The following is a 57671-nucleotide window of genomic DNA, read 5'->3' as shown; positions in this document are numbered from 1 at the left end:
GGTTCGCGATCGCGTGCGGGTTGACCTCGGCCACCACCAGCGGCACGTCCGGGTCGCGGCGCCAGGCCGAGGAGTTGTCGATCACCACGGCGCCCTGGGAGGAGACCTTTTCGGCCAGCGCCCTGGAGGTCGCGCCGCCCGCCGAGAACAGGACGATGTCCAGGCCGGTGTAGTCGGCCTGGGAGGCGTCCTCCACGGTCACGCCGTCGAGGATGGTCCCCGCCGAGCGGGCCGAGGCGAACAGGCGCAGCTCGGTGACGGGGAAGTCGCGTTCGGTGAGGATCCTGCGCATGACCGTGCCGACCTGACCGGTGGCTCCGACGATTCCGACCCTCACGGTGACTCCCTCTGGTGTGCTGTGCGTGCGTATGCGCTCGGCCGAGGCCTTTTCCATGATGCGGCCGACCCCGGTCCACGTGTCCAATTCTTTGCGTGCCGTGCCCGAGGAATGGGACGAGCCCGTCCCTCCCACGGTTGCGGTCCTACGGCGCCCACCCCTTCCGAACTGGAAAAATCCACCCGGCCGGGCCCCAGCGCCGCAAGCTGTGCTGCCCGGTGCCTGCCCGGTCGTCCCCGGCGCATACGGCGATGTGACGTACACCTCCTGCCGCCGGTGCCGAACGTTCCGGGCCGCCGCGGCGTCGTAGGGGGGACGCGAGGGCGGGAGGGGAGGGCGTGTGCTGCGCAGAGGGGCGCGCCGCGGCCGGGAGACGGGCCGCGGCGGCGACGATCCGCTGGACGCGGCCCAGGAACGCCGGGTGCGGGCGGTGCTCGCGCTCGGCGGGGTGCCGCAGACGGAGCTGCCGGACGGCGTGCAGCAGGTCCGCCTGCGGCTGCTGGAGCGCACCGCGAGCGGCCAGGAGCCGCCGCGGGACGTGTCGGCGTGGGCGGCGGTCGTCGCCTCCAACCTCGCCGTGGACTGGCACCGGGCCAAGCGCCGCCAGGAGCGCCTCGGCGAGCGGCTGGCCTCGCTGAGGCAGCGGGAGCACCCCTCGGGTGAGGACACCAGGCTGTTGTCCATCGCCGTCGCCCAGGGCCTGGACGAGCTGCCCGAGGCCCAGCGCCAGGTGCTGGTCCTGCGCTTCTACGCGGACCTGCCGGTACGGACGATCGCCGAACAGCTGGGCGTCCCCGAGGGCACGGTCAAGAGCCGGCTGCACGCCGCCGTCCGCGCTCTGCGCGACCGCCTGCACGAGGACGAGGTGGTGTGACATGACCGCCGAACGCACGCGGGCCGACGGCCCGTGCGAGCCGGACCCCCTGCTGGCCGCGATCCTGGACGAACCACCGGCCTCCTCGGACGTCGGCTACCTGGCCGACTACCACGCCGCACGCGCCGACCTCACCGAACTGCGCCGCCGGCTCGCGGCCGTCGCGGACGCGCTCGTCGGCACGGACACCGGCACGGACACCGACGTGGACTTCGACGCCAAACCGGTGCCGCGTCCCGGCGACGGCGTGCCCGGCGGCCGTCACCCGGCCGGCGGGCACCGGACCACGGCCGACGGACGGGCGGCGGACGGGCCGCCCGGGCGGCCGGGTCGCTCGGGGCCGCCGGGTGCGTCCCGGCGGGCGTGGCGGCGGCGGAGGGCCGTGGCGGGCTCCCTTGCCGCTGCCCTCGTCCTCTGCGGGGTGTTCGGGCTGGGCCGGCTGCTGGCCGCGAGCGGGACCCGGACCGACTCGACCGCCGATGCCGAGAGCGGCGGCGCGAAGGTCACCGCCGGGGGGTACGTGGCGTGCGCGCGTCTGATCGTCGAAGGGACGGTCACCCGCGTCGACCCCGAGCCCGGCACCGGGCAGGACCGGATCGGGCTCGCCGTGGAGCGCCGCTACAAGCCGCGGACGGGACCCGACCAGGTCACCTTCCTGATGGCGCACGACGTCTCGCCCCGTCCGCGCACCGGTGACCGGGTCCTCGTCGCCATCCCGGTGCATGCGAGCACCCCGGACATCTGGAGCACGGGCGAGCAGCGGATCGCCCGGGACCGCGCCTGGATCCTGGAAGGGCTCGCGGAGTCCCGCACGCTCACGTGCGACCGGGGTGACGGTTCGTCCGGCTGACGAAGGGCGGGCGCCCGCCGGAATCGGCGGGCGCCCGCCCGGGGCCGTGTGCGCCGCCGGCTACGGCACGACCTTCTCGATCTGCACGCTGCCCTGGCCCGCGACCGTGCCGCGCGCGTTCACCAGCCGCACCTGGCCGAAGAACTCGCGGCCCTCGGGTGCCTCGGCGGCCGCCGTGACCTTCCCGGTGACCGTCGCGGAGTCGCCGGTGCCCAGCTTCACCGCGGCCGAGTCGTCGACCGTGACGGTGCCGAGCGCGGCGGAGAAGAACACGTCCCGGTAGTCGTACTCGGTGGAGCCGGACGGCACCGAGTAGCCGGCCACCTCGATCGTGTACGTCCCCGCGGCGGGCGCGGCGATGGAGACCGCCTCCTCCGAGTCACCGTCCGCGGACTGGGCGACCTGCCGGCCGCTCGCGTCGTACACCGTCAGGTCCAGGTCGGCCGACTTGTCGGAGACGTTGCCGATGGCCACGTCGAGGGACTCGGCGCCCTCGGGGACGGTCACCGTCGTGGTCCGCTTCTCACCGCTCGCGATGGTGGGCCGGGACGACTCGGCCGAGCCGAGCGGGCCGCCGACCAGCTTGCCGTCCAGGGCCGCGAAGTTGTTCGTCACCTTCCAGGAGGCGGTGGCCGGCGTGCCGACCTTCGCCTCGGGGACGGTCACGGTCTCCGGGTCGAAGGCCGCGCCGAGGACGGTGACCTCCAGCCGGTAGGGGTTGTCCAGCAGCGGGGAGGTGCGGCGCGCCTCGACCTCGACCTCCCACACGCCGGGCTGCGGGTCGGCGTAGGAGCGTACGTCGGGCCGGCAGCCGTTGCCGTCGAAGTAGTTGCTGTAGCAGTTCGGGGTCGAGGTGTTGTCGACCGGGACGCCGTAGGGGTGGACGGCGATGAACCGCGTCTGGCTCTTGCCCTTCAGCCCGCCGATCGCCACCTCCAGCGACTTCGCGCCCTCGGGCACGGTCAGGAAGTAGGAACGGGTGCTGTTGCGCTGCACCGAGCCGGAGGCCGAGTAGACATGGGCGGCCGGGGCGGCCACCACGACCGTGGTGAGGATCTGCTTGTCGACCCCGGTCGTGAACGGGTCGTCGACCTGGAGGATCGCGCTGTGGAGACCGGCCGAACGCGGCGCGGCCTGCACCTTGACGGTGACCGGCTGGTTCAGTGGAAGCCGCACCAGCGGGGCGCCGACGACACGGAAGGTGTGGCCGGCGTTGTTCACCAGGCGCACCGTGTGCCAGACCGGACGGTCCGGACCTGAGGTGCGGGTGACGGTGACGTCGTACGTCTTCTTCTGACCGGCCTTCAGGCCGCCCTCGCGGTCGTACAGGCCGGTGCCGAAGCCGGGGGTCTCGAGCGCGTAGTCGATCGCGGTGTCGACGGGGGCCTTGACCGTGTAGTCGTGGGCGGTGGCGCCGAGGCGGATCGCCGTCCAGGCGTCCACGACGTCGATGAGGCCGGCACCCTCCTCGTAGGCCTGGACGCCCGGGATGTGGTGGGCGGTCGAGGTCAGCGCGGTGCGCAGATCGGCCGGGGTGAGGTTCAGGTGCCGCTGCTTCGCGGCGCTCAGCAGCAGGGCCGAGGCGCCAGCGGCCTGCGGGGAGGCCATCGAGGTGCCCTGGAGCATGGAGTAGCCGGCCGGCAGCGAGTAGCCCGCCTCGGGGACGGGGGAGCCCGGCAGCCAGGTCTGGGTGGTGTTGATCGCGGCGCCCGGCGCGGTCAGCGTCGGCGTGAACCCGCCGTCCTCACGCGGGCCGCGCGAGGAGAACGGCATCATCGCGTACGGGGTCTTCACGACCGATCCGTAGTCGGCCGCCCAGGTCTCCTTGGAGACGGACGCGCCGACGGAGATCACCTTGTCGGCCAGGCCCGGGTCGCCGATGGTGTTGGCGCCGGGGCCGGAGTTGCCCGCGGAGATCACCAGCTGGACGCCGTAGGTGTCGATGAGGCGGGTGTAGAGCGCGGCCCGCGCGTTGTTGCCGTCGTTGAGCGCGGGCAGACCGCCGATGGACATGTTGACGATGTCGACGCCGCGGTTCACGACCAGGTCGATCATGCCCTCGGTGAGGGCGACGTTGGTGCAGCCGCCGGACCAGGTGCAGGCTCGGGAGGAGACGATCTTCGCGCCCGGGGCCGCGCCGTTCATCTTCCCGCCGAACAGGCCGTTGGCGGCGGTGATGCCGGCGACGTGAGTGCCGTGCTCGGACTCGATCACGCCGATGTTGACGAAGTCGGCCTTCTTGCCGACCCAGGACCCGCCGTAGGGGTCCATCGGCACGTCCTTGCGGATCTGCACGACGAACGGCTGCCGTTCGGCGACGTCGGTCTTCGGGTCGTCGGTGCCGAACCACCCGATCTGGTAGCCGTCCTTGTACGGCTTCATCGGCTCGTCGTCGGTGAAGTCGTGGTCGTTGTCCAGGTCGACGCGGACGGTGCCGGCCGCCGCGTCGTAGAGGATGCCCCAGGAGTCGGTGGTGTCGGCGTCGCGGTCGGCGTCGCCCTTGGCGTCCCCGCCCGCGGTCGCGGACTCCTTGAAGGTGCTGATCTGGTACGAGCCCGCGGGGGCCTTCCAGGACTGGTCGCCGTAGGTGAACTCGGGGCCGGTGACCGCGCTGACCATCGGGCGCCAGGTGGCGTCGCCGTCGATGATCGGGTCCGTCGCGGTCACCCAGTCGACGATCTTGCGCTCGCCGGTGGTGGTCTTCTGGAGCGCCGGGTGGCCGAGGTCCACGCCGGAGTCGAGGATGCCGATGGTGACGCCGCGGCCGTCCGACTTCGGGTTCCGCTTCACGAAGTCGACGGCGCCCGTCTCGAAGGACGGGTTGTACGGGTTCTTGGCGGGGGTGTGCCTGCCGGGACCGGAGTAGGTGGTCCCCTTCGTGCCGTGGCCGGCTCCGGCGCCCTTCGCGGTGTCCGCGCCCGGAGTCGGATCGTCGAGCGGGATCTCCTGGCGCAGGTCGATGGCGTGCACCGAGGACAGCTTCTCGGCGGCGGCGATCGCCGCGTCCGCCTGTCCGGTGGGCACGGTGGCGCGGACGTAGCCGAGCTTGTCGTAGGTGCGGCCCACGGAGCCGCCCTTGACCGCGTCCAGTTGCCGGGCGACCTGCTCGGTCCCGCCGGGCGCGGTCGCGATCATCATCGTGACGTTCTTGGCGCCGTCGGCCTTGGCGGCGGCGAGCAGGTCGGCGTCGTCCGAACCGAGCTTGGCGCTCGCCGACTTGACGGCCGGGTCGGACGGGGCGGGGCCGCCCTGGGCGGCGGCGGCCAGGGGTATCGGCCCGGCCGCGCAGAGCGCGGCCACCACGCCGGCGGCCACGGCGGTGCGGGCCAGGCGTCTCGCGCCCGGCAGCGGAACGCGCTGGGGATCGGAGGTCATCAGCATCCCTTGTCGGTAAAGAGACCAGCGAGATGCGATCGGGTTCGATCGCGGTCGTCCGGATTTCGGAGCCGGACGATCGCTCAGCTTTACCCAAGGGAAAGATGTTTGGGGAGAGTTGACCGTGGCGGGATGGACTCATGGCGTACTTCCGCCATGCGTCAGCAGGGACACACCTGTGCGAACTCCCCTATGACGTGCGGTGGTTCAGTGGCGCGACCGCGCATAGTGGCGGGACGCCTTCGCACGGTTGCCGCAGGCGGCCATGGAGCACCAGCGGCGCGTACCGTTCCTCGACGTGTCGAAGAAGTGCAGGACGCACGCCTCGTGGGCGCACCTCCGGATCCGGTCCGGCGCGGTGGCGAGCAGTTCGAGGTAGTTCCGGGCGGCGAGCCAGGCCGGCCCCCACGCCGGATCGCCGAACTCCGGCCGCTCGACGGGACCCTCGGCGGTGAGCCCGGCACGGATCCGCCCGTGCGCGAGCACGGCGTCCACGAGCGGCGCCCCTTCCACGGCCGACCTGTCCACGACGGTCTTGAGGGCGTCCCGGGCCTGGAGCAGATGGCGCAGTACGGCGTCCTCGGGCGCGTACCGGTCGTCCAGCCCGTTGGCCGCCAGCCACACCGCCAGCCCGTCGGTGTCGGTGAGCAGGTCCTGGAGGGCCCCGTCCCGGTTCCAGTGCGTGTTGAGCAGGTCGAGTGCGAGCGGCTCGCCGGTGAGCGGTCGGGGGTCGGGGGCGCTGGGCATCCGGGGCTCCTTCCGTGCTAACCCCTCAAGCGTATGTGATCGGTTGACGCGGGTGCATTCTAACTCTTTAATTGCTTGTAACAGGTTAGCCGAGAGGTTGCCGGCCGGTGGGCCGCCGCAGCCGTACGGCCCACGCCCGAAGGAGGCACCCATGTCCCTGCGCACCGCCCACACCGGCCTGAACGTCACCGACCTCGACCGCTCCCTCGCCTTCTACCGGGACGTGCTCGGCTTCACGCTGCTCGCTGAGGGCAAGGAGGAGGGCAGGCGGTACGCGTTCCTCGGCGACGGCGGCGACCGGCCCGTGGTCACCCTCTGGCAGCAGTCGGCGGGCGGCTACGACGCCGGCCGCCCCGGACTGCACCACCTGGCCTTCACCGCCGAGTCGATCGAGCGGGTCCGGGCGTACGAGGCGGCCCTGCGCGCCTACGGCGTGGACTTCCACCACGAGGGAGTGGTGGCCCACCGCGAGCGCGCGGCCTCCGGCGGGATCTTCTTCCACGACCCCGACGGCATCCGCCTGGAGATCTTCGCCGCGGAGGGCGCCCAGGACGCGCCCACCCCGCACGAGTCGGCCCCGACCTGCGGGTTCTTCTAGGCATGGCGGTCGCGGAGCCCACCGCCATGAGCCTCTACCACGCCGGTTCGCGCGCCGTTCAGGACCGGGTCGGGGTGCGCGCGGCGGCCGACCACGTGGGCCGGTCCGTCGGCCGGGGCGTCAAACCGGTCGCCGCCGCCTTCCTGGAGCTCCAGCCGCTGCTCGTCCTCGGCGCGGCCGACCCCGCGACCGGCGACGTCTGGGCCTCGCCGCTCACCGGGGACCCCGGCTTCGTCCGGGCCACCGGCCCGCACCGGATGTCGGTCACCGGCGGCGTGCTCCCCGGTGACCCGCTGGCGAAGGTCCTCGCCACGGGCGGCCCGGACAGCACGGACGGGGCGCACGAGAGGGACGGCGTACACGTCGGCACCATCGCGCTCGACCCGCGCACCCGCCGCCGGATGCGCCTCAACGGCCGTCTGCGCCCCACCTCGCGGGGCTTCGCGGTCGAGGCGGACGAGGTCTTCTCCAACTGCCCCAAGTACCTCCAGAGAAGGCAGTCCTACGAGACGGTCGACCGCACCCCGGGCGAGGTGCGCCGGGGCACCGAACTGACCGTGGCGCAGCAGGACCTGGTGGCCGCCGCCGACACCTTCTTCCTGGCCACCGTGCACGCGCACGGCGCCGATGTCAGCCACCGCGGCGGCAACCCCGGGTTCGTCCGGGTGCTCTCGCCGCGCGAACTGCTCTGGCGCGACTACCCGGGCAACTCCATGTTCCTCACCCTGGGCAACCTCCACGCCGACCCGCGCGCGGGGCTGCTGTTCCTGGACTGGACCGGCGGGGCGGCGCTTCAGCTGACGGGCGAGGCGCGCACCGAGTTCGGTGCGGACGGGGAGCGCCGGGTCCGTTTCGCCGTCACGCGGGTGGCGGCGACCGACGGGGCGGTGCCGCTGCGCTGGGCTCCGCCGGAATACTCACCGGCCAACCCATGGGTGCCGTAACGTCTCCACATGCGTGAGGAGTTGCGGGTGGCGGCCTACGCCGTGTGTGTACGGGACGGACGGATGCTGCTGGCCCGCTGGGTCGCGCGCGACGGCGCCCGCCGCTGGACCCTGCCGGGCGGCGGTATGGAGCACGGCGAGGACCCCTACGACACCGTGGTGCGCGAGGCCGAGGAGGAGACCGGCTACACCGTCGAACCGGTCCGCCTCCTCGGCCTCGACTCCATCCGCCGCACCTACCCGCGCCCGCTCGGCGCCCAGGCCGACTTCCACGGCCTGCGCATCGTCTACGAGGGCCGGGTCACCGGCGGCGAACTGCGCCACGAGACGGGCGGCTCGACCGACATGGCGGCCTGGCACCCGCTGGAGGCGGTGCCCGGCCTGGAACGGGTCGGGCTGGTCGACGTCGGACTGCGCCTGTGGCGCGAGCGCCCCGCCGCGGGCCGGTCGGCGGCGCCACGGCCGCACTAGGCCCTGTCGTCACACCCCGGGGGGGTCCCGCGACCGCGGACCCGCGAGGAGCCGTCAGCGCGGCAGCACCACGACATACGCCGCCGGGTCGCGGTCGGCCGCCGCCATCAGCGCCGTGCGGACCACGGTGGCCTGCTGGTCCGGGGTGTCCCGCAGCTTCCTGGGGGTGAGGTGAACGACGGTGATGCCCAGGCGTTCCAGGTGCTCGCGCCTGCGGGCGTACTCCGACCACTCGTCGTCGTTCGCCCGGGGTGCGCGGGTGTCCAGCTCGAGGGCGACCGCCTGCTCCGGCCAGTAGGCGTCCAGGCCGCCCAGGTGCGGGCCGCCCGGCAGCCGCAGGTCCACGTTCCACACCGGGTCGGGCAGGCCGTACTCCGAGACCATCCGGTACAGCCGTTCCTCGGCGATCGCCCGGCCCTCGGCCAGCAGCGAGTCCACCGCGTCCACCACGTGCGGCCGGGTCAGGAGCTTCGCACCGGTCAGCTCCCGGACGACCGCGGCCGGTTCGCAGTGCCCGCCGCGCACCGCCTCCGTCAGCAGCCGCCGCACCGTGTCCCCGTCGTCCAGGCCGGCCAGCGTGTCCGCCAGGGCACGCGGCACCGGCGCCACCGGCAGACCGGTGACCGACTCCGGGACGGGCAGGTCGGCCGTGCGCACGATCCGCACACAGCCGGTCGAGCGCAGCCGGCGCAGCCGCGGCACCAGCACGTCGATCCGCTCCAGGGACAGCAGCGGGGGCGTGGCGGCGAAACCGTGCAGGGTGAGGGCGGCGAGTCCGGTGATCACCGCGTCCGCGTACACCGGCCGGTGCGGCTGCTGGGCGGTCGGCTGGGCCGGCACCCCGGGCATCCTGCGGGGCGCAGGGGGGCGCGCCGCGTACAGCAGGACCGCGTGCAGCCGCTGCTCGCCGGTCGGCGGGCCCGGGTGCAGCAGGAAGACGCCCGGCAGGAGCTGCTGCCAGGGACCGCCGGTGCGGCACTGCTCGGTGGTCTCGGCCGCCGACACGCCGTGGGCGCGCAGTTGGGCGGCGGTCAGGACCCGGCAGTGCGCCTCGGCCAGGTGGCTCAGGGGGCGGGGGGAGAGCGGGGTGTTGTGGTTCATGCCCGGCACGTTCCCGCGCCCGCTCGGCCCTGTAGCGGCTGTTACAAGAGCGGCACCGAACCCGGACAACCCCGCCCTAAAGGACGGGTGTTCGGATGCCGAAAACCCCTGGTCCGTTCAGGGAGGACCAGGGGTTACGGTGTGTCCTGACCGAATTTCGTAACGGTTACCGCCCGCCCGAGCCTTGGCCAGAGCTAGGGCCGGCCGGGTGACCCGGTGACCGCTCGGGCGCCGTCGGTGCGGCGGCGCCCCCACGGCTCACCCGCGCGCGTCGCACGCCTGGCCGCGCAGCGCCCGGGCCAGGTCGTCCCGGGCCTCCAGCACCAGCCGGCGCAGCGCGGGAGCGGCGTCCTCGTGCGCGGCGAGCCAGGCGTCCGCCGCGTCCAGTGTCTGCTGCGAGTCCTGCAACGCCGGGAACAGGCCCCGGACCACGTCCATCCCGATCTGGATCGACCGCTCGGCCCACACCCGCTCGATCGCCGCGAAGTACTTCTCGGCGTACGGCGCGAGCAGCTGCCGCTGCGAGGGCCGGCCGAAGCCCGCGATGGTCGCCTCCACCAGCGCGTTCGACAACGCGTCCGACTCCACCACCCGGACCCAGGCCTGCGCCTTCACGGCCGCCGAGGGGCGCGCGGCCAGGCAGCGGACCTGGTGCCGCTTGCCCGAGGCGGTGTCGTCCCGCACCAGCTCGTCGGCGAGCACCTTCTCGTCCGCCGCCCCGTGCGCGGCCAGCGGCCCCAGGAACGCCCAGCGCAGCTCCTGGTCGACGTCCAGGCCGGCGATCTCCTCGGTGCCGTCCAGCAGGCTCTTCAGCAGGTCGAGGTCGGCGGGTGCCGCCGCCACCGCGGCGAAGAAGCGGGCCCACGCCAGCTGGTGCTCGCTGCCCGGCTCGGCCTGGCGCAGCTCGGCCAGCGCGCCCTCGGCCAGCAGCCGCTCACCCGTCTCGCGCCACTCGGGTGCCACGTAGTGCACCAGCGCCGAGTCCGCCCACGCGTGCAGCATCTGGAGCACACCGATGTCGGACTCGCGGCCCGCGAACCGCAGCACCAGACCGATGAAGTCCCGGGCCGGAAGCAGTGCGTCCCGGGTCAGGTTCCACAGCGCCGACCAGCACAGCGCGCGGGCCAGCGGATCGGTCAGGGCGCCCAGGTGCTCGCGCAGCGTGGCCAGCGAGGTCTCGTCGAAGCGGATCTTGCAGTAGGTGAGGTCGTCGTCGTTGACCAGCACCAGCTCCGGCGCGTCCTGCCCGGCCAGCTCCGCCACCACCGTGCGCGTGCCGTCCACGTCGACCTCGGCGCGCGCGTACCGCTGCAGCTCCCCGGCCTCCGAGCGCCGGTACAGGCCCACCGCCACCCGGTGCGGGCGCAGCTCGGGGAGCGACTCCGCCGCCTCCTGCACCACCGCGAGCTCGTCGATCCGGCCCTCGGCGTCCAGCAGGACCGCCGGGGTCAGCGAGTTGACCCCGGCGGTCTGGAGCCAGGAACGGGCCCAGGCGGCCATGTCCCGGCCGCTGGTCTCCTCCAGGACGGCCAGCAGATCTCCCAGGCGCGTGTTGCCGTAGGCGTGCCGCTTGAAGTAGCGCCGGGCGCCCTCCAGGAACGCGTCCTGGCCGACGTACGCCACCAGCTGCTTGAGCACGGAGGCGCCCTTGGCGTAGGTGATGCCGTCGAAGTTCAGCTTGGCGTCCTCCAGGTCACGGATGTCCGCCGTGATCGGGTGCGTGGAGGGCAGCTGGTCGGCGCGGTACGCCCACGCCTTGCGGCGGTTGGCGAAGGTGATCCAGGCGTCCTTGAAGCGGGTCGCGCCCACGTTCGCGAACGTGCCCATGAAGTCGGCGAAGGACTCCTTCAGCCACAGGTCGTCCCACCACTCCATGGTGACCAGGTCGCCGAACCACATGTGCGCCATCTCGTGCAGGACGACGTTGGCCCGGCCCTCGTACGACGCCTGCGTCACCTTGCCGCGGAAGATGTACTCCTCACGGAAGGTCACCAGGCCCGGGTTCTCCATCGCGCCCAGGTTGTACTCGGGCACGAACGCCTGGTCGTACTTGCCGAACGGGTAGGGGTAGTCGAAGTGGTCGTGGAAGAAGTTCAGGCCCTGCTTGGTGACGAGGAAGACGTCGTCGGAGTCGAAGTGCCGGGCGAGCCCCTTGCGGCACATCGCGCCCAGCGGGATCTCCAGCCGCGTCCCGTCCTTCAGCACCCGCTCGTAGGTGTCCGTCACATAGTGGTACGGCCCCGCCACCACACACGTGATGTACGTCGAGATCGGCTTGGTCTCCGCGAACCGCCACACCCCGGCGTGCCGCTCGCCCGCGCCGTTGCTCCACACCGTCCACTCCTCGGGTGCCCGCACCTCGAAGCGGAACGGCGCCTTGAGGTCGGGCTGCTCGAAGGTGGCGAACACCCGGCGGGAGTCGGCCGGCTCGTACTGGGTGTAGAGGTAGACCTCCCCGTCCTCCGGGTCGACGAAGCGGTGCAGGCCCTCACCGGTGCGCGAGTAGGCGCACCGGGCGTCCACGATCAACTCGTTGTCGGCGGCCAGGTCCTCCAGCAGGATCCGGGAGCCGTCGAAGACCTCACCGGGGTCGAGGTCCTTGCCGTTGAGGGAGACCGCCGTGACGCTCGGCGCGATCAGGTCCGCGAAGCTGGAGGCACCCGGCTCGTTGCAGCGGAAGCGGATCGTGGTGACGGACCGGAAGGTGCGCGGCCCGTCCCCCTCCTGCTCGCCGACCGCCGAGCGCACGTCGAGGGACACCTCGTACCCGTCGACGGACAGCAGCGCGGCCCGCTCCCGGGCCTCCTCGCGGGACAGATTCTCACCGGGCACAGGCGGCACTCCCTCGGGTCGCGTTCACGATGTGGACAGCACCGATCCTGCCATGCGGCCCTGACACGCGGCAGCCGGGAATGCCGGGGGCGAGGATCGACGTTGCCTGGGGAAAGACCACATACCGAGGAGAGTCATGTCCGAGACCGCCTCCGCCCCCGCCGGCAGGACCCCCGTCGACTTCTGGTTCGACCCGCTGTGCCCGTGGGCCTGGATGACCTCCCGCTGGGTGCTGGAAGTGGAGAAGCTGAGGGACATCGAGGTCCGCTGGCACATCATGAGCCTCGCGGTGCTCAACGAGCCCAAACTGGACGAGCTGCCCGAGGACTACCGCGAGATGCTCACCACCAAGGCGTGGGGTCCCGTCCGGGTGGTGACCGCCGCCTGGCAGAAGCACGGCGACGACGTCCTGGGCCCGCTCTACACCGCGCTCGGCACCCGCTTCCACAACCAGGGCGAGGGCCCCACCCGCGAGGCCATGGCCGCCGCGCTGGAGGAGGTCGGCCTGCCCGCCGACCTGATCGACTACGCCGACCAGGAGGACTTCGAGTTCGAGGCGGAGCTGCGCGCCTCCCACAAGGAGGGCATCGACAAGGTCGGCCAGGACGTCGGCACCCCGGTCATCGCCCTGCCCGGCGCGGACGGCGAACAGATCGCCTTCTTCGGCCCGGTCGTCACTCCCGCCCCCAAGGGCGAGCAGGCGGCCCGCCTCTGGGACGGCACGGTCGCGGTGGCCTCCATCCCCGGCTTCTACGAGATCAAGCGCACCCGTACGGCAGGACCGGACTTCAGCAACCTGTGACGCGCACCGCGCGGCTCACTCGGGCACGGGCAGCTTGATGGGTCGGGCGAACGGCTTCTTGTTCCCGCCCGTGCGCAGGTTCCGGCACTGCCTGCCGGTCTCGGCGTCGAGCACGGCCTCGCAGATCCAGAACTCGTGCACGCTGTTGCGGCCCAGCCGCTCCTTGAGCACGGCCGCCTCGGCCGCGTTCAGCTTGCGGTGCGGCTGGTCGGCGTCGCAGGTGTGGCAGTAGTACGTCCGCATCCCGACACCATCCCCCGGAGCCCGCGATACCGGAAGACCCCCGCGAGACACGAGCTCGCGGGGGTCTTCCCGCGTCCGCCCGTGGAAGCGGGGCGGGTCAGTCCTGCCGGGCGCGGGCGCGCTGCCGGACGTACCCGGCCGCCGCCAGGAACAGCGTCATCCCGCCCGTCGAGTACAGCTGCACCCGGGTGTCGGGCTGCCGGGCCATCAGGACGAAGATCGCCGCCATGCCGGCCAGGGCCACCCAGGTCAGCACCGGGAACGCCCACATCCGCACGACCAGCCGCTGCGGGGCCTCCCGCTCAAGCCGGCGCCGCAGCCGCAGCTGGGAAGCGGCGATGAAGATCCAGACGACCAGGATCACCGCGCCGATCATGTTCAGCAGCCAGGGGAAGACGTCGTCGGGCCGCCAGTAGCTGAGCAGCACGCAGGCGAAGCCGAAGACGCTCGACACCAGGACGGCCGCGCGCGGTACCCCGCCGGAGACCTTGGCCAGCACCTTGGGCCCCTGGCCGCGCTCGACCAGCGAGTACGCGATGCGCGAGGAGCCGTAGATGTTGGCGTTCATCGCCGACAGCAGGGCCACCAGCACGACCACGTTCATCAGCTGCCCGGCGCCCGGGATGCCCAGGCGGTCCAGGGCGGCGACGTACGGGCCCTTCTCGACGACGGCCGCCGAGTCCCAGGGGACCAGCGTGACGATGACCGCCATGGAGCCGACGTAGAACAGGGCGATGCGCCACATCGCGGTGCGGACCGCGCTCGCCACCCCGCGCACCGGGTCCTGGGACTCGGCCGCCGCGATGGTGACCGTCTCCAGGCCGCCGTAGGCGAAGACGGAGGCGAGCAGGCCGATGATCAGGCCCTGGCCGCCATGGGGGAGGAGGTCGGTGAGGTTCGAGGAGCCGGGGGAGTCGGTGCCGGGCAGCACGCCGGCGACGGCGAGCACGCCCAGCACCAGGAACAGGGTGATCGCGCCGACCTTCAGCGCGGCGAACCAGAACTCGAACTCGCCGAAGTTCTTCACCGCCGCCAGGTTCGTCCCGCAGAACACCACCATGAACAGCGCCACCCACACCCACTCCGGGGTGCCCGGCAGCCAGCCGTTGACGATCTTCGCGGCGCCCATGCCCTCCAGGCCGACCGCCGTGCACAGCAGCACCCAGAACGACCAGCCGGCGGTGAAGCCGGCCCACGGGCCGAACGCCCGCTCGGCGTGCGCGGAGAAGGAACCCGAGGACGGACGCGCGGCCGACATCTCCCCGAGCATCCGCATCACCAGCATGACGAGCAGGCCGGAGACGGCGTAGGCGAGGACGATCGACGGTCCGGCGGCGGCGATGCCCGCGCCGGAGCCGACGAACAGCCCGGCGCCGATCACGCCACCGAGCGCGATCATCGACAGATGGCGCTGCTTGAGGCCGTGGGAGAGGGCGGCTGCGTCCCGCTGCCGCGGTGGTGTGTCCGTGGTCGTGCTGCTGGGCATGGAAAGCGGCTCTCCCAGGGCAAGAGGTGGCAAAAACCCGGCCAGTCTGGGCGGCCCGTCCGCTCACGCGAAGGGGGCGTCCAGTATCCGGACACCGCCGGTGCGGTGGGTGAGATTCCGGTTACCTCCTCATGGGGATCGGAAGAGGGAGCCGGTCACGCCGCCACGGGGGTGTAGTGCGAGGCGTCGCCCTCGATCGAGTAGCTCTGCTTGCCCTCGATGCCGACCGGGATGTCACCGGCGACGGTCACCCGGTTCAGCCGGCGGGGCAGGCCGTCGTAGTTGTCGATCGCGTAGTGCTGGGTGATCCGGTTGTCGAACAGCACCAGCTCGTTCGGGGACCAGCGCCAACGCAGGACGTTCTCCGGGCGGGTGACGTACACCTGGAGCAGGTCCAGCAGCTTGCGGGACTCACCGGCCGACAGCCCCACGATCCGCTGCGCGAAACCGCCGATGAACAGCCCGCGCTCACCGGTGAGGCGGTGCACACGGACCACCGGGTGGGCGGTGCGGTAGGCGATCGAGGTGAACTCGGCGCGCTGGGCCGCCTTCTCCTCGTCGACGGCCTCGTCCGGGACCGCGTAGTCGTAGTCGTTGGTGTGCTCGGCCCACAGGGTGTCGACCAGGCGGCGCAGCGGCTCGGGCAGGTCGCGGTAGGCGGTGGCCGCGTTGGCGATCAGCGTCTCGCCGCCGTACGGCGGGACGGTGATCGAACGCAGGCTGGTGGCCTGCGGCGGGTTGAGGACGAAGGTGACGTCCGTGTGCCAGTGGTTGGCGCGCCCCCGCCCGCTGTCGACGGGCAGCACGTTCGGGGCGCCCTCGACGGCCGGCACGGTCGGATGGGCGGTGGTGATGAGCGTGGGGGCCGGGGTCAGGTACTGGTTGGCGGGCCGGGGCAGGCCGTAGTGGTCCCGCAGGGTCCGGTGGGGGCCGTAGGCGGTGCGGAACAGGCCGCGGCCGCGCAGGATCGGGACGACCTGGTCGACGAAGGTCTCCAGGCCGGAGGGCAGCACCGCGGGCATGATGTTGAAACCGTCGGCCGCGCCCTGGGTGAACGACGTCTCGATGGCGTCCGCCACCTGCTCGGGCGTCCCGGCGAAGGTCAGGTGCCCGCGCCCGCCGCCCAGCCGCCCGATCAGCCGCCGCACGGTCAGCCGCTCGCGTCGGGCCAGCTCCACCACGAGCGTGTAGCGGCTCCTGGCGCCCTCGATCGCGGACTCCGGCGGCAGGTCGGCGGGCAGTTCGCGGTCCAGGTGCAGGGTGCCGGGCTCCAGGCGCAGCAGGTTCTCCAGCCGGGCCACGCCGTGCTCGTGGACGATGTGGTCCTCGAGGACCTGCTCCGCCGCCCGCGCCTCGGCCTCGGTGGAGCCGATCACCGGGACGATGCCGGGCAGCACCTTGACGTGGTCGGGATTCCTCCCCGCGCGCCGGGCGCGGGCCTTGAGGTCGGCGTAGAAGGCCTGCGCGTCGGCGAGCGTCTGCTGGGCGGTGAACACCGCCTCCGCGTACCGGGCGGCGAACGCCTTGCCGTCGTCCGAGGAGCCCGCCTGCACCAGCAGCGGATACCCCTGGGGTGTGCGGGGCACGTTGAGCGCCCCCGCCACACTGAAGTACGTCCCCTGGTGCCGCGCGGGGTGGATCCTGGCGTCGTCGCCCCACACGCCGGCCGCCTTGTCGGCGACGATCGCGTCGTCCTCCCAGCTGTCCCACAGCTTCAGCGCCACGTCCAGGAACTCGGCGGCGCGGGCGTACCGCTCGGCGTGTGCGGGCTCGGCGTCCAGGCCGAAGTTGTGGGCGGCCTCCGCGCCGGCCGTGGTGACGATTCCGGTACTCGGCGGGCACGGACCCGGCCGCGATGGACTCGAAGCGCCGGTCGAACAGCGAGCGGACGTCGAACTTCTTCACGAATCCGCCCTCGGCGAGCAGGTCCGCGGTCTCCTGCTCCCACCGGATCGCCTCGTCCCAGCTCGGCGGGAACAGCGGCTTGTTGGCGAGCCTGGTGACGGACTCGGCCTGAGCGAGGGCCAGGTTCTGCGTCTTGACGTAGAACTCCCGGTTCCAGACGTCCGGGTGCTCCCACTGCCACACCTGGCCCTTGGCCCACTGCGGGATGTAGGCGGCGATGGCGGCGGCCTTCGCCCGGTCGGCCAGTACGGACGCCGGCGCCCACAGCAGATTGAGCAGGTCGACGACGTCGGTGGGAATGGTGTGGGCGCCCTTGGACCCGTACTGCTTCAGATACGCCGGCGCCTGGCTGTTCTGGAGCGGCGCCACGTCCACCTGGCCCGACTGCAGGGCGGTGCGGAACTGGTTGCTGGTCAGCGGCACGAGGCGCACGTCGTCGTACGCCAGGCCCGCCTCCTTGAGCGCCCGCAGCAGCATGACACCCTGCGCCTGCCCCTGCGACGAGGCAAGTCTCCGCCCCTTGAAGTCACCCGTCGTACGGATGTCGCTGCCCGGCTTGGTGGCGAAGAGGTAATTGGGTTTTCGGGTCAGGCCGATGGCGACGATCCTCGCGTCGAAACCCTGGTAGTGCGCCTGGATCGGCGGAATGCCCGCGTTGGCGGCCACGTCCAGGGACTTGGCGCGGAAGGCGTTGATGACATCGGGACCGGCGCCCGTGTTCAGCCAACTCGAGACGGTGAACGGCAATTTGGGAAGCCCGGCGAGCCTGGACTGCAACTGCTGGACGCCCTGATAGGAGGCGATCTTCAGGCTGGTGCCCGCAGGAACCTCGTTCGCGAGCGGGGCGGAGAGATCGACGGACGACTTCGAGGCGGCCGCGCTCGAACCGGCGCAGCCGCTCAGCCCCGCGGCCGCCGCGGCGGCACCGAGCAGGGAGGAGAGGAAAAGGCGCCGGTCTACACCGGACGCTGGTGCGGAGAGCATGAAAGAACTCCATGGATGCACAGGGCAGGAAAGGCCTACGGCCGTGGCGGGGCACGTGGACGAGGGCACGCGGCCGTGGACGGAAGAAGGCATGCGGGAATTCCGGGCGGCGAGCTCAGGGTGGAAGCTTCCGAAAAGCAAGCGCGGTGACGGGAATTCACACCGGGAGAGAAGAACCGGAGAGGGCGCTCCGGGGCGCTTCAACGGGTCAGCGACAAAGAGTGCGACAGCTCGTGAGCGGGTTCATGGGAAAGATGCTCCCGGTTGCGCACAACCCCTGTCAACGTTCCAATTTTTTCAAATTCGTGAAGTCCGAAGGCGCATGGAACCGGGACGGCACGTCCGCCGGCCGAGCACGTCCGCCGGCCGGTGACCCGGACGTCCATCGCCCGCGGACCCGGCACGTCCATCGCCCGCGGGCCGAGCATCTCCACCGCCCGCGGGCTCTCCGTGCATCCGCGGGCGGCGGGCTCTTCAACATCTTTGGCCGATCTCCACAGAAGCGGCCGACACCTTCCCCGTCGCCCACACCACGCCACCTCAGTGACCGGCATCACGCCGCCCCCGGTGTAACCGGCGCGCTTTGTCCGGAGCCAACGAAGTGCACGATCAAGCCTTTGTCGAGCGCTGACGGTGATCGGCGCGAGGGCGCCGGTATAGCGTCGCGGTGTTCCCACCTGCCCACACACCCGCGGAGTCCCCATGAGCACCGCCACCGTCACCGCACGCCCCGGCGCAGTCCTCGCCGATCTGCTGCCCGCCTCGCGCGTCCGAGACGCCGCCCTGGTGGTCGGCGGTGCCGCGCTCACCGGCCTCGCGGCCCAGTTGTCGGTCCCGATTCCCCACTCCCCGGTGCCGGTGACCGGGCAGACCTTCGCCGCCCTGCTCGTCGGCACCGCGCTCGGCGCCCGTCGCGGCTTCTTCTCCCTTGCCCTGTACGCACTCGCCGGTGTGGCCGGCGTGCCGTGGTTCGCGAGCGGCACCTCCGGCTCGGGCGCCGTCTCCTTCGGCTACGTCCTCGGCATGCTGCTCGCCTCGGCGGTCGTGGGCGCCCTGGCCCGCCGTGGCGCCGACCGCTCCCCGCTGCGCATGGCGGGCACGATGATCCTCGGCGAGGCGGTCATCTACGCCGTCGGCGTGCCGTACCTGGCCCTGGCGGCCGGCCTCTCCGCGTCCCAGGCGATCGCGGCCGGCCTCACCCCGTTCCTGATCGGCGACGCCCTGAAGGCCGCCCTGGCGATGGGCGCGGTGCCGGCCGCCTGGAAGCTCGCGGACAAGCGCTGAGGCCGTAGCCGGCCGCCGGCGACGCGCAGACACAAGGAGGAGGGAGCCCTCGGGGCGCCCTCCTCCTTGTGTCTGCGGTGTTTGCGCGGACCGCGTCAGCCGACCGGGACCTTCTCGGTCTCGCCCTGCTCCGTGACCGCCGTCCGGTGGCCGCCGCCGAGCTTCTGCTTGACGAAGGCGATGACCAGCACGACCGCCGCGACCAGCAGCGACAGCAGCACGGTTTCGCGCCCGTCGTGCTCGGTGTCGGTGAGCATGTAGCCGAGGACGAAGACGATCAGTGCGGCCGTCGCCCAGGTCAGGTACGGGTACAGCCACATCTTCACGACCAGCTTCTCCGGCGCCTCGCGCTGGATGATCTTCCGCATCCGCAACTGCGAGAAGCAGATCACCAGCCAGACGAACAGGGCGACCGCGCCGGAGGAGCTGACGAGGAAGAGGAAGACGGTGTCCGGGAATTTGTAGTTGAAGAACACGGCCAGGAAGCCGAAGAGGACGGAGACGGTGATCGCCGTCCGCGGCACGCCCCTGCTCGTGGTCCGGGCGAAGGCCTTCGGCGCGTCCCCGCGCTCGCCCAGCGAGAAGGCCATGCGGGAGGCGGTGTAGAGGCCGGAGTTCAGGCAGGACAGCACCGAGGTCAGCACGATGAAGTTCATGATCGTACCGGCGTGCGCGATGCCCAGGGAGTCCAGCGCGGCGACGTAGGAGCCCTTCTCGGCGATCGACTTGTCGTCCCAGGGGATCAGGGAGACGACGACGAGGATCGAGCCGAGGTAGAAGACGGCGATACGCCAGATGATGCTGTTGGTCGCCTTGGTCACGGCACGCTGCGGGTCCGCCGACTCGCCCGCGGCCAGGGTGGCGATCTCGCTGCCCATGAACGAGAAGACGACGAGCAGCACGCCGGTGAGGATGGAGCCGGGGCCGTGCGGCAGGAAGCCGCCGTGTCCGGTGAGGTTGCCGAAGGACGCCTGGTCGGTGTGGACGCCGGGCAGCACGCCGAAGACGGCCAGCAGGCCGATGACGATGAACGCGGCGATCGCGACGACCTTGATCCCGGCGAACCAGAACTCGAACTCGCCGTAGGAGCCGACGGAGACCAGGTTGGTGGCGGTCAGCACCAGCATCACGATGAGGGCCCAGCCCCATTGAGGCACGGCCGGAATCCAGCCGGCCAGGATCGCGGCACCGGCCGTGGACTCCACGGCCAGCACGACGACCCAGAAGAACCAGTAGAGCCAGCCGATGGAGAACCCGGCCCAGCTGCCGAGCGCGCGGTCGGCATGCGCCGAGAAGGAGCCCGAGGTGGGGTTGGCGGCGGACATCTCGCCGAGCATGCGCATCACGAGGACGACGAGCGTGCCGACGAGGGCGTACGAGAGCAGAATGCCGGGCCCGGCGGTGGCGATGCCGGAGCTGGAGCCCACGAAGAGGCCGGCGCCGATGACGCCGCCGATCGCGATCATCGTCAGATGTCGGTTCTTGAGTCCAGCCTGAAGTCCGGAACCAGGTGTCATGGGGACGGAATTCCTTTGCGCCGGTTGAGCGGTGTGCCGTACGAGGGGGTGCCGTTGTGGGGGCTGTGTACGAGCCGGTCCAGTGAATCTGAGGTGTTGGAATTCGGAAACCTTTGAATCCTGATTGTTACTTGAGGTTCATCTGAGGTTCTATGGCGCGCCTCACAGTTTCCGTCGCGAACACCCGGAGCTGCTGCCCGGGGTGCGGCGTGTCACACTCGTCCCATGCGCGTGTATCTCGGCTCGGACCATGCGGGCTTCGAACTCAAGAACCACCTCGTCGAGTGGCTCAAGGCGGCGGGACACGAGCCCGTCGACTGCGGGCCGCACATCTACGACGCCCAGGACGACTATCCGCCCTTCTGCCTGCGCGCCGCCGAGCGCACGGCCGGCGACCCGGACTCCCTCGGCATCGTGATCGGCGGCTCCGGCAACGGCGAGCAGATCGCGGCGAACAAGGTCAAGGGCGTCCGCGCGGCCCTCGCCTGGAGCGAGGAGACCGCCTCCCTCGGCCGTCAGCACAACAACGCGAACGTCGTCGCGGTGGGCGCGCGCATGCACACGGTGGAGGAGGCGACCAAGTTCGTCGAGACCTTCCTCAACACGCCCTTCTCCGGTGACGAACGCCACATCCGCCGCATCGACATGCTCGCGGACTACGAAACGACGGGCGACCTCCCGCCGATCCCGGCGCACCACCCGCAGCAGCAGTAGCGGCGGCCACATGTGAGGGGGCAGGGGCCATCCCGGGACCCGAGGGTCCGGGCGTGACCCCGGTGGGGTCCGGGGCCCAGCCCCGGACGCCCTCCCGATCGCGGGTTCCCGGGGGCCGGAGCGCGGCCCCCGGGAGGCGATCGCACAACGCACCGCGGAACAGGATCCCGGGGCGGAGCCCCGGGACGCGGCAGGAAAGGACACCACACCGTGCCAGAGGGGCACACGATCCACCGCCTCGCACAGGACTACGCCGCGCGCCTGACCGGCACGCCCACCCGGGTCACCAGTCCCCAGGGCAAGTTCTCCGACGCCGCCGAGCTGCTCGACGGCGCGGAACTCACCCGCACCGAGGCCCACGGCAAGCACCTCTTCCTCGGCTTCCGCGACAGCGACTGGGTCCACATCCACCTCGGCCTCTTCGGCAAGGTCACCTTCGGCGACGCCCCCGCCCCGCCACCCACGGACACCGTCCGCCTCCGCCTGGCGAACCCCACCGCGTACGTCGATCTGCGCGGCCCCACGACCTGCGCCCTGATCACCGACGCCGAGAAGGCGGCGATACACGACCGTCTCGGCCCCGACCCGCTCCGCCCCGACGCCGACCCGGCCACCGCCTACGCCCGCGTCCGCCGCAGCCGTACGGCGATCGCCGCGCTGCTGATGGATCAGAAGGTCATCGCCGGCGTCGGCAACGTCTACCGCGCCGAGGTCCTCTTCCGGCACCGCATCGACCCGTACCGCCCGGGCAGGGACATCACCCCCGCCGAGTGGGAGACGATCTGGACCGACTTGGTCGGCCTGATGCGCGAGGGCGTCCGCAACAACCGCATCGACACCGTCCGCCCCGAACACACGCCCGAGGCGATGGGCCGCCCTCCGCGCGTCGACGACCACGGCGGCGAGGTCTACGTCTACCGGCGGGCGACCCAGCCCTGCCACATCTGCGGCACCGAGGTCCGCACCGCCGGCCTGGCCGCCCGCAACCTCTTCTGGTGCCCCACCTGCCAGCGGAACTGACGGAACCGGCACGCGGACCCCGTGCAACCGGCGGAGTCCCGGAACGCGCCGGCTAGTGCAGCGACAGGCAACGTTCGCCCCGTCGCAGCACTAGAAGCCGTGCGGCAGCCAGGGCGCCACCGCCGCCCCGAAGCCCGCCGCCGCCTCCGCCAGCGCGCCCGCCCGCAGCTCGCGGACCCGCCCGGCCGCCGCCAGCGCCGTCAACGACACGCCACCGAGGTACGCCGCCCCCAGTTCCCGCACCGAAAGCGCCAGGTCCGCCGCGTCGGAGGTCCGCTCACAGGACGCCCCCTTGGTGTCCCCGCTGAGCCGCCACCGCCCGGTGTTCCAGGGACAGAACGCGTCCTCGACCTCGAACACCACGTCCACCGGCGTCTGGTACGTCCGCGCGGCCAGCGCCGCCCCGACGTCGACCGGCCGCAGGTACAGCGCGTCCCGCAGGCGCGGTCGGCACCGCCGTAGGTCGGACACCAGGTACTGCCAGGCGTCGTCGACCGGCCGCCCCCGCACGGTCAGCGTCGTCGTCAGGTCGATGCCGAACAGGAAGCGCCACAGCGCCGCGTCCGTCGCCGGATCGAGCGCGGCCAGGTCCTCCAGCCGCACCGTGCCGTCGTGCCCGCCGGCGCCCCAGCCGAGCTTGGTGCGGAACCGGGCGTACCCCGTGACCTCGCCGGCCCGCTCGGCCACCACGCACTGCAACGGGGACGCCCCGTCCCGCTCGCTCTCCGGGTCGAGCAGACCCGCCCGCTCCCAGCCGGGCCGCCGGGCCAGCATTCCCGGCCGGGAGGGCACCAGCCGCGCGTACACCGCCTCGCACGCGTCGAGAACGTCCGCGGGCGCCGCGTACCGCAGCCGTACGTCGTCCGTGCCGGCCGGGACCGACAGTCCGGCCCGGCCGGTGTCGATCTCCGCGTCGAGCTGGAAGGTCGCCGCGGCGTACCCGAAGCGCCCGTAGATCGCGGGCTCGGAGGCGGTCAGCACGGCCAGCGGCTCCCCCCAGGAGCGCACGTCGTCCAGCTGCCGCCGCATCATCGACGTCAGCAGCCCGCGCCGCCGGTGCGTCGCGGCCACGCTGACCATCGTGATCCCGGCGGCCGGCACCAGGGCCCCGCCGGGCACCGTCATCCGGAAGCTGAACGCCCCCGCCGTCCCCACGCACGTCCGGCCGTCCCAGATCCCCAGCGAGCGGTCGAACTCGGTGAGCGAGCGGTCCAGCTCCCGCTCCTCGGGCGTGCCCGGCCCGCCGCCGAAGGCACGGACGAGGTTGTCATACCACGCGTCCCACTCGTCCCGCCGCAGCACCCTCAGCTCGGTCGCAAGGTCAGTCGCCATGCGCCATGCCTACCAGGGCGATGCGGGGCGGGCGAGGGAATTTCCCGCCGGTGGCGGGCGGTCCGGCCGGCGTGAGGTTCCGCGTGACCCCGGGCCTCGGACGGGGGATAAGTCGGACCTCCCGTGCCAAGCGGCGGGTCCGGTGGATAGGGTCCCGGACTAATGGCAGCACGACGAGAGCGGCGCACGGGAGCCGAGACGTACGCGGCCCGGTTGAAAATGCAGTGGCACCGGGTCCGCGTCGGCGTACGCAGAGCCGCCGTCGACTACTTCCGCGGGGACGGCTCGGAGTGGATCGCGCTCGGCGGTCTGCTGCTGACCATCCCGCTGATCGCAGCGCTCACGCTCGTCGACTCGGTGTGGTTCTCGCCGGTCGCGCTGGTGCTGCCCATCGTCGCCGGCGGGCTGCTGCTGCGCCCTGCCAGCCTGCTCGGCCTGTACGCGGCCGCCGCCACCGCGCTGATCGTGGAGTCGGTACGGCTCGGCCCGTACACCGAGGGACCCTCCCGGGTGACCCCGGGCGTGGTGCTGGTGGTCGCCGCCTGCGGTTTCTTCGGACTGCTGATCGCACAGTTCCGCAGCCGGGTCGGCGTGCCCTGGCGGCGCGGCGGCACCATGCTGTTCGACCTGCGCGAACGCATCCGGGTACAGAGCAAGCTGCCGCAGCTGCCCGGCGGCTGGCACCGTGAGATGGCGCTGCGCCCGGCCGGCGGCCAGTCCTTCTCGGGCGACTTCGTGGTCGCGGCCCGCACCAACGGCGGCCGCACCCTGGAGGTCGTCCTCACCGACGTCTCCGGCAAGGGCATGGACGCGGGCTCGCGTGCGCTGCTGCTCTCCGGTGCGTTCGGCGGCCTGCTGGGCAGCCTGCCCCCGCACGCCTTCCTGCCCGCGGCCAACGGCTATCTGCTGCGCCAGGACTGGGAGGAGGGCTTCGCGACCTCCATCCACCTGGTGCTGGACCTGGACTCCGGCGACTACGAGCTGTACTCCGCGGGCCATCCGCCCGGCCTCCAGCTCAGCGCGGGCAGCGGCCGCTGGGAGGAGAAGGCGGCCGAGGGCCCGCTCCTCGGGGTGTACGACGGCGCCCAGTTCGACTCGGTCAAGGGCTCCCTGCGCCCCGGCGACGTGCTGATGCTGTTCACCGACGGCCTGGTGGAGACCGCCGACCGGGACATCACCGAGGGCATCGACCGCCTCACCGGCGAGGCGGACCGCTATGTCGCGAGCGGCTTCCACGGCGCCGCCTGGCACCTGATCGAGGCGGTGGCCAAGGACGTCAACGACGACCGCGCGCTGCTGCTGATCTGCCGCGAGGGCCCCACGGCCCAGGCGCTGCGATGAACCCGGCCGGTCACACTTCAGGGGTGGCCCACACCCACCCCGAGGCACCGCGGCCGCTCACCCTGGCCGAGGTCGAGGCGCTCGCCCGCACCGCCCACGCCGGCCAGACCGACAAGGCCGGCCGGCCCTACGCCGAACATCTGCACGCCGTGGCCGAGGGCGTACGGGCCCGCGGCGGCGACGCCGAGCAGATCGCGGCGGCCTGGCTGCACGACGCCGTGGAGGACGACGCGCTCCCGGAGCGGTGGCTGCGCGAGGCGGCGCTCAGTCGTCGTACGAAGGACATCGTGCTCGCGCTCACCAAGCGGGCGGGGGAGGAGTCGGAGGCGTACGCCCGGCGCGTGCTCGCCACGCCCGGCGCGCTGCTGGTGAAGGAGGCGGACCTGGCGCACAACGCCGATCCGGCCCGCCTCGCGGTCCTGGACGAGGCCACCCGCACGCGGCTGACCGAGAAGTACGCGCGGATGCGCGCACTCCTCGGCCTCACGCCGGACGGAACGAACGGCGAAGGAGCGGACCGACGCTGAGGAGCGCTCCGGTCACGGCCCTCAGGCGCCGACCCGCTCGTCGGACCGGGCCCCGGAACTCGCGGACGACCCCGAGCGGCCGACAGCCGTCCCGGACCCGCCCGTTCCCGTTCCCGCCCCTGCGTGCGTGCCCGCCGACTGCCGGAAGGCCCAGTCCATCCTCGGTTCCACGGCGAACCGGAGGACGCGCCGTACGGGCTCGGTGCACAGCAGGGTGACCGCGGCCGCGGCGGCGACGGTGACCACGACCGAGCCGAGCGGGCTGTGCAGCGCGGCCGTGTCGAACCCGCCCGCGTACAGCACGCCCTTGACCACGAAGCCGTGCAGCAGATAGCCGTACAGCGTGCCCGTGCCGAGCGCGGTGAACCAGGTCCGCCGGCCCGGCACCCAGGCGAAGAAGCACGCGGTGAGCAGCACCGCGCCGCCGAACATCACCAGCACCATGACCGGGCCGGCCCACCAGGGCGCCCCCAGGCCCTGTGCGGCGTCGTTCCGGTAGACCCACGAGGCGTTCACGCGTGGCGCCGTCCACCACGCACCCGCCAGCGCGACGGCGAACACCGGCACCGACAAAATCCGCACGGCGCGGCGGCGCACCAGGTGGAAGTGTTCGGGCTTCATGCGCAGCCCCAGCACGAAGCAGGGCAGGAACTGCAGGACGCGCTGGAAGTCCAGCTCACCGCCGATTCCCGGGGTGAGCGACGCGAGCATGGCGATGCCCAGGGCGAGCGGCAGAGGCCCGCGCACGAGATTCCAGACCGGGGCGGTCAGGCGCCACACGAACAGGGCGCACAGGAACCAGGTCAGATACCAGGGGGTGAGAAGGCTGATCTGATGATCGTCCGAGTGGCCGACGAAGATCCGGAAGAGTGAATAGGCGGTCTCGAAGATGACGTACGGCACGACGACGCCGGTGATCAGCCGTTTCAGCCGGTCCGGACGCAGGTCGAAATTACGGGAGAAGAAGCCGGAGATGATGATGAACGCCGGCATGTGGAAGGTGTAGACGACGTTGTACGCGGCTTCGAGTGTCCGGCTGTCGCTCTTGACCGTGGCCCAGGTGTGCCCCACGGCCACCAGCACGATCGCCAGGTATTTGGCGTTGTCGAAGAACGGATCGCGCTGCTTGCCGGGTCTTCCGCCGGGATCACCGGACCGGCCGGCACTCGGCGCGCCTGCGGCCGCCGGTGACTGGGCCGAAGGAAGCGGTGTTCTGTTCTGTCCGGGAGACGAGGCGGAGTGGAACATCTGAGGCACCCTAGCGCTCTCTGCGGGATTACGCGGAACCCCCGATCGGGAATGTCGGCTATTCGCCGCGCCTACCCAGGATTTGACGAAGCTTGTGTGACCGCGAGGGTGACGGTGGACACATCGCATGCCCCGTTCGTGTACATCGAACACGTCTTCAATGTCCGGATTCGTCATAACGAGTTGCGTCATGGAGGTGGCGCCCACCTGCGGTATTCGAATTATTTGCGAACACGATGTGTGGACCCGGAAACGAAGGCGCTGAATTCCGGACGGAGACACGGCGACGGTGAGCTTCGAATTCCCGTACGACGCGCGGCTGGTGAAGGGCGGTCGTCGTGAGGTCCCTGAGATCCGTGGCGCGGACCTGGCCGATGATGCGTCAGGCGTCGCATACGTGAGCCGCGTTGGTGGCACGATGGTTCCAGCGGGGGCGCGGGGATGGCGCCTCCGGGCCGGGAGAGCGGACCGACCGAGGGTGTGATCAGTGTGGCCATTTCACTGTCCGTGGTGCTGCTGTTGGCGATCATCCTGGTGGTGTTGCTCAGAGGCGGGTCGATCAAGGCCGGGCCGGCCATCGTCGCCGTGCTCTTCGGCTTCTTCCTCGCGTCCACCGGTATGGCGCCGTCGATCAACCGCTTCCTGAACTCGATAGCGGCCACGATCAACTCGATCAACTTCTGACGAGGGGCGTCCCCCGGCCCACGTCGGCCCGAACCCGGCGGAACGCCCCGGACACGACCGAGGGTCAGGTCGGAGAACCCGTCCTCCGGCCCGGCCCCGAGTCACACGGAGCGGGACGACGGGAACCGAACCCGCGTAGCCGGTTCGGAAAGTTGCCCGTTCGTCACCGGACTTGGCTGTCGCACCGCTGTTCGGGATGCGGCTGCGCCAGCCACAATCGCACGCATGTCGACCTCGGACCCGCAGCCACCGCTCGGCTCGGAGCCCCCCGCCTCCCCCGAACTGGTCTTCCGGTCCCCCCTCGGCATCGCCACAGGAGCGGTGCTGCTCGTCATCGTCCTGGGGCTGGGCCTCAGCACGGTCGTCAGCACCGACGGCGACCTGCTGTGGAGAGCAGTGGCGTGGATGCTGCTGCTGGTTCCGCTGCTGATCGCCCTCACCCTGCGGCCCGCGGTCTTCGCCGACGACCACAGGCTGCGCATCCGCAACCCGTTCCGCACCATCACCCTGCCCTGGGGCGCCGTCTCGGGTCTGCGGGCCGGCTACTCCAACGAGGCCTTCGACCAGCTCGGCACCAGATACCAGTTGTGGGCCATCCCGGTCTCCGCGCGCGGCCTGAAGCAATCCGCGCGCGAGCGGGTCAGGATGGCCGAGTCCTCGCTGTATCCGGGTGGCCCCGTCCCGGACCGCCAAGGGCTGTTCGACGCGGGACGGCCCGGCCGGCCGAACGCGGAGGCGGAACTCCTGCGGCCCGGATCCGACCGAACCATGGAGAGCCTGCGCGCGCTCCACGAGGCAGGTGCCATGACCAAGGAGGGCCGGGGCCGGCCGGAGGTGCGCTGGGCGTACGAGGTCCTCGGCCCGGCGGCGGCCGGCCTGGTGCTGCTGGTGGTCCTGCTCGCCGCGTCCTGACCCGAAGACGCCGGAGGCCGCGACCCGCGCAGTCCCGTAACGCTTCCCCGCCGCTTCCCCTCGTTCCAGCCCACGCGCCGTCCGATCGGGCGTACAGGGGCCACGCGCGCCGCTCTCCCGGTGCGGCACGCGCGGCGGGACCCGGTTCGACAGGATGGGCACGACCGGCGCAGGGTGAGCCGCATGCCTGATTCCTCTCCACAGTGGTTGCCGGCGGGCTGTCGGTGCCGACCGGCGACCGCCGCCGACGCCTCGGCGATCCATCGCTTGATCGTTGCCTGTGAGCGCGAGGTCCACGGCCGCGCCGAGACCGAACCGGATCGCGTCGCCGCCGACCTCGCGGTGCCCGGCCTGGTCCCGGAGCTGGACACCCTGCTCGTCCACGACCGGCGGTCGGGAGAGCTGATCGGGCGGGCCTGGGTCCGCGGCCGGCGGACCGCGATCGACGTGCATCCCGACCACCGGGACCGTGGCCTGGGCAGCTCATTGGTCGCCTGGGCCGAGGCGAGGGCTGTCCAGGCCGGTACCGAACGCCTCTCCCAGACGGTCTCGGACAATGATCGTCCGGCCGTCGTGCTGCTGCGCTCCCGCGGGTACGAGACGCTCGTCAGCGAGTGGCTTCTGGAGTTCGCGATGCCGGACGAACCGGCGGTGCCCGAGCCGCCGTCGGACATCACGGTACGGCCGTTCCGCTCGGGTGACGAACAAGCGGCGTATCAGCTCGTCGAGGACGCCTTCGACGAGTGGCAGCAGCGCCGGGAGAGCTACGAGGAGTGGGCCCTGCGCACCGTCCGGCGCGCCACTTTCGTTCCCGAGGCATCGCCGGTGGCGTTCGCCGACGGGCAGATGGTCGGCGTGGTGCTCGCGTTGGACCCCGGTACCGGAGAGGGGTATGTCGAGCGGGTCGCGGTACGGCGCGACCACCGTCACCGCGGGATCGCCCGTCTCCTGTTGCGGGACTCGTTCCGCACCTTCCACCGGCGACGGAAGCAGGCCTGCGTCCTGTGGACGCATTCCGACACCGGCGCGCTGTCGCTCTACGAGCGACTGGGCCTGACGGTCCGCCGCAGCTTCACGGTCTACAGCAGGACCCTCACCTCCGGGGAGCCGTCCCGCGCGGCGGACCGCCCGGAGGGCTGATCCGACCCCTGGGGACGACTCAGGCCCAGGGAGCGGGAAAACCCCGTCTCACCTGGGCCTGAGCCGTGTCGGAGCGGGCGACGGGAATCGAACCCGCGTAGCCAGTTTGGAAGACTGGGGCTCTACCATTGAGCTACGCCCGCACACAATGCGCGCCGCAGGTCGACCGACCGCGGCACATCAGGCATCGTAGCGGGTCGCCCCCCGTCGACGCACACCCCTTCCCCTTCCGCACCTCGGCGGAGCCCGGTCGCGCTTCCGGCGGAGACCCCGCGCGCCGCTTCCTGTCCGCGGACGGCCGCTCGGGCTCCCTCGGCGCGCCCGGGCGGCTTTCGGCCGAAGGGGTGGGGCCGGTGTGTCGGGGCGCGGGACGAAGGGGTGCGGAGGCGGGCCGACGGGGCGGGCGGCAAATGCGGCGGCCGTACTGGCTGCGGGCATGTACCCTACGTGTCGCACCAGACGGGGTGTGGCGCAGCTTGGTAGCGCGTCCGCTTTGGGAGCGGAAGGCCGTGGGTTCAAATCCCGCCACCCCGACCACCCGCCGACCGGGGCCGTCGCCGACCGGGATCACCACAGGTCGGCGCGGGTCTCCCGCGGGCGTGTGAGCCACGGGACCCGCTCGTGGTTCCCACCGTGATCCTCCGCGCGAGCGCCCCGTGATCGCCTTTTGGGACGCCGTGCCGCTGCGGTTACTATGCAAGCTGCGCGCCCGTGTGTCCGGCCTCTTGGCCTACGAACTCCTCCGGGCGGCGAATCCGCCGGACCGCCATGACGGCTCCGGCGAAATCCGAGAAGTCAGCCACAAGGAGACCGAACCGTGAAGAGCGCCGTGGAGACCCTGAACCCGACCCGGGTTCGGCTCACTGTCGAGGTGCCCTTCGAGGAGCTCAAGGACAGCCTCGACGCGGCGTACAAGAAGATCAACCAGCAGGTCACGGTGAAGGGCTTCCGCAAGGGCAAGATCCCGGCCCGGGTCATCGACCAGCGGTTCGGCCGCGGTGCGGTTCTGGAGGAGGCCGTCAACGACGCGCTTCCGCGGTTCTACACCGACGCGGTCAACGAGGCCGAGCTGAACCCCCTGGGCCAGCCCGAGGTCGACATCACCGAGCTGAAGGACGGCGAGACGCTGAACTTCACCGCCGAGGTCGACATCCGCCCGACCATCGAGATCCCGGACTACTCCGGCATCGAGGTCGAGGTCGACGCCGTCGAGGTGACCGACGAGGACGTGACGAAGGCCGTCGAGCAGCTGCGCGAGCGCTTCGCCTCCACCTCCCCGGTCGAGCGCGCCGCCGAGGACGGCGACGTCGTCACCATCGACCTGGAGGCCAAGGTCGACGGCGAGGTCCTCGAGGACGGCATCGCCAACGGCGTCTCCTACACCATCGGCTCCGGCGAGCTGCTGGACGGCATCGACGACGCCGTGAAGGGCCTGGAGGCCGGTGGCGAGGCCACCTTCACCTCCGAGCTGAAGGGCGGCTCGGCGGCCGGCCGGGAGGCCGAGGTCACCGTCAAGGTCAGCCAGGTCGCCGCCCGCGAACTGCCCGAGCTGGACGACGACTTCGCTCAGCTCGCCTCCGAGTTCGACACCCTCGAGGAGCTGCAGGCGGACAGCCGCAAGCGCCTGGAGAACATGAAGCAGTACGACCAGGCCACGCAGGCCCAGGAGCGCGTCCTGGACAAGCTGCTGGAGCTGGTCGAGGTGCCCGTCCCCGAGAAGCTGCTCGAGGACGAGATCAACACCCGCAAGCACAACCTCGAGCACCACCAGCTCGCGCAGATGGGCCTCACCCTCGACAAGTACCTGGAGCTCCAGGGCAAGACCGCCGAGGAGTTCGAGGAGGAGACCCGCGAGGCCGCGGTCAAGGGCATCAAGACCCAGTTCGTGCTCGACGAGCTGGTCAACAAGGAGAAGCTCAACGTCAACCAGGAGGAGCTCACCGAGCACCTGATGCGGCGCGCCGCCTCCTCCGGCATGTCCCCCGACGAGTTCGCCCAGGCCGTCGTGCAGCAGAACCAGGTTCCGCTGCTGGTCGGCGAGGTCGCCCGCGGCAAGGCCCTGGCCGTCGTCGTCGAGGCCGCGACCGTGAAGGACACCAACGGCGAGATCGTCGACCTGGAGGACGAGGACGAGGCCGCCGAGGCGCAGACCGCCGCCGAGGCCGAGGCCGAGGGTGACGGCGAGGACAAGGCCGAGGCCTGATCCACCGCCTGATCCGCGCGCGTCGTCCACGGCGCCGTACGTACGATGGGCCCTGGGGATCCGCTCCCCAGGGCCCGTTGTCATGACCGGCCACCCGCGCACCGCAGGCCCGGCGCGCTACGCCCCCGGCGAACACCCCCCTCAGCGGGATTCCCCGAAGGGAGCCGCGCGTTAGGGTCCATGAATACGAGGGCAGGGGAGTCCCCGAACACCGCCGGACGGCCCCACGCCCCGGCAGAACACGTGAGACGGCCCGGCGCCGTCGTAAGACGAGCAGGTGGATACGTGACGAATCTGATGCCCTCCGCCGCCGGCGAGCCTTCCATCGGTGGGGGCCTCGGCGACCAGGTCTACAACCGGCTGCTCAACGAGCGGATCATCTTCCTCGGCCAGCCGGTCGACGACGACATCGCGAACAAGATCACCGCACAGCTGCTGCTCCTTGCCGCCGATCCGGACAAGGACATCTACCTGTACATCAACAGCCCCGGTGGCTCGATCACGGCCGGCATGGCGATCTACGACACCATGCAGTACATCAAGAACGACGTGGTGACCATCGCCATGGGCCTGGCGGCCTCGATGGGTCAGTTCCTGCTCAGCGCCGGCACCCCGGGCAAGCGCTTCGCGCTGCCGAACGCCGAGATCCTGATCCACCAGCCCTCCGCCGGTCTGGCCGGTTCGGCCTCCGACATCAAGATCCACGCCGAGCGGCTGCTGCACACCAAGAAGCGCATGGCCGAGCTCACCGCCCAGCACACCGGCCAGACGGTGGAGCAGATCACCCGGGACTCGGACCGCGACCGCTGGTTCGACGCCCACGAGGCCAAGGAGTACGGCCTCATCGACGACGTCATCACACACGCCGCCGGCATGCCGGGCGGCGGCGGCACCGGGGCCTGAGCCGCTCCCTCGGAGGCGCCGCTCCCACCCGTGACAGGCCCCTGAAGGCCGTCAGGGCGCGGGAGGGGCCCCGGACCTCCCGGACACCTCCGTGCAGCCCAGCCAGCCCCTCAGCCGACCGCCCAGCCCCTTTCCAGGAGACATCGTGAACGACTTCCCCGGCAGCGGCCTCTACGACCTGCCCCACCGCCTCCAGGGCGTGGGAGGTGCCCCCAAGGCCGAGTACACCGGCCCCACGGCCGAGTCCCGCTACGTCATCCCGCGCTTCGTGGAGCGCACCTCGCAGGGCATTCGCGAGTACGACCCGTACGCGAAGCTCTTCGAGGAGCGCGTGATCTTCCTCGGCGTCCAGATCGACGACGCCTCCGCCAACGACGTCATGGCGCAGCTGCTGTGCCTGGAGTCGATGGACCCCGACCGGGACATCTCGGTCTACATCAACAGCCCCGGCGGCTCCTTCACGGCGCTCACGGCCATCTACGACACCATGCAGTTCGTCAAGCCCGACATCCAGACGGTGTGCATGGGCCAGGCGGCCTCCGCCGCGGCGGTGCTGCTGGCCGCCGGCACGCCGGGCAAGCGTATGGCCCTGCCGAACGCGCGCGTGCTGATCCACCAGCCGTACAGTGAGACCGGCCGCGGTCAGGTCTCCGACCTGGAGATCGCCGCCAACGAGATCCTGCGGATGCGCTCGCAGCTGGAGGAGATGCTGGCCAAGCACTCCAGCCAGTCGATCGAGAAGATCCGTGAGGACATCGAGCGCGACAAGATCCTCACGGCCGAGGAGGCGCTGTCGTACGGGCTGATCGACCAGATCATTTCCACCCGGAAGATGAACAACTTGGCCGTCCGCTGAGGCGGACACCACACCCGCCCGTCGCTCCTTGGCACGGTCACGTCGAAGTGAACCGTGCCAAGGGGGGCCCGAACGGGGGGCCCGGCAAGGTACCGTCGACATAAGGCAGCACCAGGAGCCGCTGGACCGCAAGGTGTCCAGGCGTCTCCCAGGCGAAGGGGAAGCACACCGTGGCACGCATCGGTGACGGCGGCGATCTGCTCAAGTGCTCGTTCTGCGGCAAGAGCCAGAAGCAGGTCAAGAAGCTCATCGCAGGGCCCGGTGTGTACATCTGCGACGAGTGCATCGATCTCTGCAACGAGATCATCGAGGAGGAACTCGCGGAGACCAGCGAGGTGCGCTGGGAGGAACTGCCCAAGCCCCGCGAGATCTACGAGTTCCTGGACGGCTACGTCGTCGGGCAGGAGGCCGCCAAGAAGGCCCTGTCCGTCGCGGTGTACAACCACTACAAGCGCGTCCAGGCCGGGGAGAACGGTGGCGGCCAGGGCCGCGAGGACGCCATCGAGCTCGCCAAGTCCAACATCCTGCTGCTCGGCCCCACCGGTTCCGGCAAGACCCTGCTGGCCCAGACTTTGGCCCGGATGCTGAACGTTCCGTTCGCCATCGCCGACGCCACGGCGCTGACCGAGGCCGGCTATGTCGGTGAGGACGTCGAGAACATCCTGCTCAAACTGATCCAGGCGGCCGACTACGACGTCAAGAAGGCCGAGACCGGGATCATCTACATCGACGAGATCGACAAGGTCGCCCGTAAGAGCGAAAACCCGTCGATCACTCGTGACGTCTCCGGCGAGGGCGTCCAGCAGGCCCTGCTGAAGATCCTGGAAGGGACCACGGCCTCGGTCCCGCCCCAGGGCGGCCGCAAGCACCCGCACCAGGAGTTCATCCAGATCGACACGACGAACGTCCTGTTCATCGTGGGCGGCGCGTTCGCGGGCCTGGAGAAGATCATCGAGGGCCGGGCGGGTGCGAAGGGCATCGGCTTCGGCGCGACGATCCGCTCCAAGCGGGAGCTGGAGGCCAAGGACCAGTTCGAGGACGTCATGCCCGAGGACCTGGTCAAGTTCGGCATGATCCCGGAGTTCATCGGCCGCCTCCCCGTGATCACCAGCGTCCACAACCTCGACCGCGAGGCCCTGCTGAAGATCCTGGTCGAGCCGCGCAACGCCCTGGTGAAGCAGTACCAGCGCCTGTTCGAACTGGACGGCGTGGAACTAGACTTCGAGCGCGAGGCCCTGGAGGCCATCGCCGACCAGGCCATCCTCCGCCAGACCGGCGCCCGCGGCCTGCGCGCCATCATGGAGGAGGTCCTGATGTCGGTGATGTATGAGGTGCCGTCCCGCAAGGACGTGGCCCGCGTCGTCATCACCGCCGACGTCGTCCACTCCAACGTCAACCCCACCCTGATCCCGAGGGACGCCCGCGGCCGCGGCACGGGCGAGCAGAAGACGGCGTAACCGCCCGAGCGACGCGACGAGGGGCCCCGGTCACACGACCGGGGCCCCTCGTCGTAGCGGTACGTGCGTGCCCGGCGTCAGGCCTTCACGCGGACTTCCGCGCGGAACTTGGCGGTGGTCTCGGCGGCGCCCGCGGGGTCGGTGGACTTGCCCGCCAGCATGTCGGCCATGTCCATCGGGATGATCATGCCGAGCGTGCTGTGGTCGCCCCAGATGCAGACCGTCATGCTCATCGACTTCGGCTCGCCCTTGCCGCCGGTGGAGTTGTCGATCTTGGCCTGCTGGCACTTGAGGACCGCTCCGTCGAGCGCGGACGGGGAGTAGGCCTTCGGGTCGCCGACCAGGGTGACGTCCTCGTCGTCGCCGCCCTTCTTGCTCTCGTCCCTCATCTTGGCGAACATCGCGTCGACGGTCTTCTCGGGGTCGTCGATGGTGCCGTAGACGCCGTTGAACTGGATCTGCTTCATGGCCAGCGGGTTGTCCTTGTCCCCGGCCTGGTACGCGGCGCTGACGTCCTTGGGGTTGTGCACGCCCCACTTCTCGGCGTCCTTCATGTCGTCCTTCGACATGGAGCCGCTGTCACTCTGGCTCTTCTTGTACTCCGTCAGCACCGTCGCCGGAGTCGTCAGCTTGTGCGGGCCGTCGTCGGCCACCGAGCCGCCGCCACTGCCCCCGATCAGGAAGTACGCGCCCACCGCGATCGCGGCCACGACCGCCACCGCGCCGATGATCAGACCGGTCTTCTTCTTGCCGCCGCCGGGGGCCGGGGGCTGCGGGACGCCGCCGTAGGGCGGCTGCTGGCCGTACGGCGGCTGGGGCTGCTGACCGTAGGGGTTCGGCTGCGGCGGGACGCCCTGCGCGGACTGCTGGGGGTAGCCGTAACCCGGCTGCGGGGCCGACGGCTGCTGAGGGTAGCCGTAACCGGGCTGCGCGGGCGGTGCCTGCGGCGGCTGCTGGCCGTAGGGGCCCGGCTGGCCGTACGGTCCGGGCTGCTGGGGCTGCCCGCCGTACGGGCCCGGCTGGTTGTAGCTCATTACAGGGTTCCCCTCCAGATGCTTATGTGTTCCTGACATCCTGGCGCAGGCGCGCGGGGGGCAGGGCACCGGGGTGGGGACCGTTACAGAACAAATGCGGTTCGGGACCGCGCCGTGACACCTCTAAACTGGGCCCGTGACCGAGAACGCTCAGCAGCAGCCACCAGCGCCCGACACCGAACTGCCGACCCAGTACGCGCCGGCCGACGTAGAGGGGCCGCTGTACGAGCGCTGGGTAGAGCGCGGTTACTTCGAGGCGGACGCCAAGAGCGACAAGCCGCCGTACACCATCGTCATCCCGCCGCCGAACGTCACCGGCAGCCTCCACCTGGGGCACGCCTTCGAGCACACGCTCATCGATGCCCTGACGCGCCGCAAGCGCATGCAGGGGTACGAGACGCTGTGGCAGCCCGGCATGGACCACGCCGGCATCGCCACGCAGAACGTCGTCGAGCGGGAACTGGCCAAGGAGGGCAAGTCCCGGCACGACCTGGGCCGGGAGGCCTTCGTCGAGCGCGTCTGGCAGTGGAAGGGCGAGTCCGGCGGCCAGATCAGCGGCCAGATGCGCCGCCTCGGCGACGGCGTCGCCTGGTCCCGTGAGCGCTTCACCATGGACGAGGGCCTGTCCCAGGCCGTGCAGACCATCTTCAAGCGGCTCTACGACGACGAGCTGATCTACCGCGCCGAGCGCATCATCAACTGGTGCCCGCGCTGTCTGACGGCCATTTCGGACATCGAGGTCGAGTACCAGGACGACGACGGCGAGCTCGTCTCGATGAAGTACGGCGAGGGGGACGACACCATCGTCGTCGCCACCACGCGTGCCGAGACGATGCTCGGCGACACCGCCGTCGCCGTGCACCCCGACGACGAGCGCTACCGGCACCTGGTCGGCAAGCTCATCAAGCTGCCGCTGACCGACCGCTCCATCCCGGTCGTCGCGGACGAGCACGTCGACCCGGAGTTCGGCACGGGCGCCGTCAAGGTCACCCCGGCCCACGACCCGAACGACTTCGAGATCGGCCGACGGCACGACCTGCCGGCCATCGCCGTGATGGACGAGCACGCCGTCATCACCGCGCACGGCCCCTTCCAGGGGCTGGACCGCCTGGAGGCCCGCTCCGCCATCGTCGCCGCGCTGCGCGCCGAGGGCCGGATCGTCGCCGAGAAGCGGCCCTACGTCCACTCCGTCGGCCACTGCTCGCGCTGCAAGACCACCATCGAGCCGCGCCTGTCCATGCAGTGGTGGGTCAAGGTCGGACCGCTGGCGAAGGCCGCCGGCGACGCGGTCCGCGAGGGCAAGGTCAAGATCCACCCGCAGGAGATGGAGAAGCGCTACTTCGACTGGGTCGACAACCTCCACGACTGGTGCATCTCACGGCAGTTGTGGTGGGGCCACCGCATCCCGGTCTGGTACGGACCGGACGGCGAGGTCGTCTGCGTCGGACCCGACGAGGAGCCGCCGGCCGGCGACGGCTGGCACCAGGACACCGACGTCCTCGACACCTGGTTCTCCTCCGGCCTGTGGCCGTTCTCCACCCTCGGCTGGCCCGAACAGACCGAGTCGCTCGCGACGTTCTATCCCAACTCCGTCCTGGTCACCGGCTACGACATCCTCTTCTTCTGGGTCGCCCGGATGATGATGTTCGGCCTGTACGCGATGGACGGCACCCCGCCGTTCCAGACCATCGCCCTGCACGGCATGGTCCGCGACCAGTTCGGCAAGAAGATGTCCAAGTCCTTCGGCAACGCGGTCAACCCGCTGGACTGGATGGACAAGTACGGCTCCGACGCCCTGCGGTTCACCCTCGCCCGCGGCGCCAACCCGGGCGTGGACGTCCCGATCGGCGAGGACTGGGTCCAGGGCTCGCGCAACTTCGCCAACAAGATCTGGAACGCCACGCGCTTCGCCCTGATGAACGGCGCGACGGTGGACGGGCCGCTGCCGGACCCGGCGAAGATGTCGTCGACCGACCGCTGGATCCTGTCCCGGCTGAACTCCGTCGTCGCCGAAGTCGACGCCCACTACGACGACTTCCAGTTCGCCAAGCTGTCCGACGCCCTGTTCCACTTCGCCTGGGACGAGGTCTTCGACTGGTACGTCGAGCTGTCCAAGACGACGTTCCAGGCGGGCGGCGAGGCGGCCGAGGTCAGCAAGCGCGTCCTCGGCGAGGTCCTCGACGTCACGCTGAAGCTGCTGCACCCCGTGGTCCCGTTCGTCACCGAGACCCTGTGGACCACGCTCACCGGCGGCGAGTCGATCGTCATCGCCGAGTGGCCGAAGGACAGCGGCTTCCGCGACGCGGACGCCGAACGGGAGATCGAGACGCTCCAGTCGCTCGTCACCGAGGTCCGCCGCTTCCGCGCCGACCAGGGGTTGCAGCCGGGCCAGCGGGTCCCGGCGCGGCTGACCCTGGACGGCACGGCGCTCGCGCCGCACGAGGCGGCCGTCCGTCAGCTGCTGCGGCTCCAGCCGGAGGGTGACGGCTTCACCGCCACGGCGACGCTGCCGGTCGCCGGTGTCGAGGTCGCGCTGGACCTGTCCGGGGCGATCGACGTGGCGGCGGAGCGCAAGCGGCTGGCGAAGGACCTGGCCGCCGCGGAGAAGGAGAAGGCACAGGCCACGGCCAAGCTGGGGAACGAGGCGTTCCTCGCGAAGGCGCCCGACCACGTGGTCGACAAGATCCGTACGCGGCTGGCGAAGGCCGAGGAGGACATCACGCGGATCGCCGCACAGCTGGAGCGGTTGCCGCAGGCGTGAGGTTCGCACGTCGCCGAAGGCTCCGGAGTCGGTGAGGCTCCGGGGCCTTCGGTCGCCGTGGGGGCGGGACACCGGGGGAGCACGGCCACCCGCAGCCCCCTGCTCCTGCGGCGCGACCGCCCGCGGCACTGGCGCTGTGGCGGTGCGGCTGGCCGCAACCACGGCGGCGGGGGTACGTAGACTGGCCCCGTGAGTGAGCTCCCCCCAGACAGCACTGGCCCGTCTGATCCCCTCGAGTCCTTCGACGAGATCATCGCGGCCACGGAGACATCAGCCGTTTCCGCGGCGGGCGACCGGGACCCCGATCTCGCGGTGATCGAGGCAGGCAGCCGTACCCTGCGCACGCAGGGTGGTGCGCCGAGCGTCGAGGTACCCGCCCGCCCCGAGGACCCCGAGGTCGACAAGGCGCTGCGCGAGGTCGAGGCGGACCTGGCGACCCGCTGGGGCGAGACGAAGCTGGAGCCCTCGGTCGCCAGGATCGCGGCGCTGATGGACGTGCTGGGCGAGCCGCAGCGGTCGTACCCGTCCATCCACATCACGGGCACCAACGGCAAGACCTCCACCGCCCGCATGATCGAGGCCCTGCTCGGCGCCTTCGAGCTGCGCACCGGCCGGTACACCTCGCCGCACGTGCAGTCGGTCACCGAGCGGATCAGCCTGGACGGCGCCCCGGTCTCCGCCGAGCGGTTCATCGAGACGTACCACGACATCAAGCCGTACGTGGAGATGGTCGACGCCTCGCAGGAGTACCGGCTGTCCTTCTTCGAGGTGCTGACCGGCATGGCCTACGCGGCCTTCGCGGACGCTCCGGTGGACGTCGCGGTCGTCGAGGTGGGGATGGGCGGCAGCTGGGACGCCACCAATGTGATCGAGGCGGACGTCGCCGTGGTCACCCCCATCTCGCTCGACCACACGGACCGGCTGGGCGGCACGCCGGCCGAGATCGCCGGGGAGAAGTCCGGCGTCATCAAGCAGGACGCCACCGTGATCATGGCGCAGCAGCCGGTGGACGCCGCGCAGGTGCTGCTGAAGAAGGCCGTGGAGGTGGACGCGACCGTGGCCCGGGAGGGCCTGGAGTTCGGTGTCGTCGCCCGGCAGGTGGCCGTGGGCGGGCAGATGCTGACCCTGCGCGGTCTGGGTGGCGAGTACACGGAGGTGTATCTGCCGCTGCACGGCGCGCACCAGGCGCACAACGCGGCCGTGGCGCTCGCCGCCGTGGAGGCGTTCTTCGGGGTGGGCGCGCAGCGCGCGGAGCCGCTGGACGTCGAGACGGTCCGCAGGGCGTTCGCGTCCGTCACCTCGCCCGGCCGGCTCGAGGTGGTGCGGCGCTCGCCGACCGTCGTGCTGGACGCCGCGCACAATCCGGCGGGCGCCCAGGTCACCGCGGAGGCGGTCCGGGAGGCGTTCGACTTCAGCCGGCTGATCGGCGTGGTCGGGGCCAGTGGCGAGAAGAACGTGCGGGGGCTGCTCGAGGCCTTCGAGCCGATCTTCGCGGAGGTCGTGGTCACCCAGAACTCCAGCCACCGCGCGATGGACGTCGACGAGCTGGCCGGGATCGCCGTCGAGGTGTTCGGCGAGGAGCGGGTCCAGGTGGAGCCGCGGTTGCCGGACGCCCTGGAGGCGGCGATCACGCTCGCCGAGGAGGAGGGCGAGTTCGCCGGCGGCGGTGTGCTGGTCACCGGTTCCGTGATCACGGTCGGTGAGGCCCGGCTGCTTCTGGGGAAGGGCTGACATCTCGTGCGTACGCTGTGTTCCTCGACGCTGATCGGCGAGTTCTTCGTCATCGGGTTCGCCGCGCTGGTCGCGATGAAGGACCCGGATCTTTCGATGGCGAGTGTCTGGACGGTGAGCGGCGTCGCGATGGCGCTGTGCGTGCTGCTGTGCGGTGTGGTGACCCGGCCCGCCGGGGTGGCGCTGGGCTGGGCGCTGCAGATCGGGCTGGTCGCCTCCGGTGTCGTGGTGCCGACGATGTACTTCCTGGGCGCGGTGTTCGCCGGGCTGTGGTGGGCGTCGGTGCATTTCGGGCGGAAGATCGACGTGGCGAAGGCGAGATTCGCGGAGCGGTCCGCCCAGGCGCCGTCCTCCCCTGACGCTGCGTGATCGGCGCCCTGTACTCTTCGTTCACCGCACATCTGCAGGAGAAGGAGTCCCCCCGTGACCCAGCGCACCCTCGTCCTCCTCAAGCCCGACGCCGTCCGTCGTGGCCTGACCGGCGAGATCATCAGCCGTATCGAGCGCAAGGCCGGCTGGCAGATCACCGCGCTGGAGCTGCGCACCCTGGACACCGACACGCTGGAGCAGCACTACGGTGAGCACAAGGGCAAGCCGTTCTACGAGCCGCTGGTGGCGTTCATGTCCTCCGGTCCGGTCGTGGCGATGATCGTCGAGGGCGAGCGGGTGATCGAGGGGGTGCGCGCGCTGGCCGGTCCGACCGACCCGATCGCCGCGGCCCCCGGCTCCATCCGCGGGGACTACGGCGTGATCGTCCGGGAGAACCTCGTCCACGCCTCCGACTCCGAGGAGTCCGCCGAGCGCGAGGTGAAGATCTTCTTCCCCGGCCGGGGCTGATGCTGGTATTTTCTGACGTGCCGTCAGGCTTTACCTGCGCCTGACCTGGGCGGCCGTGAAAAACGGCCGCCCCGCGGCATATGCGATGCCGATCGGGGGAACGCGTGCCTCCGATGGGCCGTCTCCACAAGCGAGGCGGTACGCCATCTGCTGACAATGGCGAAGACCCTCGCGCAGTGTTCGTGCAGGCGCGTTTACGATGGAAGCCTTCACGTCACAGCACCCACCTCGCCGTACCTGAAATGCCCTCAAAGCACCCAGGGAAGGCCAGACGAATCCTGATGGGGAACTCAATGTCGTTCATCGGCCGTGACATGGCTGTCGACCTCGGGACCGCCAACACGCTGGTGTACGTCAGGGGTCGCGGGATCGTACTCAACGAGCCGTCCGTCGTCGCGATCAACACGAACACCGGTGGCATCCTCGCGGTCGGCGCCGAGGCGAAGAAGATGATCGGGCGCACGCCCGGGAACATCGTGGCCGTGCGCCCGCTCAAGGACGGCGTCATCGCCGACTTCGAGATCACCGAGCGGATGCTGCGCTACTTCATCCTCAAGATCCACAAGCGCCGGTACCTGGCCCGTCCGCGCGTCGTGGTCTGCGTGCCCTCCGGCATCACCGGCGTCGAGCGCCGCGCCGTCATCGAGGCCTCCTCCCAGGCCGGCGCCCGCCAGGTGCACATCATCGAGGAGCCCATGGCCGCGGCCATCGGCTCCGGCCTGCCGGTCCACGAGGCCACGGGCAACATGGTGGTGGACATCGGCGGCGGCACCACGGAGGTCGCGGTCATCTCGCTCGGCGGCATCGTCACGGCCCAGTCCATCCGCGTCGCGGGCGACGAACTGGACAATGCGATCATCCAGCACGTCAAGAAGGAGTACAGCCTCCTGCTGGGTGAGCGCACGGCCGAGCAGATCAAGATCACGATCGGTTCGGCGTACGACCTGGACTCCGACGAGCACACCGAGATCCGCGGCCGGGACCTGGTCTCCGGGCTGCCGAAGACCGTCGTCATCTCGGCCGCCGAGGTGCGCAAGGCGATCGAGGAACCGGTCAACGCGATCGTCGACGCGGTCAAGACGACCCTCGACAAGTGTCCGCCGGAGCTCTCCGGCGACATCATGGACCGGGGCATCGTGCTGACCGGCGGCGGAGCGCTGCTGCGCGGCCTGGACGAGCGGCTGCGCCGCGAGACCGGCATGCCGATCCACATCGCCGAGGACCCGCTGGACAGCGTGGCGCTCGGCTCCGGCAAATGCGTCGAGGAGTTCGAGGCGCTCCAGCAGGTCCTTGACGCCCAGCCACGCAGATGACACAACTCTTCGATTCCGCCGTACGAGCAGTTCTCCTCTCGTGCGGCGGATCGTTGATATAGAGGCATAAGCTCCCACAAATGGGCCCCTTGGGATCGCGCTCAGGGTCAGCGCTTCTCGGGGGCCACCCAATTTCCGACGAGGAAGGGCACGGCCGCCGCACGTGAGGGACACGAAAGAGAGCCGGCTGCTCCTGGTGCTGCTGATCGCCGTCGCGTTCGCGCTGATCACGGTGGACATCCGCGGCGGGGAGAACTCCCCGGTGGACGGCGCCCGGCAGGCCGCCGCCGCCGTCTTCGGCCCCATCGAGAACGGCGTGTCGGGCGCGGTGAACCCGGTCGGCGACGCCGTCTCCGCGGTCCGTGACTCCGGCGAGCGCCACGACCGGCTCACCGCTCTGGAGAAGGAGAACGCCGCCCTCAAGGCCGAGCTCGGCAGCGACGACCGCAACCGCAGCCGCCTGGACCAGCTCAACCGCATGCTGAAGCTGGCCGGCCAGGGCCAGTACGGCATCAAGGGCGCGCAGGTCATCGCCATAGGAGCCGCGCAGGGCTTCTCATGGACCGTCACCATCGACGCGGGCGCGCGCGACGGCATCAAGCGCGACATGACCGTCCTGAACGCCGACGGCCTGGTCGGCAGGGTCACCACCGTCGGCCCCGACTCCTCCACCGTGCTGCTCGCCAACGACCCCGACTTCACCGTCGGCACCCGGATGGAGGGCAGCGACGAACTCGGCTTCGCCTCCGGCCAGGGCGACCGCCCGCTGCGCGTGCAGCTCCTCAACGGCAAGGCGGAGGTGAAGAAGGGCGACCGTCTCGTCACCTTCGGCTCCCAGGGCGACAAGCCCTTCGTGCCGGGCGTCCCGGTCGGCGTCGTCTCCCGCGTCGACCCCTCGGGCGGCGACCTGACCCGCACCATCTACGTCACGCCGTACGTCGGCTTCACCAAGCTCGACATCGTCGGTGTCGTCGTCCAGGGCCCGAAGAAGGACCCGCGCGACGAAGTGCTGCCGCCCAAGCCCAAGCCGACCCCGACGCCCACCGTGACGGTGACGGTCACCCCGTCCGCCGACGCGAACACCAACGACGGGTCCGACGGACAGGCCACCGACGACGGGCAGTTCAACGACGACGCGCAGTCCGACGACGGCGCGCAGTCCACCGACGACCAGCTGCCGTAGGAGCGAGAAGTCCCCATGCGCATCAACCGGATTCTGCTCTCCACCGCGCTGGTGGTCGTGGCCCTGGTGATCCAGGTGAGTGTCCTGTCCCGGCTGCACCTGCCGGGCGCCGTCCCCGACCTGCTGCTGCTCACCGTCCTCGGGCTGGCCATGGTCTACGGGCACGTCGGCGGCGCCCTGGTGGGCTTCGGCGCCGGGCTGCTCGCCGACCTCGCCCCGCCCGCCGACCACGCCGCCGGCCGCTACGCCATGGTGCTGTGCGTCATCGGCTACCTCGCCGGGCTCATCAAACCCGAGACCGGGCAGGTGAAGTCGGCCACCGGCCCGATGACCGTGGTGGTCGCCGCCGCCCTCGGCTCGACGCTGCTGTACGCCGGTGTCGGCGCCCTCGTCGGCGACACCGCCGCCCGCCATGTCGGCCTGCCCGGCCTGCTGATCAGCGCCGCCGTCTACGACCTGCTGCTCGCCCCGTTCGTCGTGCCCGGCATCATGGCGCTGGCCCGGCGCTCCGAGCACGACCCGCTGTCGGAGACCTCGGGCGCCAGACAGGCCACGGACATCTCCTCCGGCTGGCTGTCCTCCGGTACCGGGCTGCGCATCGGCGGCCAGCGCGGCGCCCTCGGCGGCCTGAAGACCAGAGCCCGCGCCCGCAGCACCCGGGTCGGCCGCATCAAGGGGGTCAAGCGACTGTGACAGCACGGCAGTCGACCGCCTCCGGCGGTCACGGCTCCATGGGACACGACCCGTACCGGCGCCACCGGCGCGCCACGTACCGGTCCGACGTCCGTCAGCACCACGCAGACCGGCACGGCTCGCTCGCGCACTGAGAGGGGGAGGCAGCACCAGTGACCAACATTCCCGAGACCGGCAGGACCCCACGGGTCCGGACCCGGCTCGTCGTGATCCAGATCCTCGTCCTCTCCCTGCTCGGCACCCTCGGTGGCCGGCTGTGGTACCTGCAGATCCGGGAGGGCGCCCAGTACCAGAAGCAGGCCTCCGGCAACCACGTCCAGCAGGTCGTCCAGCCCGCCCCGCGCGGCTCGATCCTGGACGCCCGCGGTGTGCCGCTCGCCGACAACGAGACCCGGCTGGTGGTCTCCGCCTCCCGCACCGACCTGCTCAAGCAGAAGGACGACGGCAAGGCGGTCCTCACCAAGCTCGCCGGCGTCCTCGGTATGAGCCCGCAGGAGGTCATGCAGAAGGTCCGGCTGTGCGACGCCGAGACCCCGCAGCCCTGCTGGAACGGTTCGCCGTACCAGCCCATCCCGATCACCGACGAGGCCACCCCCAAGCAGGCCCTGCAGATCCGGGAGCGCTCCGAGGACTTCCCCGGCATCACCGCCGAACCCGAGGCCGTGCGCAGCTACCCCGGCCCCGGCAAGTCCAACACCGCGCAGGTGCTCGGCTACCTCTCGCCGGTCACCGACGAGGAGGTCCAGAAGGCCAAGGACACCTCCTCGCCCTACCTGCGCTCCGACATGGTCGGCCGCTCCGGCCTCGAGCGCCAGTACGACCAGGCGCTGCGCGGCAAGGCGGGCGTGACCCGCTACGAGGTCGACAACCTCGGCCGGGTCATCGGCAAGGCCAAGTCCGACGTCGCCGAGCCCGGTTCGAACTTGGTCACCAGCATCGACGCCCGGGTCCAGCGGGTCGCCGAGTACGAGCTGGACAAGGCGATGAAGGCCGCCCGCCAGCAGTTCGACAAGATCACCGGCACCAACTACAAGGCGGACTCCGGCGCCGTCGTCGTGATGGAGGCCAAGACCGGCCGCATCGTCGCCATGGCGTCCGCGCCGACGTACGACCCGAACGTCTGGGTCGGCGGCATCTCCGCCAAGGACTACAAGGCGCTCACCGGCAAGGACTCCGACTACCCGCTGCTCAACCGCGCCACCCAGGGCCAGTCCGCGCCCGGTTCGACCTTCAAGGTCGTCTCCACCGCCGCCGCGGTCCAGGCCGGCTACGACTTCAACGGCAAGTACCCCTGCACCAGCTCCTACTCGGTCGGCGGCCAGGTCTTCATGAACTTCGAGGGCGAGAACTTCGGCCCCATCTCCCTCGGCAAGGCCCTCGAGGTCTCCTGCGACACCGTCTTCTACGGCCTCGCCGACAGCGAGTGGAAGAGGGACGGCGGCATCAACCCCAAGAAGGGCCAGCCCAAGGACTGGTTCTTCAAGACCGCCCACCAGTTCGGCCTCGGCAAGAGGACCGGCATCGACCTGCCCAACGAGGTCACCGGCCGCGTCCCCGACCGCCAGTGGAAGCTGGACTACTGGAAGGCCAACAAGGACACCTGGTGCAAGTCCGGCAAGAAGGACGGCACCTACGTCGAGAAGATCTTTTACGAGAACTGTCTCGAGGGCAACAAGATGCGCGAGGGTGACGAGATCAACTACTCCATCGGGCAGGGCGACACCCTCCTCACCCCGGTCCAGGAGGCCGTCATCTACGGCGCCATCTCCAACGGCGGCACCATGTACACCCCCACCATCGGCAAGGCGATCGTCAGCCCCGACGGCAAGCACGTCACCGAGATCAAGCCCCGGTCGCACGGCAAGCTGCCGATCACCAAGGCGACCCGCGACATGATGGACGAGGCCCTCGCCGCCGTCGTCACCCGCGGTACCGCCGCCTGGAAGTTCAGCGGCTGGCCGCAGGACAAGATCCCGCTGCACGCCAAGACCGGTACGGCCGAGGTCTACGGCAAACAGACCACGTCCTGGCTCGCCACCTACAGCAAGGACTACACGGTCATCATGACCATCTCCCAGGCCGGTACCGGCTCGGGCGCCTCCGGTGAGGCGGTGCGCAACATCTACAGCGCCATGTACGGCGTCCAGGCCGACGGCTCCATCGACAACAAGAAGGCCCTGCTGCCCACGCCGCAGAAGAGTCTGCCGAAGATCCAGCCGGACGGCACCATCGCCGCCCCGAAGATCCCCGGCGACCCGGCCAAGGATCAGGAGAAGATCGCCGAGGAGGTCGCCCAGCAGGGCGGCATGACCGGCCCGGACGACGAGCAGACGCCCGCGACCACGGCGTCCCCGACGGACAACCGCGACACCCGCAGGCGCCCGCGCGGCAGGAGAGGCCGGAGGAGCACCGCATGACCGGCGCCAACAACTTCTCCGTCTCCGGATACGGACCGCAACGAGCCGGCTGGACGCGTCTGTTCGCGCGCGACTCGGTGACCCGCCGGCTGGACTGGCCGATGCTGCTGGCCGCGCTGGCGCTGTCCGCGATCGGCACCGCTCTGGTCTTCTCCGCGACCCGCAACCGCACCGAGATCAACCAGGGCGACCCGCACTACTTCCTGGTCCGCCAGCTGATGAACATCGGCATCGGGCTCGCCCTGATGGTCGGCACCGTATGGCTCGGCCACCGTGCCCTGCGCAACGCCGTGCCGATCCTCTACGGCGCCTCGGTCTTCGGCATCCTGCTGGTGCTCACCCCGCTCGGCGCCACCATCAACGGCAGTCGCAACTGGATCGTCCTCGGCGGCGGCTTCTCCCTCCAGCCCTCGGAGTTCGTGAAGATCACGATCATCCTGGGGATGGCCATGATGCTCGCGGCCCGGGTCGACGCCGGTGACCGGATGTACCCCGACCACCGCACGGTGCTCCAGTCCCTGGGCCTGGCCGCCGTACCCATCCTGATCGTGCTGCTCATGCCCGACCTCGGCACGGTCCTGGTCCTGGTGACCATCATCCTCGGTGTGCTGCTCGCCTCCGGGGCGTCCAACCGGTGGGTCTTCGGCCTGCTCATCACGGGCACCCTCGGCTGCGTCGCCATCTGGCAGCTGCACGTCCTGGACGAGTACCAGATCAACCGGTTCGCGGCCTTCGCCAACCCCAGCCTCGACCCGGCCGGCGTCGGCTACAACACCAACCAGGCCCGGATCGCCATCGGCTCCGGCGGACTGACCGGCGCGGGCCTCTTCCACGGCTCCCAGACCACCGGGCAGTTCGTCCCCGAACAGCAGACCGACTTCGTCTTCACGGTCGCGGGGGAGGAGCTGGGCTTCGTCGGCGCGGGCCTGATCATCCTGCTCCTGGGGGTCGTGCTCTGGCGGGCCTGCCGCATCGCCCGCGAGACCACCGAGCTGTACGGCACCGTCGTCGCCGCCGGGATCGTCGCCTGGTTCGCCTTCCAGGCCTTCGAGAACATCGGCATGACCCTGGGCATCATGCCGGTCACCGGCCTGCCCCTGCCGTTCGTCTCCTACGGCGGCTCGTCGATGTTCGCGGTCTGGGTGGCGATCGGCCTGTTGCAGTCGATCCAGGTGCAACGTCCGATGTCGGCGTGAGGCCTCGGAAAGGACGCCTTCCCGGATCGAACGGTACCGGGGGGCGCCCCCGGGGCCCCGGGGCGCCTACATTCGGTTCATGGCGGCCACCAAGCGCGAGATCGAGCGGAAGTACGAGCCCGGACGGCCGGACGAACCGGGCGGGTCACGACGGCCGGGCGGTGCCGGCGGTGCGGGTGGTCCGAAGGCGGGCGGCCTGCCCGACCTGACCGGCGTCGGCCCGGTCGCGGCCGTCGTCGACAAGGGCGTCGCCGAACTGGACGCCGTCTACTACGACACCCCCGACGAACGCCTCTCCGCCGCCGGGCTCACCCTGCGCCGGCGCACCGGCGGCACCGACGCGGGCTGGCACCTCAAGCTCCCGGTCGCCCCCGGCGTACGCGACGAGATCCAGGCCCCGCTCTCCGACACCGTGCCGCCCGACCTCGCCGGGCTCGTCCGCTCCCGCGTCCGCGACAGGGAACTGCGGCCCCTGGTCCGCCTCCGCTCCGCACGAGCCGTCAGCCACCTCCTCGACGACGACGGCACGCTGCTCGCCGAGGTGAGCGTGGACACCGTGCACGCCGAGCGGCTGACCGGCGACGGCGGCACCGCCCGCTGGACCGAGATCGAGGTCGAACTGGCCGACGGAGGCGAACCGGCCCTCCTGGACAAGGTGGACAAACGGTTCCGCAAGGCCGGTCTGCGCCCCTCGGCGGCCCCCTCGAAACTGGCCCGCGCCCTCGCCGAGACCGCCCCGCCGGCCCGCTCCCGCACGACCCCCGAACCCGCCCCCGCCACCGCCGGCGACCACGTCCTGGCCCATCTGCGCGCCCAGCGGGACACCCTCGTCGCCCTCGACCCGGCCGTCCGCCGCGACGTCGAGGACTCCGTGCACCGCATGCGCGTCACCACCCGCCGGCTGCGCGGCGCCCTGCGCAGCTACGCCCAGATCCTGGACCGCACCGCCACCGACCCGCTCGGCGAGGAACTGAAGTGGCTCGGCGGCGAACTCGGCCTCGACCGCGACCAGGAAGTGCTCACCGAACGCCTCACCACAGCCCTGGACGCCCTGCCCGCCGAACTCGTCACCGGCCCCGTCCGCACCCGGCTGCGCTCCTGGTCCGCAGAGCGCCGCGGAGGCTCCCGCCGCCGCCTCCTCGACGTCCTGGACGGCGGCCGGCACCTGCGGCTGCTCGACGCGCTGGACGCCCTCCTGGCCGACCCGCCGCTGCGCCCGGCCGCCTCGGGGGCACCGGCCGAGGTGCTCACCCGGGCCGTGCGCAAGGACTTCGCGAAGCTGGCCACCCGGCTCGAACACGCCCTCGCCCTGCCGCCCGGCACCGACCGGGACGTCGCCCTGCACCAGGCCCGCAAGCAGGCCAAGCGGACCCGGTACGCCGCGGAGGCCGCCGTGCCCGCCCTCGGCGAGGCGGCGGCCGGGGTGGCCCGGGCCGCGAAGACGCTCCAGAGTCTGCTCGGCGACCACCAGGACAGCGTCATGACCCGCGAGGCCCTGCGCGACCTCGCCGCCCGGGCTCAGCGGGCGGGGGAGAGCTCGTTCACGTACGGGGTGCTCTACGGGCGGGAGGAGCGGCGCGCGGCCGAGCTGGAGGCGGAGCTGCCCGGGACGTGGGCCGACCTGCGGCCGTACGGGTCGGCCCTGCGACCGGGTTAGGCTTGATGGTCACACTCCCCCAGCCGTCGGCCGGGGGGACCCCAGTCAGCTCACGAAGGTATATCCCGCGATGTCTGTCGAGTCGGTCTTCCCACAGCTCGAGGCCCTGCTCCCGCATGTGCAGAAGCCGATCCAGTACGTGGGCGGCGAGCTCAACTCCACCGTCAAGCCGTGGGACGGCTGTGACGTCCGCTGGGCGCTCATGTACCCGGACGCGTACGAGGTCGGCCTGCCCAACCAGGGCGTGCAGATCCTGTACGAGGTGCTCAACGAACAGGACGGCGTCCTCGCCGAGCGCACCTACAGCGTGTGGCCCGACCTGGAGGCGCTGATGCGGGAGCACGGCGTCCCGCAGTTCACGGTGGACTCCCACCGCCCGGTGAAGGCCTTCGACGTGTTCGGCCTGTCCTTCTCCACCGAGCTGGGCTACACCAACATGCTCACCGCGCTGGACCTCGCGGGCATCCCCCTGGAGGCCAGGAACCGCGCGCTCGAGGACCCGATCGTGGTGGCCGGCGGCCACGCGGCCTTCAACCCGGAGCCGATCGCCGACTTCATCGACTGCGCGGTCATCGGCGACGGCGAGCAGGCGGTGCTGGAGGTCACCGGGATCATCCGCGCCTGGAAGGCCGAGGGCCGCCCCGGCGGCCGGGAGGAGATCCTCTTCCGCCTGGCCAGGACGGGCGGGGTGTACGTCCCCGGCTTCTACGACGTCGAGTACCTGCCCGACGGCCGTATCGCGCGTGTCGTCCCCAACAAGTCCGGCGTGCCGTGGCGCGTGTCGAAGCACACGGTGATGGACCTGGACGAGTGGCCGTACCCCAAGCAGCCGCTGGTGCCGCTCGCCGAGACGGTCCACGAGCGCATGTCGGTGGAGATCTTCCGCGGCTGCACCCGCGGCTGCCGCTTCTGCCAGGCCGGCATGATCACCCGCCCGGTGCGTGAGCGCTCCATCACGGGCATCGGCGAGATGGTCGACAAGGGCCTGAAGGCGACCGGCTTCGAGGAGGTCGGCCTGCTCTCCCTGTCCTCGGCGGACCACTCGGAGATCGGCGACATCGCCAAGGGACTGGCGGACCGGTACGAGGACGACAAGATCGGCCTGTCCCTCCCGTCCACCCGCGTGGACGCCTTCAACATCGACCTGGCCAACGAGCTGACCCGCAACGGCCGCCGCTCGGGCCTGACCTTCGCCCCGGAGGGCGGCTCGGAGCGCATCCGCAAGGTCATCAACAAGATGGTCTCGGAGGACGACCTGATCCGCACCGTCGCCACGGCCTACGGCAACGGCTGGCGCCAGGTGAAGTTGTACTTCATGTGCGGCCTGCCGACGGAGACGGACGAGGACGTGCTCCAGATCGCCGACATGGCCACGCACGTCATCCAGAAGGGCCGCGAGGTCTCGGGCTCGAACGACATCCGCTGCACGGTCTCCATCGGCGGCTTCGTCCCCAAGCCCCACACCCCGTTCCAGTGGGCGCCCCAGCTCTCCGCCGAGGAGACGGACGCCCGCCTGGCCAAGCTGCGCGACAAGATCCGCGGCGACAAGAAGTACGGCCGCTCGATCGGCTTCCGCTACCACGACGGCAAGCCCGGCATCGTCGAGGGCCTGCTCTCGCGTGGCGACCGCCGCATCGGCGCGGTCATCCGCGCGGTCTACGAGGACGGCGGCCGCTTCGACGGCTGGCGCGAGCACTTCTCCTACGACCGCTGGATGGCGTGCGCCGACAAGGCCCTGGCCCCCTTCGGCGTCGACGTCGACTGGTACACCACCCGCGAGCGCTCCTACGAGGAGGTCCTGCCCTGGGACCACCTGGACTCCGGCCTGGACAAGGACTGGCTGTGGGAGGACTGGCAGGACGCCCTCGACGAGACGGAGGTCGAGGACTGCCGCTGGACACCCTGCTTCGACTGCGGCGTGTGTCCGGCGATGGACACATGGCCACAAGTAAGCGACAGCGGCAAGAAGCTGCTGCCGCTGACGGTCAAGAAGTCGGCTCCGACCAGCTGAAACGGGGGACTGGGGGGTGGATGAGCCGCTGCGACGCATCGCTGAGGCTGTGGCGGATGTCACAGAGGAAGACGCGGTGGCGGTACTGAGCGCACTCGGCATACAAGGGGGACGGCAGCGGCTGGCGCAGGAAGCGCTCAAAACGCCGCTGCTGCCGCCTGGAGGCTCCTCGGCCGTCCTTTCTGAGGTGGAGTGGGTCTGAGGCGTGGCACGGGGCCTGCCGCCCGGTGGTGACGTCAGCTGGTTTCCAGCGATAGGGCTGGATCGACGGGATAGCCGATAGTCCAGGCCTCCTGGACGACGTCCTTGACGGAGGCCGTGGGGTTGAGTCTGGTGATCAAGGGCCGGTCGAGGGAACGCAGGCTGTAGACGTTACGAGCACTGACGTGAGCGAGACACTCGGTCAGGTGATTGAGGCGCTGGCGGGTGGGCGAGGAGGAGGAGGAGGCTGCGCTGGCTATGGTCGGTGCTTCGCACCCTCGCCCGTCGGCACCGTCGGCCTCCTTCCGGACGCCGCTGCCGGGCCCTGGAGGTGCCCCGCAGATCGTCTCAGAGGCGGAGTGGGGCTGTGAGGGGCTCTCTCCCGGTTGTGTGCGACTGCGTGACCCATTGAGCCTTCTTCCTGCTTGGGAGGGGGTTCAATGGCGTTTTGGGCCGTCCGCTGCCGGATCCACATACAACCTGCAAGAATTCACTCGCCCATCCTCCAGCATCCTTCGAAGGGGAGGCTTTGCCTCGTTTGCGACGACTCAGACAGCCTCCTATGTCCGCCCTTGGGGCGTCCCTGGGACTGTTCGTCGTGCTGCTTTGCCTGGAGGGGTGTGCTACCAGCGCGCCAAAGCCAGCGGTGACCCGCACAGTAACGGCGACCCCAACCGTGGTCGTGAAGAGTGTCTCGGTCCAACCATCTGCGAGCGCAACCCCCACCCGTGCAACGTCCGCACCCCCGACCACCAGTTCACCGCCTGCGGTTGCCACCCGTGCCATCAAGGCGCCCCAGGGAGATGTGGCTCTCGCGGAGTGGCACGATGAAGGTGCCAGCAATAAGTGCGTCTCCGTCTCAACTCGCTATGAGAACCGGTCGGATACTGCGGTCAACACCATCACCCAGACGTTCCAGACTCTCTACACCCCTAGACACAAGGACGGCGAGTACCCGGACGAGGTGAACGGACCTACGAAGACCCTCACACAAGTGGCTGGGATTGCTCCGTATCAAGAACGCACCCTCTACTGGGACGTGTGTGCGCCCGAACTCGCCAGCAAGCAGAATCCTCCGCCATCGGACGGTATCGACGGTTTCATGAGTGAGATTGGGGCGCAGCCGAAGCAGTACTCCTGGAAGTGGAGCACACCGTAGCTGCGTCATCGACGTGCTGATACCACGGCGCAGTGGCTGTGTAGGAGCCAGACGGCAACACTCACCTGATGTAACGGGGCGGCGGAGGTCTGCCACCGTACGGATTGGCCGCCGGAGCGATTACTCCCTGGTGGGATACGCGGGGTCGGGAAGTGGGATCTCCTTCGAGCGCGACAACCAGTAGGTGCGAATCCGTGGCGGCTGGAGTGCGTAGTCGACGCAGCGCGCTGCCGGCTCGTCCAACGTTGGGTACGTCAGGTGCCAGATACCGTCCCTGTCCGGGTCGGGCTGAATGGGGAAGCCCGACAGCTTTAGCTCCCACGAGTCGATGACGCCGTTGTCCCGATCGTCGTGGACGCGGACCAGCCCGAGTGCCTGTGCCAGCCTCTCGCGTGTTCCTTCGGTGTAGACCTTGTGGTTCTGGGCCCAGTCCCTGAGCTGAAAGTGCTTGCGGAGATCCGCGCTGACGGACTGTTCCGGCGCCAGCAGCATCCGGTGGTCCATCTTGGTGGGCCTGTCCGCGCCTTCTACGAACGGGCGGTACAAGTCGCCCTGGAAGGTCACGTGGACTTGCCGGTTGCTGTGGTTGGTGACGTGAAGCGTGACACGCAGGGCCAAGAGTATGTCTTCATCTCGGGGGAAGTGCCACTCCTGCACCGCGGGCCACGGCTGTGGCCATCCAGAACTCGGGCCGAGCGGAGGCCAGGCAGGCTCTCCCAGGTGGACTTCAACCTGAGGAGCTTGGTCGTCCAGACGGCTGCGGGCTGCATCGAGGGCGACCGCCTGCGAGGACTTCAGTGCGTTCTGGCTGATGTTCGTGGAGCGGCGTGTCTCACCGGCTTGCCAAGCCACGAATAGTGCTGAGGCCGAGGTCGCCACGGCTGCGGCTATCCCCCAAGAATCTGTCATGGCTGGTGATTCTCCAGCCACAGAGGCTATGCACGCCACTCTACTGGTGAGACCGCTGGACCGGTACACGGTATGCGGTGGTCAGAGGCAGGCTGCCACTCGGTTCTGCGTTCCACCTCGCTGACGTCTCGTCAGAGAGGCGCGGCAAGAGCATGAATCATCGATCAGCGGTAGCCGACTGAAAGGACACGAAAGCGTCCGGTGGTGCACTGCCCCGGGCCGTCATGCGTGTCCAGCTGTCCGGCCATGGACACCTCCATCCAGATCGGCCCGACCGGCAAGAAACTGCTGCCGCTGACGGTCAAGAACGCAGGTCCGGCGCCGGCTGCGAGCGGGCACGCGCACTGAGGTGGGCGAGGCACTTGATCGGGTGAGCCGGCGGGGGTGACCTGGGAGGAAACGGCTGAGGCTGCCGGCTACGGTCGGCGCTTCGCCGCACTCACCCATCTCGGAGAACCGGGGCTGCGGATCTCGGCGGTCCTCGACGCCCCCTGCGCCGGCGCCGGGGAACGCGGGCGGGCCGCGGCGAACGCACGCGGTCACCTGGACGGACGTGTCGGCACGCGCTCGGTTCCCGACCGTGGTTTCGTTCCTTGCACGACTCCCCGCCCGTCAGGGCGGGCGATACGCAGGAACGCACTCCGCGCGTCGAATCGAGGAACCGATGACCATGTACCGGGTCGGCTACTTCGTGGGAAGTCTGTCGACCCAATCCATCAATCGGACGCTCTCGAAGGCCCTTATCCGGCTTGCCCCACCTGAACTGGAATTCTTCGAGATTCCGATCAAGGATCTGCCTCTCTATAATCACGACTACGACAGCGACTATCCCGCCGAGGGCAGGGCGCTCAAGGATGCCGTCGCCTCCGCCGACGCCATCCTGTTCGTGACCCCCGAGTACAACCGGTCCATTCCGGGTGCACTCAAGAACGCCATCGACTGGGCCAGCCGGCCCTGGGGGAGCAACTCGTTCGCGCACAAACCCTCCGCTGTGATCGGAGCGTCCCCGGGTGCCCTCGGCACCGCCCTCGCCCAGCAGAGTCTGCGCGGTGTCCTGTGCTTCTGCGACTCGCCGCAGATGAATGCGCCGGAGGCCTACGTCAGATTCAAGCCTGATGTCTTCACCAGCAACGGCGAAGTGCGTGACGAGCATACGGAGCGTTTCCTCCGGGACTTCATGGAGGGATTCCGGGATCACGTCGTCCGGGTTCTCACGGTGCTCCCGCCCAAAGGCTGAGCTGTGCGGGTTCGGGACCGGCGAGCGGTGCGCCGGTCAAGAGCATCGCGTCCATCACGGGGTGCGTGAGGGGGCGCAGCTCCACGAAGGCCGACTCCACCGGTTGTCACTGGGCTGAGTCTCGGACCGGAGGCTTTCCCCGGCCCGCCTCGTCATCGTGTGACGCCGTGGGCGATCCGGCACGACGCGCCGACGCGGGGGCGGGCGGTCGAGCGCGCCCGTCCCGAGCGGGGCCGGAGGCACCACCGCCGAGCAGTAGTCGCGACGCCCGGAGCCGATCAGGCACGACGTCGGGCGGCGTGGGAAAATTGGGTGGGTTCGCACTCCCCTCGACATGCTGGGAGGCTCCCGTGAGCGAACGTCTCGACGCGTGGCCGGAACTGAACCACGCGGAACTGGCGCCCATGGTCGACTACGTGAACCGCATCGTGCAGGTAGCGGGCAAATACACCCTGGACGATCCCTTCGAAGTGGGCTGGGGCAACATCGTCCTCGACGTCACACCCAGGGGACTGGGCACACCGACGTTCCGGCACCAGGACGTGACCTTCACCGTGCACTACCGGCTGCTCGACGGTGACGTCGTCGTCGAGACGGACCGCGACGAGCGGAGACTGCCGCTGTCCGGCGAGTCGGTCGCCTCGTTCTACGGGGCGTTCTGCGAGACCGCCGCCGAACTCGGCATTCCCGGGCCCCGTACGTCGCTGATCTGCGAGATTCCGGGCGCCCCGGCGACCTTCGAGGAGGATCACGCCGAACGCACGTGGGACCCGCACGCCGCCCGGCTGATGTGGCGGGCGGAGAACCTCGCCGCCGGGGGACTGGAGTCGTGGCAGGCGCCCTTCCTGGGCCACCGCCCCCGGGTGGGTGTGATGTGGGGCGGGTTCGACCTGTCCGCCACACGGCACCGGGCACGACCCACCACCCCGCCGCGCAACGCGCCGACGTTCATGCAGAACGCCCAGCTCAACGAGTACGTCTCGGTGGGCTTCTCGTTCCAGAACCTGCCCGACAGGCCGAGTATCGGCATGTACGCCTACATCTGGCCGCAGCCGGACGGTCTCGAGGACCGGTCCTGGGGCGTAGAGGGCGCGACCTGGAACGCGGACGCCGGACTGGTGCTGCTGCCGTGGGAGGTGCTGCGGCAGACCAAGGACCCGCATCAGACGATCGTGGCCTTCGGGGACGCCGTCTACCAGGCAGCGGTCGAGACGGCGGGCTGGCCCGCGGAGCTCGTCGGCCCGCGCGTCGACGGCTGGTACGCGAGCCGGACACCGGCCTCGGTGCTCCAGCAGTTGCAAGGCTGACCATTTATCCAATAGTTCGGACTGATGATGGGACTTTTAGGGGATGTCCGAACTGAGTGACCTGTCGGCATGTGCGACTGCGACCCTCGGTTGCCTTCGGACAGTACTTCGCCATTGAGTGAGGTCGGGGAATTGGGGAAGGTCTTCCGGAATCACGATCCGCGCACCTTTTCCGGGCGTCCGCGCCGGTCGGACGGCCGGCGCGGTTCAAGGGGCCTCTGGTGTGGTCGCTGATCGTCAGCAATATGCTGATGGTCACTTCGGCCATGGTGAACATCGGGAATTCCTGCCGCCGCACGCCATCGCTGATGGTCACGTACTTCTTGAGTGCCGGTTCATCGAGTCGTCCTTCCCCGGCATCGGAGTGCACGTCATGCCTTGATGAAGGCATGGATGAATCACTCGACGTGGCTGCGGCCCCCGGTGGCGAGCGCTGCCGTCGAACCATGGCCTCCACGGCGCGAAAGGTGTGACGTTCGTGATTGCGCGGCGCAAGGACGTGGCTGCGCGGAATAGGGATGCGGGACGCGCATCCATGTGCGCGTGCGCTGCGTCCATGTCGGTATGGACCTTCAGAAGCCGCCGCCGCAGCCGCGGAACCCCGAAGGGTGCCTCGTCGTCGCGGTCCGCGTTCCGTTGCGGATCGTCGTGCTCGTGCTGGTGGTCCCGGTGCGGATGGTGTGGGACGTGCTGGTCGTCGCCGGCCGCTTGCTCCGCGACACCGTGGTGCGGCCGGTGGGGCGGGCACTCCTCTGGGTCGCCTGGGCGATCCTCGTGTGGCCGTGGCTCACACTGTGGCGGTATGTCCTGGTGCCCGTCGGCAACGCGCTCCAGTGGCTCGGCCATGTCCTCCTCGTCGTGCCGACGCGGTGGCTGTACACCCACGCGCTGACCCCGCTGGGCCATGCTCTCACCTGGGTCGCGGGCAAGATCGGCACCGGTCTGGGATGGCTGTACGCGCGCGTGCTCACGCCTGTCGGCCGGGGCGTCGCCTGGCTGGTCAAGGGAATCGGCTTTCTGCTCGCCGCCGCCGGAGCGGGTGTGTCCGCCGTCGTGGCCTGGCTGGTGCGGTATCTGTTCGTCGTCCCCGCGCGGCGGCTGTACGACCGGGTCCTCGCCCCGCTCGGGCGGGCCGTGGCCCGGCTCGCGGGTGCCGTCGTCAACGGGATCGGCGCGGTCCTGTACTGGACGGCGCGCATCCTCCTCGTCCTGCCGGCCCTCGCCCTGTGGCGCTGGGTTCTGGCCCCGCTCGGGCGGGCCGTGGCCCGGCTCGCGGGTGCCGTCGTCAACGGGATCGGCGCGGTCCTGTACTGGACGGCGCGCATCCTCCTCGTCCTG

46 protein-coding genes, 2 tRNA genes and 2 pseudogenes (1 of these 50 running past the window's edge) are annotated in these 57671 nt (G+C 70.6%); 35 read left to right on the top strand and 15 right to left on the bottom strand.

Translation table 11 applies throughout. The annotated features are described in order from the left end of the window. On the bottom strand, nucleotides 1-337 hold the 5' portion of the coding sequence (locus tag ACWDUZ_RS15085) for an aspartate-semialdehyde dehydrogenase (RefSeq protein WP_451632244.1). The gene continues 680 nt to the left of window position 1, outside the view; only the first 337 of its 1017 coding nucleotides appear in the window; the start codon lies at nucleotides 335-337; the stop codon falls past the left edge of the window. Nucleotides 338-677: 340 nt separating this feature from the next. Here ACWDUZ_RS15085 and ACWDUZ_RS15080 point away from each other — a divergent pair, with 340 nt between their 5' ends. Both ACWDUZ_RS15080 and ACWDUZ_RS15075 read left to right on the top strand, forming a co-directional pair. Next, a complete protein-coding gene (locus tag ACWDUZ_RS15080) occupies nucleotides 678-1211 on the top strand; it encodes an RNA polymerase sigma factor (RefSeq protein ID WP_451632243.1) in 534 nt (177 codons plus the stop codon). A gap of 1 nt (nucleotide 1212) precedes the next feature. After that, a complete protein-coding gene (locus ACWDUZ_RS15075; RefSeq protein ID WP_451632242.1) occupies nucleotides 1213-2061 on the top strand; it encodes a hypothetical protein in 849 nt (282 codons plus the stop codon). A gap of 60 nt (nucleotides 2062-2121) precedes the next feature. Here ACWDUZ_RS15075 and ACWDUZ_RS15070 read toward each other — a convergent pair whose 3' ends face one another. Further along, nucleotides 2122-5436 (bottom strand): S8 family serine peptidase, encoded by a 3315-nt coding sequence (locus ACWDUZ_RS15070; RefSeq protein ID WP_451632241.1) that lies wholly within the window; start codon nucleotides 5434-5436, stop codon nucleotides 2122-2124. Nucleotides 5437-5643: 207 nt separating this feature from the next. Further along, entirely contained in the window at nucleotides 5644-6183 is a 540-nt protein-coding gene (locus ACWDUZ_RS15065) for a CGNR zinc finger domain-containing protein (protein ID WP_451632240.1), read from the bottom strand. A gap of 151 nt (nucleotides 6184-6334) precedes the next feature. Between ACWDUZ_RS15065 and ACWDUZ_RS15060 the strand changes: the two genes are divergently transcribed. From ACWDUZ_RS15060 to ACWDUZ_RS15050, 3 genes are read left to right on the top strand one after another with little or no spacing between them, the layout of a single operon-like run. Beyond that, nucleotides 6335-6781 (top strand): VOC family protein, encoded by a 447-nt coding sequence (locus tag ACWDUZ_RS15060; RefSeq protein WP_451632239.1) that lies wholly within the window; start codon nucleotides 6335-6337, stop codon nucleotides 6779-6781. A 26-nt stretch (nucleotides 6782-6807) separates the two neighbouring features. Next, on the top strand, nucleotides 6808-7725 hold the full coding sequence (locus ACWDUZ_RS15055; RefSeq protein WP_451632238.1) for a pyridoxamine 5'-phosphate oxidase family protein: 918 nt from the start codon (nucleotides 6808-6810) through the stop codon (nucleotides 7723-7725). A 9-nt stretch (nucleotides 7726-7734) separates the two neighbouring features. Continuing rightward, a complete protein-coding gene (locus ACWDUZ_RS15050; protein WP_451632237.1) occupies nucleotides 7735-8196 on the top strand; it encodes an NUDIX hydrolase in 462 nt (153 codons plus the stop codon). Nucleotides 8197-8250: 54 nt separating this feature from the next. On the opposite strand, the gene ACWDUZ_RS15045 is transcribed toward ACWDUZ_RS15050, so the two are convergent. Continuing rightward, nucleotides 8251-9297, bottom strand: a complete 1047-nt coding sequence (locus ACWDUZ_RS15045; protein ID WP_451632236.1) for a hypothetical protein — start codon at nucleotides 9295-9297, stop codon at nucleotides 8251-8253. Between the two features lie 258 nt (nucleotides 9298-9555). Beyond that, nucleotides 9556-12129 (bottom strand): aminopeptidase N, encoded by a 2574-nt coding sequence (gene pepN / locus ACWDUZ_RS15040; RefSeq protein ID WP_451632235.1) that lies wholly within the window; start codon nucleotides 12127-12129, stop codon nucleotides 9556-9558. Nucleotides 12130-12265: 136 nt separating this feature from the next. On the opposite strand from pepN, the gene ACWDUZ_RS15035 reads away from it, so the two are divergent. Beyond that, nucleotides 12266-12931, top strand: a complete 666-nt coding sequence (locus ACWDUZ_RS15035; protein WP_451632234.1) for a mycothiol-dependent nitroreductase Rv2466c family protein — start codon at nucleotides 12266-12268, stop codon at nucleotides 12929-12931. A 15-nt stretch (nucleotides 12932-12946) separates the two neighbouring features. On the opposite strand, the gene ACWDUZ_RS15030 is transcribed toward ACWDUZ_RS15035, so the two are convergent. The 4 genes and pseudogenes from ACWDUZ_RS15030 to ACWDUZ_RS15015 form a co-directional block, all read right to left on the bottom strand. Continuing rightward, nucleotides 12947-13174: a hypothetical protein gene (locus ACWDUZ_RS15030; protein ID WP_451632233.1), complete on the bottom strand. Its 228-nt coding sequence runs from the start codon at nucleotides 13172-13174 to the stop codon at nucleotides 12947-12949. A 97-nt stretch (nucleotides 13175-13271) separates the two neighbouring features. Next, nucleotides 13272-14660, bottom strand: a complete 1389-nt coding sequence (locus tag ACWDUZ_RS15025) for an amino acid permease (protein WP_451632232.1) — start codon at nucleotides 14658-14660, stop codon at nucleotides 13272-13274. Nucleotides 14661-14815: 155 nt separating this feature from the next. After that, nucleotides 14816-16483: pseudogene (locus ACWDUZ_RS15020) on the bottom strand (NtaA/DmoA family FMN-dependent monooxygenase); the annotation flags it as partial. Between the two features lies 1 nt (nucleotide 16484). Then, nucleotides 16485-17549, bottom strand: a pseudogene (locus tag ACWDUZ_RS15015) (ABC transporter substrate-binding protein); the annotation flags it as partial. A 702-nt stretch (nucleotides 17550-18251) separates the two neighbouring features. On the opposite strand from ACWDUZ_RS15015, the gene ACWDUZ_RS15010 reads away from it, so the two are divergent. After that, the gene (locus ACWDUZ_RS15010) at nucleotides 18252-18833 is read left to right on the top strand and encodes a biotin transporter BioY (protein WP_451632231.1); all 582 of its coding nucleotides are present in this window, start codon (nucleotides 18252-18254) and stop codon (nucleotides 18831-18833) included. Between the two features lie 95 nt (nucleotides 18834-18928). On the opposite strand, the gene ACWDUZ_RS15005 is transcribed toward ACWDUZ_RS15010, so the two are convergent. Further along, nucleotides 18929-20350, bottom strand: coding sequence for an amino acid permease (locus tag ACWDUZ_RS15005; protein ID WP_451632230.1), 1422 nt, complete (start codon nucleotides 20348-20350; stop codon nucleotides 18929-18931). Nucleotides 20351-20575: 225 nt separating this feature from the next. Between ACWDUZ_RS15005 and ACWDUZ_RS15000 the strand changes: the two genes are divergently transcribed. Together ACWDUZ_RS15000 and ACWDUZ_RS14995 are read left to right on the top strand one after the other, a co-directional pair. Continuing rightward, complete coding sequence (locus ACWDUZ_RS15000) at nucleotides 20576-21064, top strand: ribose-5-phosphate isomerase (protein ID WP_451632229.1); 489 nt, start codon at nucleotides 20576-20578, stop codon at nucleotides 21062-21064. Between the two features lie 210 nt (nucleotides 21065-21274). Beyond that, nucleotides 21275-22084: an Fpg/Nei family DNA glycosylase gene (locus tag ACWDUZ_RS14995; RefSeq protein ID WP_451632228.1), complete on the top strand. Its 810-nt coding sequence runs from the start codon at nucleotides 21275-21277 to the stop codon at nucleotides 22082-22084. Between the two features lie 90 nt (nucleotides 22085-22174). On the opposite strand, the gene ACWDUZ_RS14990 is transcribed toward ACWDUZ_RS14995, so the two are convergent. Further along, the gene (locus ACWDUZ_RS14990) at nucleotides 22175-23416 is read right to left on the bottom strand and encodes a GNAT family N-acetyltransferase (protein ID WP_451632227.1); all 1242 of its coding nucleotides are present in this window, start codon (nucleotides 23414-23416) and stop codon (nucleotides 22175-22177) included. A 162-nt stretch (nucleotides 23417-23578) separates the two neighbouring features. Here ACWDUZ_RS14990 and ACWDUZ_RS14985 point away from each other — a divergent pair, with 162 nt between their 5' ends. Both ACWDUZ_RS14985 and ACWDUZ_RS14980 read left to right on the top strand, forming a co-directional pair. Continuing rightward, nucleotides 23579-24757 (top strand): PP2C family protein-serine/threonine phosphatase, encoded by a 1179-nt coding sequence (locus ACWDUZ_RS14985; protein ID WP_451632226.1) that lies wholly within the window; start codon nucleotides 23579-23581, stop codon nucleotides 24755-24757. A 23-nt stretch (nucleotides 24758-24780) separates the two neighbouring features. Then, entirely contained in the window at nucleotides 24781-25284 is a 504-nt protein-coding gene (locus tag ACWDUZ_RS14980) for an HD domain-containing protein (RefSeq protein WP_451632225.1), read from the top strand. A gap of 21 nt (nucleotides 25285-25305) precedes the next feature. Here the strand turns inward: ACWDUZ_RS14980 and ACWDUZ_RS14975 are convergent, their stop codons facing one another. Then, complete coding sequence (locus tag ACWDUZ_RS14975; RefSeq protein WP_451632224.1) at nucleotides 25306-26532, bottom strand: acyltransferase family protein; 1227 nt, start codon at nucleotides 26530-26532, stop codon at nucleotides 25306-25308. Between the two features lie 489 nt (nucleotides 26533-27021). Between ACWDUZ_RS14975 and ACWDUZ_RS14970 the strand changes: the two genes are divergently transcribed. The 3 genes from ACWDUZ_RS14970 to ACWDUZ_RS14960 all read left to right on the top strand — a co-directional run bounded on the left by ACWDUZ_RS14970 (nucleotide 27022) and on the right by ACWDUZ_RS14960 (nucleotide 29268). Then, a complete protein-coding gene (locus ACWDUZ_RS14970; RefSeq protein WP_451632223.1) occupies nucleotides 27022-27216 on the top strand; it encodes a hypothetical protein in 195 nt (64 codons plus the stop codon). 225 nt (nucleotides 27217-27441) lie between these two features. After that, entirely contained in the window at nucleotides 27442-28128 is a 687-nt protein-coding gene (locus ACWDUZ_RS14965; RefSeq protein WP_451632222.1) for a PH domain-containing protein, read from the top strand. A gap of 267 nt (nucleotides 28129-28395) precedes the next feature. Next, nucleotides 28396-29268 carry a GNAT family N-acetyltransferase gene (locus tag ACWDUZ_RS14960; protein ID WP_451632221.1) on the top strand — a complete coding sequence of 291 codons (873 nt, stop codon included), beginning with the start codon at nucleotides 28396-28398 and terminating at the stop codon, nucleotides 29266-29268. A gap of 72 nt (nucleotides 29269-29340) precedes the next feature. On the opposite strand, the gene ACWDUZ_RS14955 is transcribed toward ACWDUZ_RS14960, so the two are convergent. Beyond that, nucleotides 29341-29411, bottom strand: a tRNA-Gly gene (locus ACWDUZ_RS14955). A 317-nt stretch (nucleotides 29412-29728) separates the two neighbouring features. On the opposite strand from ACWDUZ_RS14955, the gene ACWDUZ_RS14950 reads away from it, so the two are divergent. The 5 genes from ACWDUZ_RS14950 to clpX all read left to right on the top strand — a co-directional run bounded on the left by ACWDUZ_RS14950 (nucleotide 29729) and on the right by clpX (nucleotide 34687). Next, nucleotides 29729-29805 (top strand) — tRNA-Pro (locus ACWDUZ_RS14950). A gap of 280 nt (nucleotides 29806-30085) precedes the next feature. Continuing rightward, nucleotides 30086-31471 (top strand): trigger factor, encoded by a 1386-nt coding sequence (tig, locus tag ACWDUZ_RS14945; RefSeq protein WP_451632220.1) that lies wholly within the window; start codon nucleotides 30086-30088, stop codon nucleotides 31469-31471. A 297-nt stretch (nucleotides 31472-31768) separates the two neighbouring features. Beyond that, complete coding sequence (locus ACWDUZ_RS14940) at nucleotides 31769-32374, top strand: ATP-dependent Clp protease proteolytic subunit (protein ID WP_451632291.1); 606 nt, start codon at nucleotides 31769-31771, stop codon at nucleotides 32372-32374. A gap of 145 nt (nucleotides 32375-32519) precedes the next feature. Next, nucleotides 32520-33230, top strand: coding sequence for an ATP-dependent Clp protease proteolytic subunit (locus ACWDUZ_RS14935; protein ID WP_451632219.1), 711 nt, complete (start codon nucleotides 32520-32522; stop codon nucleotides 33228-33230). Between the two features lie 170 nt (nucleotides 33231-33400). After that, a complete protein-coding gene (gene clpX / locus ACWDUZ_RS14930) occupies nucleotides 33401-34687 on the top strand; it encodes an ATP-dependent Clp protease ATP-binding subunit ClpX (protein WP_086724555.1) in 1287 nt (428 codons plus the stop codon). Nucleotides 34688-34764: 77 nt separating this feature from the next. On the opposite strand, the gene ACWDUZ_RS14925 is transcribed toward clpX, so the two are convergent. Further along, nucleotides 34765-35721 (bottom strand): hypothetical protein, encoded by a 957-nt coding sequence (locus tag ACWDUZ_RS14925; protein ID WP_451632218.1) that lies wholly within the window; start codon nucleotides 35719-35721, stop codon nucleotides 34765-34767. 136 nt (nucleotides 35722-35857) lie between these two features. On the opposite strand from ACWDUZ_RS14925, the gene ACWDUZ_RS14920 reads away from it, so the two are divergent. From ACWDUZ_RS14920 to ACWDUZ_RS14865, 12 genes are all read left to right on the top strand, one after another. After that, nucleotides 35858-38482, top strand: a complete 2625-nt coding sequence (locus tag ACWDUZ_RS14920) for a valine--tRNA ligase (RefSeq protein ID WP_451632217.1) — start codon at nucleotides 35858-35860, stop codon at nucleotides 38480-38482. Nucleotides 38483-38671: 189 nt separating this feature from the next. Then, on the top strand, nucleotides 38672-40213 hold the full coding sequence (folC, locus tag ACWDUZ_RS14915; RefSeq protein ID WP_451632216.1) for a bifunctional tetrahydrofolate synthase/dihydrofolate synthase: 1542 nt from the start codon (nucleotides 38672-38674) through the stop codon (nucleotides 40211-40213). Between the two features lie 6 nt (nucleotides 40214-40219). After that, nucleotides 40220-40582 (top strand): DUF4233 domain-containing protein, encoded by a 363-nt coding sequence (locus ACWDUZ_RS14910; protein ID WP_451632215.1) that lies wholly within the window; start codon nucleotides 40220-40222, stop codon nucleotides 40580-40582. 54 nt (nucleotides 40583-40636) lie between these two features. Continuing rightward, a complete protein-coding gene (gene ndk / locus ACWDUZ_RS14905) occupies nucleotides 40637-41050 on the top strand; it encodes a nucleoside-diphosphate kinase (RefSeq protein WP_451632214.1) in 414 nt (137 codons plus the stop codon). A 293-nt stretch (nucleotides 41051-41343) separates the two neighbouring features. Then, nucleotides 41344-42363, top strand: coding sequence for a rod shape-determining protein (locus ACWDUZ_RS14900; RefSeq protein ID WP_030381728.1), 1020 nt, complete (start codon nucleotides 41344-41346; stop codon nucleotides 42361-42363). A 163-nt stretch (nucleotides 42364-42526) separates the two neighbouring features. Continuing rightward, nucleotides 42527-43546, top strand: coding sequence for a rod shape-determining protein MreC (gene mreC, locus ACWDUZ_RS14895; protein WP_451632213.1), 1020 nt, complete (start codon nucleotides 42527-42529; stop codon nucleotides 43544-43546). A gap of 15 nt (nucleotides 43547-43561) precedes the next feature. After that, entirely contained in the window at nucleotides 43562-44239 is a 678-nt protein-coding gene (gene mreD / locus ACWDUZ_RS14890; protein ID WP_451632212.1) for a rod shape-determining protein MreD, read from the top strand. Between the two features lie 152 nt (nucleotides 44240-44391). After that, nucleotides 44392-46656 (top strand): penicillin-binding protein 2, encoded by a 2265-nt coding sequence (gene mrdA, locus ACWDUZ_RS14885; protein ID WP_451632211.1) that lies wholly within the window; start codon nucleotides 44392-44394, stop codon nucleotides 46654-46656. Next, nucleotides 46653-47852 carry a rod shape-determining protein RodA gene (rodA, locus tag ACWDUZ_RS14880; protein ID WP_451632210.1) on the top strand — a complete coding sequence of 400 codons (1200 nt, stop codon included), beginning with the start codon at nucleotides 46653-46655 and terminating at the stop codon, nucleotides 47850-47852. Before mrdA ends, rodA begins: the two co-directional genes overlap by 4 nt. 79 nt (nucleotides 47853-47931) lie before the next feature. Then, nucleotides 47932-49509 carry a CYTH and CHAD domain-containing protein gene (locus tag ACWDUZ_RS14875; protein WP_451632209.1) on the top strand — a complete coding sequence of 526 codons (1578 nt, stop codon included), beginning with the start codon at nucleotides 47932-47934 and terminating at the stop codon, nucleotides 49507-49509. Between the two features lie 70 nt (nucleotides 49510-49579). Further along, a complete protein-coding gene (locus ACWDUZ_RS14870; protein WP_451632208.1) occupies nucleotides 49580-51520 on the top strand; it encodes a TIGR03960 family B12-binding radical SAM protein in 1941 nt (646 codons plus the stop codon). A 1006-nt stretch (nucleotides 51521-52526) separates the two neighbouring features. Beyond that, nucleotides 52527-52880, top strand: coding sequence for a hypothetical protein (locus tag ACWDUZ_RS14865; RefSeq protein ID WP_451632207.1), 354 nt, complete (start codon nucleotides 52527-52529; stop codon nucleotides 52878-52880). Between the two features lie 120 nt (nucleotides 52881-53000). Here ACWDUZ_RS14865 and ACWDUZ_RS14860 read toward each other — a convergent pair whose 3' ends face one another. Continuing rightward, nucleotides 53001-53789: a hypothetical protein gene (locus ACWDUZ_RS14860; RefSeq protein ID WP_451632206.1), complete on the bottom strand. Its 789-nt coding sequence runs from the start codon at nucleotides 53787-53789 to the stop codon at nucleotides 53001-53003. 664 nt (nucleotides 53790-54453) lie between these two features. Between ACWDUZ_RS14860 and ACWDUZ_RS14855 the strand changes: the two genes are divergently transcribed. The 4 genes from ACWDUZ_RS14855 to ACWDUZ_RS14840 form a co-directional block, all read left to right on the top strand. Beyond that, nucleotides 54454-55026: an NADPH-dependent FMN reductase gene (locus ACWDUZ_RS14855; protein WP_451632205.1), complete on the top strand. Its 573-nt coding sequence runs from the start codon at nucleotides 54454-54456 to the stop codon at nucleotides 55024-55026. A gap of 350 nt (nucleotides 55027-55376) precedes the next feature. Beyond that, nucleotides 55377-56333, top strand: a complete 957-nt coding sequence (locus ACWDUZ_RS14850) for a DUF5996 family protein (protein ID WP_451632204.1) — start codon at nucleotides 55377-55379, stop codon at nucleotides 56331-56333. Nucleotides 56334-56554: 221 nt separating this feature from the next. After that, nucleotides 56555-56806, top strand: a complete 252-nt coding sequence (locus ACWDUZ_RS14845; protein ID WP_451632203.1) for a hypothetical protein — start codon at nucleotides 56555-56557, stop codon at nucleotides 56804-56806. Between the two features lie 91 nt (nucleotides 56807-56897). After that, on the top strand, nucleotides 56898-57671 hold a 774-nt coding region (locus ACWDUZ_RS14840), incomplete at its 3' end, for a hypothetical protein (RefSeq protein WP_451632202.1).

It is taken from the genome of Streptomyces sp. NPDC003393 (assembly GCF_053589015.1).
The sequence above is the reverse complement of the archived record's forward strand: the minus strand, read 5'-3'. Positions and strand labels throughout refer to the sequence as shown.

Bases quoted from the DNA above. Each gene is read 5' to 3' on its own strand.
- ACWDUZ_RS15075 (WP_451632242.1), top strand. From the start codon at position 1,213: ATGACCGCCGAACGCACGCGGGCCGACGGCCCGTGCGAGCCGGACCCC.
- ACWDUZ_RS15070 (WP_451632241.1), bottom strand. From the start codon at position 5,436: ATGACCTCCGATCCCCAGCGCGTTCCGCTGCCGGGCGCGAGACGCCTG.
- ACWDUZ_RS15065 (WP_451632240.1), bottom strand. From the start codon at position 6,183: ATGCCCAGCGCCCCCGACCCCCGACCGCTCACCGGCGAGCCGCTCGCA.
- ACWDUZ_RS15060 (WP_451632239.1), top strand. From the start codon at position 6,335: ATGTCCCTGCGCACCGCCCACACCGGCCTGAACGTCACCGACCTCGAC.
- ACWDUZ_RS15055 (WP_451632238.1), top strand. From the start codon at position 6,808: ATGAGCCTCTACCACGCCGGTTCGCGCGCCGTTCAGGACCGGGTCGGG.
- ACWDUZ_RS15050 (WP_451632237.1), top strand. From the start codon at position 7,735: ATGCGTGAGGAGTTGCGGGTGGCGGCCTACGCCGTGTGTGTACGGGAC.
- ACWDUZ_RS15045 (WP_451632236.1), bottom strand. From the start codon at position 9,297: ATGAACCACAACACCCCGCTCTCCCCCCGCCCCCTGAGCCACCTGGCC.
- ACWDUZ_RS15035 (WP_451632234.1), top strand. From the start codon at position 12,266: ATGTCCGAGACCGCCTCCGCCCCCGCCGGCAGGACCCCCGTCGACTTC.
- ACWDUZ_RS15030 (WP_451632233.1), bottom strand. From the start codon at position 13,174: ATGCGGACGTACTACTGCCACACCTGCGACGCCGACCAGCCGCACCGC.
- ACWDUZ_RS15025 (WP_451632232.1), bottom strand. From the start codon at position 14,660: ATGCCCAGCAGCACGACCACGGACACACCACCGCGGCAGCGGGACGCA.
- ACWDUZ_RS15010 (WP_451632231.1), top strand. From the start codon at position 18,252: ATGAGCACCGCCACCGTCACCGCACGCCCCGGCGCAGTCCTCGCCGAT.
- ACWDUZ_RS15005 (WP_451632230.1), bottom strand. From the start codon at position 20,350: ATGACACCTGGTTCCGGACTTCAGGCTGGACTCAAGAACCGACATCTG.
- ACWDUZ_RS15000 (WP_451632229.1), top strand. From the start codon at position 20,576: ATGCGCGTGTATCTCGGCTCGGACCATGCGGGCTTCGAACTCAAGAAC.
- ACWDUZ_RS14990 (WP_451632227.1), bottom strand. From the start codon at position 23,416: ATGGCGACTGACCTTGCGACCGAGCTGAGGGTGCTGCGGCGGGACGAG.
- ACWDUZ_RS14985 (WP_451632226.1), top strand. From the start codon at position 23,579: ATGGCAGCACGACGAGAGCGGCGCACGGGAGCCGAGACGTACGCGGCC.
- ACWDUZ_RS14975 (WP_451632224.1), bottom strand. From the start codon at position 26,532: ATGTTCCACTCCGCCTCGTCTCCCGGACAGAACAGAACACCGCTTCCT.
- ACWDUZ_RS14965 (WP_451632222.1), top strand. From the start codon at position 27,442: ATGTCGACCTCGGACCCGCAGCCACCGCTCGGCTCGGAGCCCCCCGCC.
- ACWDUZ_RS14940 (WP_451632291.1), top strand. From the start codon at position 31,769: ATGCCCTCCGCCGCCGGCGAGCCTTCCATCGGTGGGGGCCTCGGCGAC.
- ACWDUZ_RS14925 (WP_451632218.1), bottom strand. From the start codon at position 35,721: ATGAGCTACAACCAGCCGGGCCCGTACGGCGGGCAGCCCCAGCAGCCC.
- ACWDUZ_RS14900 (WP_030381728.1), top strand. From the start codon at position 41,344: ATGTCGTTCATCGGCCGTGACATGGCTGTCGACCTCGGGACCGCCAAC.
- mreD (WP_451632212.1), top strand. From the start codon at position 43,562: ATGCGCATCAACCGGATTCTGCTCTCCACCGCGCTGGTGGTCGTGGCC.
- rodA (WP_451632210.1), top strand. From the start codon at position 46,653: ATGACCGGCGCCAACAACTTCTCCGTCTCCGGATACGGACCGCAACGA.
- ACWDUZ_RS14875 (WP_451632209.1), top strand. From the start codon at position 47,932: ATGGCGGCCACCAAGCGCGAGATCGAGCGGAAGTACGAGCCCGGACGG.
- ACWDUZ_RS14870 (WP_451632208.1), top strand. From the start codon at position 49,580: ATGTCTGTCGAGTCGGTCTTCCCACAGCTCGAGGCCCTGCTCCCGCAT.
- ACWDUZ_RS14860 (WP_451632206.1), bottom strand. From the start codon at position 53,789: ATGACAGATTCTTGGGGGATAGCCGCAGCCGTGGCGACCTCGGCCTCA.
- ACWDUZ_RS14855 (WP_451632205.1), top strand. From the start codon at position 54,454: ATGACCATGTACCGGGTCGGCTACTTCGTGGGAAGTCTGTCGACCCAA.